The sequence below is a fragment of the Sphingomonas sp. 1F27F7B genome, assembly GCF_005503355.1.
Lineage (GTDB): Bacteria > Pseudomonadota > Alphaproteobacteria > Sphingomonadales > Sphingomonadaceae > Sphingomonas.
On record NZ_SCMK01000013.1, the window covers coordinates 114,269 to 158,305 of the forward strand.

A 44,037-nucleotide genomic window follows, 5' to 3' on the forward strand; every position below is an offset into this window, starting at 1 on the left:
AAAGCCGATGATGGCCGGCCGGCTGGGCAATACGGCAGTGCTCGGCCTGCCCGGCAATCCCGTCTCCGCCTTCGTCACTGCGGTGCTGTTCGTCCGTCCGCTGGTCGCACATCTCGCCGGCGCGGCCGATCCGCTGCCGCGCACGCGCACGGTTCCCCTCGGTGAGCCCCTGCCCGCCACCGGCCCTCGTGCCGATTATCTCCGCGCCGAACTGATCGACGGTCGTGCCCATGCCGCGACGATCCAGGACTCCTCGATGCTGCGCACGCTGGCGCGCGCCAGCTGCCTGATCGTCCGCCCGGCCGGGGCTCCGGAGGCGAAAACCGGCGACTCGGCGGAAATCCTCGACATCGCTTGACAAGCAGGCGGAACATTGCAAAAACGTTCCCAGTCTGTTCCAGACCGGGAGAAACTGGATGCTCACGCGCAAGCAGCACGAGCTCATCTGCTTCATTGCCGATCGGCTTGCCGAGACTGGCGTGTCACCTTCGTTCGAGGAAATGAAGGAGGCGCTCGATCTCAAGTCGAAATCGGGCGTTCATCGGCTGATCTCGGCGCTGGAGGAGCGCGAGTTCATCCGCCGCCTGCCCAATCGCGCCCGCGCGCTCGAAGTGCTGCGCATGCCGGAACGGGGCGAGACCAAGAAGGGCTCGGGAGCGAAAACCGCGTCGCCCATGGCCTCGACTTCCGCAACTTCCGCGCCGTCGACGCCCCCGGCTCCCGCCAATGACGTGGTCGAGATCCCGCTGCACGGCCGCATCGCTGCCGGTACGCCGATCGAGGCGCTGCAGGATTCGGCCATGCTGCCCGTCCCCGCGGCCCTGCTCGGCGCGGGCGAGCATTATGCGCTCGAAGTAGCAGGCGATTCGATGGTCGAGGCCGGCATTCTCGACGGCGACTATGCCCTGATCCGCCGCACCGAGACTGCCCGCGACGGGGAAATCGTGGTGGCGCTGATCGACGAGAATGAAGCGACGCTGAAATATTTCCGCAAGGAAGGCGCGATGATCCGGCTCGATCCGGCCAATCGCGACTATAATCCCCAGCGCTACCGGCCTGACCAGGTCCGCGTGCAGGGCCGCCTCGCCGGACTGCTCCGCAAATATTGAGCCCCGGCGCCGCCCGGCGTGCGTGCCTGCCGGCGCCGCAAGCCGCAAAGCCCGGCCGGATGAACCTCGATCGATTCTAGGCCAGGAATTCGATCCAGGCGATCTTGCCGTCGCCATTGCGGTCGAGTTCCTGGAAAGGCGCAAGGTCGGGTTGCCTGCCGAGGAAGCCGAACAGGCTCCACGCCGCGGCATATTCCCTGGGCGTCAGGGTGTCGTCATGATCGGCATCCAGCAGATCGAAGCCCGCCCGGATCGACCGCAGCTGGTGCATCGCATATTCGGCGAAGCTGACCTTGCCGTCCCGATTGGCGTCGGCCTTGGCGAGGTCGAAATCGATTGCGGAAACGGCGAAGGGCCGGATGCCATGCGCGCTGGGCATCGCAGCGCGGCGCAACGGGAGCGCCATCACACGGTGTGGTCCGCATTCTCTGCCTGGCAATGGCCGCCGCGGGCCGAACTCGTCGGGCGTGAGCAGTCCATCGCGATTGCGGTCCTGTGCGACGAAGCCCGGCCGGAAGTCCGGCGATGCCGATACTGCAAAGGGCATGACCAGCCCCAACGCCCCGATCATCGCCGCCGCAGCGACAGGGCGGAACCAGCGCCCTCGCACCGGCGCTTCCTGCGCTTCGCCTGCCAGCCGCGCCTCGACGAAGCCGCGCACCGCGTCGCTCGCCGTGCGCCCCTCGGCACGGCATTGCGTCATGAAAGCGCGCTTCACCGCATGCGGCAACCGCACTTCGATCGTGTCGCTCTTCTTGGGAGGCCGGATCATGGCTGAAGAAGAACCCCGCGCCGGGCCGAAGGCCAGCGATTTCGTGTCCCGACAACAGGATCCGCATCCGGCATACGCGATGGCTGCACCTTGGGCGGATCAATCCAGGGATGCCGGCCCGTGCCGCGCACCATCGTCACCCGGCCACCGGCAAAGGCAATCGCCACGCCCCCGGTCTTCGCCAGCGCCGGCCGGTCGAGCTTGAGCCAGCGTGGGGTGCAGCCGGCGGGCAGGCGCCGGTCGCTGATCATCACGTCGACGCTGCGGCACAGCGCCGTGAGTTCGGCCCAGGGCAGCGCATAACCGCTCCGCGTCGCCGCCACCCGCCAGACGCGGCCCGCGGCCCGATGCTCGATCATGCAGAGATCGAGGCTGCACCGCGCGCCCGGCTGCTCGGCCAGCGCGACCGGCTCCGCGTCCGATCCACCCGTCTCGGTCAACATGTCACGTGTATAGTCACCGGCCCGGTCGCGCAGCAGCGCCATGCTGCCGTCGGTCATGCGGATTGCGAGATGCCGCCCGTCCCCGGTGACGATCAGGTCCGGCGCGGGCGTGGCGAGCATCCAGGCGAGGCCGGCCGCCAGCGGCATCGCGCCCGCCCAGCGCACACCGGTACGCCACAGGGCCAGCCACAGGCCGCCTGCCGCCATCAGCGCGAAGGCGCCGGACGGCATGGCCGGCAGCGCCGCAACCGCACCCGGTGCCGAAGCGGTGGTCCTGGCCAGCCAGAGCAACAGGTCCAGCGTCCGCGCAGTGAGCCACCAGGCAGGATCGCCGAGCCCGATCAGGTCCAGCAGCAGCGCCAGCGCCTCGAGCGGCATGATCACGAAAGTAGTGAGCGGGATGGCGACGATGTTGGCAAGCGCGCCGTACAGCCCCGCCTGATGGAAGTGGAACAGCCCGATCGGCATCAGCGCCAGCTCGACCACCACGCCGGTAAGCAGCAGCGAGCCGGCGCCGCGCAGCAGCGCCGCGCCCCGCCCCTCCTCGCGCTTGCCGAACCAGCGATGCATGTACCGGCTCTCGTGCAGCGCGACGATCGCCGTCACCGCCGCGAAGCTCAGCTGGAAGCTCGCCCCCGCCAACGCCTCGGGCCAGAGCAGCAGCACGAGCATCGCCCCCGCGGCGACGAGCCGGAGCGTGATCGCCTCACGCCCCAGGCTGAGCGCCAGCAGTACGAGCAGCGCCGCGACACAGGAGCGGATCGTCGGCACTTCGGCGCCGGTCAGCCAGGTATATCCGATCGCCGCCAGCGCACCCGCGCCGGCCGCGACCAGCGGCAGGCGCCAGCGCAGCGCCAGCGTCGGGCTCAGCGCGAGCAGCTTGAGCACCAGCAGCATCGCCGCGGCGGTCACCGCCGTCACGTGCAGCCCGCTCACCGACAACAGATGTGCGAGCCCCGAGCGCTGCATCGCCTCGACATCCTCCTCGGCGATCGCACCCTCGTCGCCCGTGGCGAGTGCGGAGGCGATGCCGCCGCCACTGCCCGGGATGCGCGACTGGATATGCGCCGAGAGCGCGGCGCGCAGATCCGCGCCCGAGGCCTCTTCGGCGGCGGCGAGCATCTCCACCGGCGCGAATCCCTTGCCCGTCGCTCCCAGGCCGTTGAACCAGGCGGTGCGGGCAAAATCATAGCCGCCGGGCACCGAAGCTTCGGCCGGCGGCATCAGCCGTGCCCGCAACCGCACCACCGCGCCCGGCGCCATGCCCTTGGGCAGGTCCTTCGCCGCCAGATTCACGCGCACCTGCGGCGGCAAGTCGCGCTGCCCGGGCTCCAGCGTCACCCGCATCAGCTCGCGCGCCGGCAGCGGTTCGATACGCACTACGCGACCGGTAATCTCCACCACCGCCGGGCGCGCCAGCACGGGCGCCGCCACATGCTCGGCCCGCCACCAGATCAGCGCGCATCCCACCGCGAGGAAAATCCCGCCGATCAGCAGCATCCGCCCCAGCCGCCCCGGCAGCGCCAGCCCGAGCAGCGCCGTGGCGGAACATGCCAGCAGGAAGCCGATCCAGCGCGGCGCATCGGGCAGCAGCAGCCAGGCGGCGATTCCTCCGCCCAACGCCACGGGCAGCCAGAGCGGCAGTTGCGCGCGCTCCGCCTCGAGCCAGCGCTCGATTGCGTGGCCGGTCTGGCGGAATCGAGCCAAGCCCCCCATTTGAAGGGAGGAAAACCCCGTGCTAGGGGCGCCTACGGCGGCTGAATGGGCCATCGAAAATCTAGTCTGGGAGCAAGCGCGGTTGGGCGCAACATCTGATACGGGTGCGAAACGGGTCGTCACGCGGTTCGCGCCGTCGCCTACGGGTTTCCTCCACATCGGCGGTGCGCGCACCGCGCTGTTCAACCTGCTGTTCGCCCGCCACCATGGCGGCACGTTCCTGCTGCGCATCGAGGATACCGATCGGGTGCGCTCGACCGAGCCCGCGATCGCAGCGATCCTCGACGGGATGCGCTGGCTCGGCCTCGATTGGGACGGCGACGAAGTCTATCAGTTCGCCCGCGCCGAGCGGCACGCCGAAGTCGCGCGCACGATGCTCGCCCATGGCCATGCCTATAAGTGCTTCGCCACCGCCGAGGAGCTGGAGGTGATGCGCGCCGAGCAGAAGGCGAACAAGCAGCCCCTGCGCTATGACGGCCGCTGGCGCGACCGCGACCCCGCCGAGGGCGGTAACGCGCCCTATGTCATCCGCCTGAAGGCGCCGCGCGAAGGCGCGGTGACGATCGAGGATCATGTCCAGGGCCCGGTCACCGTCAACAACGGCGAGCTGGACGATCTCGTCCTGCTCCGCTCGGACGGCACGCCGACTTACATGCTCGCGGTGGTGGTCGACGATCACGACATGGGCGTGACGCACGTGATCCGCGGCGACGATCACCTGAACAACGCCTTCCGCCAGCTGCCGATCTATCGCGCCATGAACGCAATAGAGGGAGGCTGGGAAGAGCCCGAATACGCGCACATCCCGCTGATCTTCAACCCCGACGGCACCAAGATGTCGAAGCGCAAGAACGCCGTCGCGGTCGACGAATATCGCGATCAGCTCGGCATCCTGCCCGAGGCGCTGTCCAACTATCTGCTCCGCCTCGGCTGGGGGCACGGCGACGACGAGATCATCAGCCGCGAACAGGCGATCGAATGGTTCGAGTTGTCCGGCGTCGGCAAGTCACCGTCCCGCTTCGACCTCAAGAAGCTCGAGAATCTCAACGGCCACTATATCCGCGCGTCGGACGATGATCGCCTCGCCGATCTGGTGGCCGCGCGAATCGGTTTCGAACTTTCGGAATCGCAGCGGGATCTTCTGCGCCGCAGCATGGCCGCGCTGAAGCCGCGCGCCGCGAATCTCCTCGAATTGGCGGAAGGCGCGGGCTTCCTGTTTCGCACCCGCCCACTGGAATTGGACGACGGTGCCCAGGCTCTGCTAGAGGGCGACGCGCGGACGCTGCTGGTCCAGCTCCACGCCGCGCTTGACGGCGTGGAAAGCTGGGATACGGAAGCGCTCGAAGCGGCGGTACGCACCGTTGCGGAAGATGCGGGTGTCAAGCTCGGTGCGGCTGCGCAGCCCTTGCGCGCGGCGCTCACCGGGCGCCGGACATCCCCGGGCATCTTCGACGTCCTGGCTCTGCTGGGGCGCGAGGAGAGCCTGGCCCGTATCGCTGATCAGATGACCGTGCCGGCCTGATCCCAGGTCCGGCCCAAATATAGGACGACGTTTATGAGCGATACCGCGAAGCTGCAGGTTCCGGGGAAGGACGTTGAGTATCCGGTCCTGTCGGGCAGCGTCGGACCGGACGTCATCGACATCCGCAAGCTCTATGGCCAGACCGGCATGTTCACCTACGACCCCGGCTTCACGTCGACCGCGTCGTGTGAATCGGGCCTGACCTATATCGACGGCGACGAAGGCGTGCTGCTCCATCGCGGCTACCCGATCGGCCAGCTCGCCGAGCATTCGAGCTTCATGGAGGTCAGCTACCTCCTGCTGAACGGCGAGCTGCCCTCGCAGGCCGAGCTCGACAAGTTCAGCCACACGATCACTCGCCACACCATGCTGCACGAGCAGCTGGCGACCTTCTATCGCGGTTTCCGCCGCGACGCGCACCCGATGGCAGTGATGTGCGGCGTGGTCGGTGCGCTTTCGGCCTTCTATCACGATTCGACCGACATCACTGATCCGCAGCAGCGGATGATCGCGTCGCACCGGCTGATCGCGAAGATGCCGACGATCGCGGCAATGGCCTACAAGTACAGCGTCGGCCAGCCGTTCCTCTATCCGCAGAACGACCTGAGCTACACCGGCAACTTCCTGCGCATGACCTTCGGCGTGCCGGCGGAGCCCTATGAAGTGAACCCGGTCGTCGAGAAGGCGCTGGATCGCATCTTCATCCTCCACGCCGATCACGAGCAGAACGCGTCGACCTCGACCGTGCGCCTGGCCGGTTCGTCGGGCGCCAATCCCTTCGCCTGCATCGCGGCGGGCATCGCCTGTCTGTGGGGCCCGGCGCATGGCGGCGCCAACGAAGCCGCTCTCAACATGCTGCGCGAAATCGGCCGTCCGGAGCGCATTCCCGAATATATCGCCCGCGCCAAGGACAAGAACGACCCGTTCCGCCTGATGGGCTTCGGCCACCGCGTCTACAAGAACTACGATCCGCGCGCGACCGTGATGCAGAAGACGGTGCGCGAAGTGTTCGATGCGCTCAAGGTCAGCGATCCGGTGTTCGAAGTGGCGCTGCAGCTTGAGGAAATGGCGCTCAACGACCCCTATTTCATCGAGAAGAAGCTGTTCCCGAACGTGGACTTCTATTCGGGCGTTATTCTCTCGGCGATCGGCTTCCCGACCACCATGTTCACTGCGCTGTTCGCGCTGGCCCGCACCGTGGGCTGGGTGGCGCAGTGGAACGAGATGATCTCGGACCCCGAGCAGAAGATCGGCCGGCCGCGCCAGCTCTACACCGGCCCGACCCAGCGCGATTACGTGCCGGTCGGCCAGCGCTGAACTCCCTGCCCTGCTATCCAGTCGAAATCGCCGTCTCCGCCTTCGCGGGGGCGGCGATTTCGGTTAATGCTCCCCTGACCTTCTCCAGGGAGCCGTCCGAATGCGCCAGAATATCCTGATCTTCGCCGGCATCCTCGGCTTCGTCGCGGGCGTGGTGTTCATGCTTCAGGGGCTCGGCATTCTCCATCTGCCCGCCTCCAGCCCGATGATCGGCAGCCAGACCTGGGCGATCCGCGGCGGCGTCATCGCGCTGCTGAGCGCGATCCTGGTCGGCGGCGTCCGCCTCGTCCCCACCGGAGCCGAGCGCAGGGCGGCCCGCCTGGCCGAGCGCGAGGAACGCCAACCTTAACCGCAGCATACCAACGGGTTCAGCAAAGCGACTCAATCGCTTCTCTATCGTTCTGCCCATGCGGGAAGAGAGGAATGGAGAAGCGAAATGTATCTTGCCAAGCTGATTGCCGCGGCCGCGCTCGCCACTGTCGGCGTCGCGAGCGCCGCTACGCCGGCCGCTGCCGCCCCGGTGCCCACCACCAGCGTGATCGCGCTGGCCGCCGCCGCGCCGGCGGCGCAGGACTGGCGCTATCGGGATCGTGACCGCCGTCATTGGAATCGCGATCGCCGCCATTGGGATCGTGGCCGCCATCGCGGCTGGGACCGCGGCCGCTATCATCGTGGTAATCGCTATTGCCGCACCGAATGGCGCCATCATCGCCGCGTGCAGGTCTGCTATCGCCGCTGAGGCAGCCTGAGGAGGCCGCTGGGGCGTCCGCCGGGTTCCGGCGGGCGCCCTATTGCCGGATCGGCAGGCTGAACACGAAGCGGGCGCCCTGCCCCGGCGCGCTGTCCACCACCAGGTCGCCGCCCATTGCCCGGGCGAGGCGGCGAGCGATGTAGAGGCCCAGCCCCGATCCGCCCGGTTCATTGGGATCGACCCGGCCGAACTTCTCGAAGATCTTCTCCTGATCGGCATGGGCTATGCCCTTACCCTGATCGGCGACGATCACATGGCCGCGCGCCTCGTCGCGCTCCAGCCGGATCCACACCATCGCGCCCGCGGGCGAATAGCGCACGGCGTTGCCGATCAGGTTGACCAGCACCTGGAGCCCGCGGCGGAACTCGCCATGTACCGGAATGCTCTCGTCCATCGCCGGCCGGTCGATCCGCACCTCGGCCTGGGCCGCACGCACCGCCAGCAGGCCGGCGGCGCGGCGCGCGACATCCGCCAGGTCGATCTCCTCGTCCGCCGTGCCGAAATCATCGCGCTCGATCGCCTGCAGGTCCACCAGATCGTCGACCAGCCCGAGCAGGTGCCGCCCGGCATTGGCGATGTCGCTCGCATATTCCGCATAGTCGGGCTTGAGCGGCCCCTCGGTCTGCGCGCTGATCGAATCGGCATTGGCGATGATCTTGCCGAGCGGCCCGCGCAGCGCGCGGTCGAGCCGCTGGCTGAACGAATCGGGGAAGCCGCCAAAGGGCACCGCGGCGGCGGGCACCGGCGCGTCCACCTTGGGCGCGACCGGCAACGCCTGGTCCAGCATGTGCGCCGCCCCCACGAACCCGGCGAAGCGGCCGCCCGGATCCGTGCGCGGCGTGGCGGCCAGGCGCACCATCCGGCCGGTGCCGCGCAATTCGGCCTTCTGCCCGTCGAATCGCCCCTGGGCCGCGACCGCCGAAAGGATCGGCAATTCGCCAGCCTCGTCCTGTTCGAGCCGGAACAGCCGCGTCAATGGCTGGCCGAGCATCATCGAGCTGTCGAACCCGTAGCGCGCGCCTGCCTCGATCGAGAGGAAGGTGATGCGCAGCGACGCGTCGGTTTCCCAAAGCCAGTCGGCAGCCGAGCGAAAGAAATCGCCGTCGCGTTCGGGCTCGCTCGCCGGCGCGCGCCAGCCCGGCCGCAGCCGCCAGCCGCTGACCTCGAGGCGCACGCCGCCCTGCTCGGGCTCGGCACGGACCCACAATTCCAGATCGTCCTCGCCGTCGGCGGCGATGACGTTGCGCGAAATGGCGATGCCCAGGCGCTGCGAGAGCCTGGCAAGGGTGGCGATCTGGGGCACGGCGAGCGGGGTGCCGATGGTGCCGCCGGCTCGCATGTTGAGCTCGAACAGCCGGGCCTCGGCATCGATCAGCCGCCCTTCGGCGTCGAGCCGGGCGATCGACAGCGGCAGGTTCGGGTCGATGACGTTCATTTCGCCCCTCCCCGCTGCAAGGCGATCCGCGCCGCGCGATAATCCGGATCGAGCCGGAGCGGCGCCAGCGCGGCGCGTGCATCGGCAGGGGCGATCGCGGCAATGGTGTCGAGCGTGTCGGCGAATTTCTCCAGGTCGCGCCGCGGATCCGCCTCGCTCAGCGCATAGCCGATCTGAGCGACGCCTTCGCGGCCGATCTCGAGCGCGCGCAGCGCCAGCCAAAGCCGTTCGGCAGCGGGGTCGAGCACAAGATCGCGGGCCAGCGCATAGGGAACGCCCAGCGCATGGGCGAGCAGCGCGATGAACAGCACGATGCGCCGGTCGCCCAGCGATTCGACGAGCATGCCCGAAAGCTCGCCCGGCTGGGCGTCGATCGCTGCGGCGAAACGCATCGCCGCCGCCTCGAGCCGGTCGCCTTCGTCATAGGCGGCGAGGCTGCGCTGCGCCGCTTCGCAAAGCGCGCGATCGAGCGCCTCGTTGATGCCCTCCACGCCTTCGCGCAGCGCCGCCGCAGTCCACCACACCAGCTTGTGGTGCAACTCGGCGGGAAGCTCGGTCTGGAATTGTCCCACTTCGGGACTCGTCCTGCGACGACTTTCGGCGATCAGCACCGCCATGGCGCTGGCGGCGACCACCCGATCGGGGTGCTGGACGAATCGGTTGATCAGGCTGGGCCGTTCGGGATCGTCCGGGGCGCTCATCGGCAGCGCGGTGCCCAGCATCTCCTGGCGCACCCTGGCGATCAGCTCGGCCATCAGTTCGCCGTCACGCAACAGGCCGGAGGACCATAGGCGCGCAAGCACGGCGGTATCCGGCTCGATGAGCGCGCCAACTAGCTCCGCTTCGCCGCGCCCGGTGAGCAGGCGCACCGCATGCTCGCGAATCTCGCCTTCCACGGTCTCCACGAGCCCATGGACCAGCGCGGCCAGGCCTGCGCGGCTGTGCTCGTCGAGCCGTGCTTCCTCGGGCAGAAAGAAATCCTCGACCGCGATCATCAGCCCCCTATAGGCGCGCAGCTCCGCAGCCGCCGCACGTGCGAGCAGCTCCCGGGCGCCAACGGCCAAGCCATCGCGCATGTCGACGGGATTATCCGACATCGACCTCAAGCTAGCGGAAATGTCCTTAAGACGAGACTAAGCTTTTTCGCGCGTGCCCTCAACCGCCGCGGCGAGCGTGGCGAAGGAATATATCGCAAGTGCAGCAAGGCCGATCGTGGCGAATCCGGCCAGCGCGAACGGCGTCAGGATAAGGAGATTCGCCGAGGGGCTCGCCCACCAGCGCCTCGGCCGGGAAGGCGCGCGCTCGACCAGCAGTTGAGCGGCAGCGGCCACCAGGGCGAGCACCGGCGGCGTGGTGCTCGCCGTTGCCGCGAATTCAACCCAGCCGGTGAGCAGCACAACCAGAGCGAACAGCGCGAAGATCGCCCATTCGAGCAGGCTGGCGCGCTTGTCCTCGCCGCGCAGCACCGCCATCGCCGCGCCGGTGGCGAGCGTCGCGGTGCCGATCAGCGCCATGACGGTGCCCGCCCCGGGCCAGCGCATCGCAGTGAGGACCAGCGCCAGCGCGGCGATCGCGCCGCCGGCGATGCTCAGCGTCCAGCCGGGCACGTTGCGGCCGACCAGTTCGGGCAGCGCAATCCGGGCGGCGCGGGTGAACACCCAGCGATCCGCCCAGTCGGTGCGCCGCTCGGTAAGCGCAGCGAGCACGCCGGTATTGCGGGCCGCCAGCCCCTCAACGCTGCGTTCGACGGCGTGGCCGCTCTTGAGCCAGCCTGCGGTGAGCGGGACATGCTCGGCGCCCGATTGGGCGGCGACACGAAGCAGCGCCGACTGGAAGTCGTAGTCCTCGGGCATCTGCGCGATCTGGGCGAGCTGCTCCACCGTGATCCGGGCGACGCCGGCCCAGCTGTCGCGCATGTCGAGGCGTTCGATCGCGGCGGGCGAGGACGGATCGTCGGTGACGAGAAGCGCTTCGCTGCCCGCCGTCGCCATCTTGTCCATCACCGGATCGGTGGTGACCAGCCCGTCGGCCATCACCAGCACCTGCGCGCCGGGCGCGATCTTCTCGGCAGCTTCCTCGGCCGAGCGGACGATCTCGATACGGGGATGGCGCTTGGCCGCGCGGTTGACCGCGGCGAGCAGCGCCGGCGTCATCTTGCCGACCGCGACGAGCACCTGCTCGGCCCCGGCGCCGAACAGCAGCCGCGCCTGATATTCGAGCAGGGTCATCCCGCCGAAGGGCAATATCGCCATCAGCGTTCCCGGGCGGCCTTCGGCCTCCTCGACTGCGAATATGAGCCCCGCGAGCATCCTGGGGTGGTTAAGGGGTTCGCGCACGACAATCAAATTCCCGCTGGTTCCCCTCCCTGGAAGGGCGTGAAGTCAGTAAAGCAGATGCGCCCGCCGCGCTTCTTCCCAGGCCGCCTCGTCCGGCAGGGTGCGCGCGTCGAGGTCGCCCGGCGCGGCGCCGGCATCGTCGACCCATTCGCGCAGGGCCGGGCCGCCGTTGATCACGTCGATCGCCAGCTTGTCGAAGACATATTCATAAGGGAAATCGCGCCACAGGTCATAATCGCCATGGAGCCGCCGGATCGCCTTGAAGCCCAGCGCCTGGAGCCGCCAGGGCCGGAACGCGGCATGGTCGTAGCTCGGCCCCTCGGCATGGATGAACACGCCCGAGCAAAGCCGGCCGACATGCTTGTGGAAAGTCGGCTGGAACCAGAAATCCCGCAACGTGCAGCCGGCAAGCCATTCGGGCGCCAGCGCGCGCATCTCGGCGATCACGGCCCTTGCGTCGATGTCGGGCGCGCCGAACAGTTCGAGCGGGCGGGTGGTGCCGCGCCCTTCGGAGAGCAGCGTCCCCTCCAGCATCACCGTACCGGCATAGGCGCGGGCCATGTTGACGTTAGCGGCATTGGGGCTCGGATTGATCCAGGGCCGCTCGGGCGGCCAGCCGAAGCCGGGCGCGGCATCGGGCTGCCAGCCTTCCATCGCGATCACGCGATAGTCGACGTCCAGCTTGAACTGCCCGATGAACCAATGGCCCATCTCGCCCAGGGTCATGCCGTGGCGCATCGGCATCGGCCCGGCGCCGACGAAGCTCTCCCAGCCCGGCAGCAGCGTGGTGCCCTCCACCGGCCGGCCGGCCGGGTTGGGCCGGTCGAGCACCCAAACGCTCTTGCCGTGCGCCGCCGCCGCTTCGAGCACGTAGAGCAGGGTCGTCACGAAGGTGTAGATGCGGCAGCCGAGATCCTGGAGGTCGACCAGCAGCACGTCGAACGTGCCCATCGACTGGCCGGTCGGCCGGCGGACCTCGCCATAGAGGCTGAACACCGGCATGCCATAGGTCGGATCGGTGAAGTCGGGCGACTCCATCATATTGTCCTGCAAGTCGCCGCGCACGCCGTGCTGCGGACCGAACACCGCCGAGATGTCGAGCCCGGTGGCGACCAGCGCGTCCAGCGAATGCGTCAGGTCCGCCGTCACCGAGGCGGGGTGCGCGAGCAGCGCCACGCGCTTGCCTTCGAGGGGACGACGAAGCTCAGGGTCGGCGAGCAGCCGGTCGATGCCGAATTTCATGGCGCAGCAGGTGCCGGGAGTTCGACCGCGACGCAAGCCGGATCGTCGCGCGCAGCCGGCAAGTCACCTCGCCGGCAAGTCGATCGCGAATCCGGCGGGCGCATGGAAGTCGGGCGCCGCCGGCCCGTGCAGCACCGACCAATAGGATTTGGCGCCGTCCGCCTCCTCGATCACGGCGGTGATTCCGGCCTTCCACGCCCCGCCGGGCAGCCCGCCCAGGTCGAGCCGCACGCGAATGCCGTCCTCCAGCGGTTCGATCGCCGGCGCAGCGATCGGCTGCTCGCGCATGCCCTCGCGATATCCGTGGAACCGATAGGCCGCCCATTGGGTGGAGGGCGAGAAATTGAACTCGAAATATCCCTCGCCGCCCTCCGGCCGGATGAACAGCTCGAAACAGGTTCGTCGCCATAGCCCGTCGGTCCGCTCGGGCGCGGCGGGCGCGGGCAGCAACGGCATCCGTCCCGTCACCCGATAGGCGAGAATGCTCGCGCCGCGCCGGATATCGGCGGTGACGTCGATGCCCTCGACACCGTGCGGCGGATGTTCGGGATGCGGGACCAGCGGAATGCGGAGCGACATGCGCCCCGCCCTAGCGCAGTTCGCCCGATCGGCGAAGCGCGCTCAGAACCGGAAGCTGACCCAGCCGGACAGGAAGTCGGAGCTGCCAAAACCCGCCCGGCTGAGCGACGGGCCCGCCGCCAGATGCTCGTACCGGCCGGTGACGGACAGACGCGGCGAGATCGACCAGACCAGTTGCACGCGGCTCACATCGGCGATCTTGCGATCCATGACCTTCTGCGTACCGGCAAAGGGCTGGCCGTTGGCGCGGTACACGGCGTCACGCGCATCGTCGCGCCAGGCCAGCTCATATTCCGCCGTCACCCGCACTCCCTTCACGGGCGAGAAGGCCAGGGTCGGCGCCACCGTGATCAGGTTCGAAGGCGTCAGGAACAGCTGGTAGCTGTAATAGATGTTGTTGCCGAACGGCGCATAGGCGTTGCGCAGCTTGCCGTCGCCATAGCCGCCCCCGCCGCTGGCATAATCGGCATGGAAGCCGATACGCGGCGCGGTGGCCGATTTGCCGAGACGATAGCTCTGGGCGAAGAATGCCTGCCACGCATCGATGTCCTGGCCGATATAGCGGCCCCATTGATGGTTGACCGACCAGTCGATCGCCATCCGCCCGACATCGCCCCATAGCCGCGCGCCGCCATAATAGCGCCGCGCGGGCCCCACTCGGCCACCCCAGGCGCCCACATCGTTGCGCCGGCGCCAGAGAAAGGGATCGAGATAGAGCTTCGAGCCGCCGAGCCAGGTCCGCGGCAGCGCGACGCCGAAGGTCACGCCCGAAAAGCGGCGCGCGGGATCATTGACGTCGTCGTCGGGCCCCAGGTCGCCATAGGCGGTGGGCCGCAGATCGAACAGGTCGACGCGCAGCCAGCTGCTCCGCGCCCAGGCCCGGATGCCGTTCAGCGTATAGCGGATCGTGTTGTTGTCGCGCTGCGAGACCAGCAGGTTGGGCCCGTCGGTGAATTCCTGCCGCCCATAGCGCGCGCCGATCGCCACGCCGCCCAGCTCGGCGGTCGCTTCGGCGAAATATTGCTGGAAGACGAGATCGTTGCGCAACGAAGCCGCCGGCACGCCCAGGTTGCGCCCCGAAATGCCGCCATGCGCGACTTCCCCGTACAGGCGCAGATGCGGCCCCAGATGGAGATCGGCCCCGGCGACCAGCCGGTTGATGTCCTGCCGCTGCTGCGGCGCGTCGCGCAGGCCCGGATTGGTCGTCAGATTGACTCGCAGCCGCGCCTCGCCGGACAAGGTCAGATAGACGTCGCCATCCTCGTCCAACGGCAGGAATTTGAGCCGGTCGAGCGGATCGTCGCGCCGCGCGGGATCGCGCATCGCCCGCCAGTCCTCGGCCCAGCGCGACAGGCTGTAGCCGCCCGTCACCGCGCCGTCGCCCGATGCACCCGCGGGATAGCCGCCGCCGCTCGCCTTCTCCTGCGGTGCCGGGGCCGGAACCTCCCGGATGGTCTGCGCCGCCGCGCCGCCGGCCAGCAGCATGGCGAGCGGCACGGCGCCACCGGCAAGGGCGCGCAACGCTATGGGCACGAAATGGCATCCTCTCAGGGGCTCGGCCGATTTTGCAACGGACGATGTTGACGTTCGCACATGGTACAACCACTTGGCGAAGCGCGTCGCGCGGCACGCTATTTCAGATTAATCGATTTATTACAAATACTTATGAAGCATCAATCCCCTGCGGGCGCGCGCATATGCGTGAAAATGGTGACGCGCTGGCGGGCCCATGTGCGATATTCCGCACAACACGCCTGCCCGCTTGCATCCGCGCCGGGGATGACGCGACCGCGCGCCTCGGCTATGCGGCCCGCATCATGACCGAATTCAAGTCCGATCTGCTCCGCCTGCTTTCCACGCGCGGTTACATCCACCAGGTCACCGACCCGGAAGCACTCGACGATCTCGCGAGCCGGCAGATCGTGCCCGGCTATATCGGCTTCGACCCGACCGCGCCTTCGCTGCATGTCGGCAGCCTCGTCCAGATCATGCTGCTGCGCCGGATGCAGCAGGCCGGCCACAAGCCCATCGTCCTGATGGGCGGCGGGACCGGCAAGGTGGGCGATCCCTCGTTCAAGGACGAGGCGCGCAAGCTGATGACGGTCGAGACGATCGCCGGCAACATCGCCTCGATCAAGACCGTGTTCGAGAATTTCCTGACCTTTGGCGACGGCCCCACCGATGCGGTGATGCTCGACAATGCCGAATGGCTCGACGCGCTCGAATATCTCCCGTTCCTGCGCGACTATGGCCAGCATTTCTCGGTCAACCGGATGCTGAGCTTCGACTCGGTCAAGCTCCGGCTCGATCGCGAGCAGTCGCTGTCGTTCCTCGAATTCAACTACATGATCCTCCAGGCCTATGATTTTCTGGAGCTGTCGCGCCGCGCCGGCTGCCGCCTGCAGATGGGCGGGTCGGATCAATGGGGCAATATCGTCAACGGCATCGAGCTGTCGCGCCGCGCCGACGGCACCGAAGTGTACGGCGTCACCACCCCGCTGATCACCACGGCGGATGGCGGCAAGATGGGCAAGACCATGTCGGGCGCCGTCTGGCTCAATGCCGATCAGCTCCCGCATTTCGATTACTGGCAGTTCTGGCGCAACACCGACGATCGCGACGTCGGCCGCTTCCTGCGCCTGTTCACCGACCTGCCGCTCGACGAGATCGCCCGGCTCGAGGCGCTCGAGGGCGCCGAGATCAACGAGGCGAAGAAGGTCCTCGCCAACGAAGCCACCGCGATGTGCCGCGGCCGTGCCGCTGCCGAGGAAGCGGCCGAGACCGCACGCAAGGTGTTCGAGGAAGGCTCGGCCGGCGGTTCGCTGCCCGCCTTCGCGGTCGAGGGCGGCCATATCACCGTGGTCGACGGCCTCGTCGCGCTCGGCCTCTGCCCCTCGAAGGGCGAGGCGCGCCGCAAGATCGCCGAAGGCGCGATCCGCGTCGACGATCAGGTGGTCAGCGACCCCGCGCTCGAGATCGCGGTGACCGCGCCGATCAAGCTCAGCTTCGGCAAGAAGAAGCACGGGCTGCTGGTGCCGGCCTGAGCGGGCCGCATCGCCTGATAAGTCGCTGTTAAGCGTCTTCGTTGGAACGAGATTCACACGGTAACGGTATCAATCGCAGACGTACCTCAAGCGTTTCGTGAGGCCGTGCGTGAACTTTGGATCGAATCTGGCTTATTCGGAGATCCGGCGGGAGGGGCGCGAAGACGTCTATTACCGCGCGCGCGCCTTCGGCCCCGACGCGAGGCAGCTTAACTTCGTCATCGTCAATATCTCGCCGCACGGCCTGATGGCGCGTTGCGATGATCCCGTCGAGACGGGCGACCGCATCCGGGTGGTGCTGCCGCATGCCGGCACGGTGGTGGCCGAAGTGCGCTGGGCGCTGGGCGGCCGCATCGGCTGCCAGTTCGAGCGCGCGATCGATCTGGCGAGCTATTACGAGCTGATCTCGCTCATGGTGAAGGCGAAATAGGCCTGTTCCCGTCGACCGGGACGGGACGCCCCTATCGCAACTGGCGCCAGACGCGATCCGCGGCCCTGCCGAGCGCCACCGGCACCGCGATGGCCAGCATGAGGATCACCCAATGGGGCATCTCCAGCCGCATCGCGGCCAGGGCGCCCTCGTAGACGCCGGCCGTCGCGCCGATCGCCGCTGCCAGCAGCCCCGCTGCCAACCACCATGACCTTTGCATAGAGGTCTCTCCTCGTGCGCTTGTAACCGGCCTTCAACGATAATCCATCTCCGCCAGCCCTACCCCGCCCGCAACAAGCTCACCGCCGCGTCCCGCTCGAACAGGTACAGCGCGATCCGCGCCGCCTCGCCCCGTGCCGAGTGCAGTGCCCGGTCCTGGTCCTCGAGCAGCCGCGCATCGCCATTCGCCGCCGCGATCAGCGTCGCCAGGCTCTCGGGCGTCGCCAGCCGGAAGGTCTGCTCGCCCGATTGGCGCGTGCCCAATATCTCGCCCGCACCGCGCAGCTCCAGGTCGCGCTCGGCAATCAGGAAGCCGTCGGTCGTGTCGCGCATCAGCGCCAGCCGCGCACGCGCGGTCTCGCTCAATTTCTCCCCGCGCAGCAGGATGCAGTGCGACTGCCCCCCGCCCCGCCCCACGCGCCCGCGCAGCTGGTGGAGCTGGGCCAGCCCGAACCGGTCCGCCGCCTCGATCACGATCAGCGTGGCGTTAGGTACGTCGACCCCCACTTCGATCACCGTGGTCGCCACCAACGCGCCCAGCTCGCCGCTGGCGAAGCGCGCCATCACCGCGTCCTTCTCGGGCCCCTTCATCCGGCCATGGACCAGCCCGATCTTGTCGCCGAACCGCGCGGTGAGCATCGCCGCGCGATGCTCGGCGGCAGCCAGGTCGGTCTTCTCGCTCTCCTCCACCAGCGGGCACACCCAATAGGCCTGCTTGCCCGCATCGAGGTGCCGACCCAGCCCCGCGATCACTGCGTCGAGCTTTTCCTCCGAGATCACCGTCGTCTGGATCGGCTGGCGGCCCGGCGGCATCTCGTCCAGCCGGCTGACGTCCATCTCGCCATGGCTGGCCAGCTGGAGCGTGCGCGGGATCGGGGTGGCGGTCATCACCAGCAGATGCGGCGGCACCTGCGCCTTGGCCTGGAGCATAAGCCGCTCGGCCACGCCGAAGCGGTGCTGCTCGTCGACCACCACCAGCCCCAGGTCGCGATAGGCCACGCCCTGCTGGAAGATCGCATGGGTGCCGACCAATATGTCGATCTCGCCCGCGGCCAGCCCCATCAAAATGGCCTCCCGCGCGCGGCCCTTGTCGCGCCCGGTCAGGATCGCGATGCGCACGTCGAGCCCGGCGAGCAGGCGCGAGAGATTGTCGTAATGCTGGCGCGCGAGGATCTCGGTGGGAGCCAGCATCGCGCCCTGCGCGCCGGCCTCGGCGGCGATCAGCAGCGCCATCGTCGCCACCAGCGTCTTGCCCGCGCCGACATCGCCCTGGAGCAGGCGCAGCATCGGCTGGGTCTGCGCCATGTCGCCTTCGGTCTCGCGGATCGTGCGCGATTGCGCGCCCGTAGGCGTGTAGGGCAGCCGGAGCCGGTCGCGCAGCCGCCCGTCGCCGGTGAGCGGCCGGCCGCGCTTGGCCCGCGCCTCGCCGCGCACCAGCATCAAGGCGAGCTGGTTGGCGAAGACTTCGTCATAGGCGAGCCGTTCGCGCGCCTTGGCGTCGGCGGGGTCGGCATGGATCCGGGCCAGCGCTTCCTTCCAGCCGGGCCATTGGCGCCGGCTCTTCAGGCTCGGCTCGATCCATTCCGGCAGCTCGGGCGCGCGCTCGATCGCCTGGGCAGCCATCGCCGCGATCCGCTTGGAAGTGATGCCTTCGGAACAGGGATAGATGGCCTCGCGCCCGCCGCCTTCCGCCTCACCGGGCACGGCGACTTCGGGGTGCACGATCTGCAACTCCTGGCCATATTGGTCGAGCTTGCCCGAGACCCAGCGCTTCTCGTTCAGGGGCAGCAGCTTCTTGGCCCAGCCCGAATTGCCGCCGAAGAAGACCAGGCTGACCTGATTGCCGTGCGCGTCCGCCGCCTGCACCCGCGCGGGCGAGCGGGCGCTGCCGCCGAAGCGATATTGCACAGGCGTGAGCTCGATCGCGATGATCCGCCCCGCGTCCGACGCCATCAGTACGTCGCGCGGGATCCGGTCGATGAAGCCGGTCGGCAAGTGGAAGGCGACGTCGACGACGCGCGCCAGGCCCAGCCGCTCGAGCGGACGGGCCAGGGCCGCACCGATCCCCTTGAGCGCCGTCACTTCGGCGAAGAGCGGATTGAGGATTTCGGGGCGCATGACGCCCGACCTAGTCCCTGCGATGGTCCGCCGCTAGGGGGCGCGCGGGATCAGGCGGCGCTGCGCACGGGCGCGATCGCCTGGCCGGCCGCCTCGATCGCGGCATGGACTTCGATCACGGTCGAGCCGACCACCACTTCGTGCGCGCCGTCGAACGAGAGGACGCCGACATCGGCACCGGCCATGTTGATCGTCGCGACCGTGCGCACCGCGGCGATGTTCACCAGCATGGGGTCGCCGTTGATCGATTTGAGCATCACGAAACGCATTTGAACCGGCCTCTACGCAAATTGTCTTTCCATCATAGGAGGATCGCCGCGCGACCGCGCGGAAATGGCCGATTAAGTTGCGGCTGGCGTTCGTTTGCGCGGCAACCTATCTGGGGAACCGTATCCACCATTTTCGCCGACACGCATTTCTTTGCGCCGCCGGCCATTTCCCATTGAGGACCGAATGGACCGCGAAATCCGTCTCAAGCGCCTGCGCTTCCGCGCCTGGCACCGCGGCGTCAAGGAAGCCGATCTGCTGATCGGCGGCTTCTTCGACCGGCATGGCGCCGGCTGGAACAATGCCGAGATGGACCTGTTCGAGGCGCTGCTCGAAGAGCAGGACGTCGACATCATGGCCTGGGCGATGGGCACCGCGGCGGTGCCGGAACGCTATGTCGGTACGGTAATAACCGCCCTCAAGACATTGAACTACGTACCAATTTCTCGCTGAGTCCGAATGCCCGACCTCAAGACCATCCTTTCCGCGCAAAAGCCCCTCACCCTCTCGGGCGCCCCCGCCGGCTTCCTCCCCTGGATGCTGGCCGATCTGGCCCGCACCGGGCGAATGACGGTATTCATCGCGCCCGACGAGGCGGCGATGCGCGCCGTGGCGGGCACCGCACCCTATTTCGCGCCCGAGCTCGACGTGCTCGCCTTCCCCGCCTGGGACTGCCTGCCCTATGACCGCGCCAGCCCGACCCTGCGCGTCATGGCCGAGCGGCTCGCCACCCTTCACGCGCTCCAGGCGATCAGCGACAAGCCCCGCCTGCTGGTCACCACGGTCAACGCCGTCACCCAGCGTACGCTCACGCCCTTCCGCATCCGCCAGCTCGTCGCCCGGCTCGCACCCGGCGAACGGATCGGCCTCGATCGCCTGTCCGTCTTGCTCCAGGCGAACGGCTATGTCCGCGTCGACACGGTGAACGACGCCGGCGAATTCGCCGTCCGCGGCGGCCTGGTCGATCTCTTCCCCTCGGGGTCCGAGCAGGCGCTCCGCCTCGATTTCTTCGGCGACGAGATCGAGAGCGTCCGCACCTTCGATGCCGCCGATCAGCGCACCACCGGCCGGGTCGACGGCTTCACCCTGCTCCCCGCTTCCGAAGCCCTGCTCGACGAGGAATCGGTCAAGCGCTTCCGCACCCGCTACCGTGAGAAGTTCGGCGCCACCGCCACCGGCGATCCGCTCTACCAGGCGATCAGCGACGGCCGTCGGCTCGCCGGCATGGAGCATTGGCTGCCGCTGTTCGAAGAACGGCTGGAGACGCTGTTCGAGCATCTCCCCGGCAACGCGATCCTGATCCGCGACGCGGGCGATGCCGGCGCCGCCGAGGCGCGGTTCGAAGCCATCGCCGATTATCAATCGAACCGCGTCCGCGCCCAGTCGTCCGATCCGGGCAGCTATCGCCCGCTCGCGGCCGACGCACTCTATCTCGTTGCGAACGAATGGGAAAAGCGCCTCGCCGATTGGCCGGCGCACGTCAGCACGCCCTTCCACGAGCCCGAGAGCGCCACTGTCCTCGACTTCCAGGTCGACGGCCCACGCGATTTCGCGCCGGAACGCGCCGCCGGCACCAACGTCTATGAAGCCGTAGTCGAGCACATCGCCAAGCTACGGAAATCAGGCAAGAAACCGGTCCTCGCCAGCTATTCGAACGGCGCCCGCGAGCGCCTGACCGGCCTGCTCGCCGATCACGGCCTCAAGGCTGCCCGCAAGGCCGAGAGCTGGCATGAGGCGATGGGCGTCGCCGACAGCGCGGTCGCGATGATCGTGCTGCCGCTCGATCACGGCTTCTCCGCCCCCGACGTGGCGGTGCTCACCGAGCAGGACATGCTGGGCGATCGCCTGGTCCGTCGCTCCAGGCGCCGCAAGTCGACCGACGCCTTCCTCAACGAACTGGCGACACTCTCCCCCGGCGATCTGGTCGTGCACGTCGATCACGGCATCGGCCGCTATGAGGGGCTCACCCAGATCCCGGTGCAAAAGGCGCCGCACGACTGCGTGGCGCTCACCTATGCGGGCGGCGACAAGCTCTACGTCCCGGTCGAGAATCTCGAGGTCCTGAGCCGCTACGGCGCGGGCGAAGAGGGCGCGACGCTCGACAAGCTGGGCGGCGAGGCCTGGCAGCGGCGCAAGAGCCGCATGAAGGAGCGCATCCGCGAGATCGCGGGCGAGCTCATCGCCACCGCCGCCAAGCGCGCCACTCGCCCCGCCGAAGTCGCCGAGCCCGATGCCGGCGGCTATCCCGCCTTTGTCGATCGCTTCCCCTATGAGGAGACCGACGACCAGGACCGCGCGATCGGCGACGTGCTCGAGGATCTGGCCGCCGGCCGCCCGATGGACCGGCTGATCGTCGGCGATGTGGGCTTCGGCAAGACCGAGGTGGCGCTGCGCGCCGCCTTCGTCGCGGCGATGGCGGGCATGCAGGTCGCGGTGGTCTGCCCCACCACGCTGCTCGCACGCCAGCATTTCAACAACTTCACCCAGCGTTTCGAAGGCTTCCCGATCAAGGTCGGCCGCCTCTCGCGCCTCGTCGGCACCACCGAGACCAAGGCGACCAGGGACGGCGCCGCCGACGGCACGATCGACATCGTGGTCGGCACGCATGCCGTCCTCGCCAAGGGCGTCGAGTTCAAGCGGCTCGGCCTCGTCATCGTCGACGAGGAGCAGCGCTTCGGCGTCACCCACAAGGAACGGCTGAAGGCGATGAAGGCGGACGTCCACGTCCTCACCCTCACCGCAACACCGATCCCGCGCACCCTCCAGATGGCGATGTCGGGCCTGCGCGAGCTGTCGGTGATCCAGACCCCGCCGGTCGATCGCCTGGCGGTGCGCACCTATGTGATGCCCTGGGATCCGGTGGTGCTGCGCGAGGCGCTGCTGCGCGAACATTATCGTGGCGGCCAGGCCTATTTCGTCACGCCGCGCATCTCGGACCTGCCGGAGATCGAGGAGTTTCTGCGGAACGACGTGCCCGAGATCCGCTATGTCATCGCGCACGGCCAGATGGCGGCGGGCGAAGTCGAGGAGCGCATGTCCGCCTTCTACGACCGCAAATACGACCTGCTCGTCTCGACCACGATCATCGAGAGCGGCATCGACATCCCCAGCGCCAACACGCTGATCATCAACCGCGCCGACAAGTTCGGCCTCGCCCAGCTCTATCAGTTGCGCGGCCGGGTCGGGCGCTCCAAGACCCGCGCCTATGCCTATCTGACCACGCCCGCCCAGCGCCTGATGACCGAAGCGGCGGAGAAGCGGCTCAAGGTGCTCTCCGATCTGGAATCGCTGGGCGCCGGCTTCCAGCTCGCCAGCCACGATCTCGACATCCGCGGCGCGGGCAATCTGCTCGGCGACGAGCAGTCCGGCCATATCAAGGAAGTCGGCTATGAACTCTACCAGTCGATGCTGGAGGAGGCGATCCTCGACGCCAAGGCCGGCGGGCTGCGCGACGAGCGCCCCCGCGACCTGAGCCCCCAGATCACCGTCGACGCGCCGATCATGATCCCCGAGGACTATGTCCCCGATCTCGACCTGCGCATGGGCCTGTATCGCCGCCTCAACGAAGTGGAGGACCGCGCCGGCATCGAAGCCTTCGCCGCCGAGCTGATCGACCGGTTCGGCAAGCTGCCCGAGGCGACCGAGAACCTCATCACGCTGATCGAGGCCAAGCTCAATGCCAAACGGGCATGCATCGCCAAGCTCGATGTCGGCCCCAAGGGTGCGCTGGTCAGCTTCCATGACGACAAGTTCCCGAGCGTCGAGGGGCTGCTCGCCTATGTCGACAAGCTGGAGGGAACCGCGAAGCTGCGGCCCGACATGAAGCTGGTCATCACGCGTGCCTGGGCGACGCCCCAGGCCCGGCTCAACGGCGCGCTCCAGCTCTCGCGGGGGCTTGCCAAGGCGGCAGGATAGACGATCGGGACCAATAGTTGCACCGTAGAGGCACGCGGGACGCGGGGCTGAGACTCACAACCACCAGATAAAGGCTGCGGCGAGATGCGCGCTCCCGGCAAAGACGACGGAGAACCGGTGGTGGCGGGTGGCGAGGCGCCGGCAATCTTCGAGACGGAGAACATCCGCCGGCCCCTGGATGGAAGGCGACGCTATCCCGTTGTTTTGACGTGAAGTTGTAACACCTTCGCGAACCGTCGATTTGAAATATCGACAACGAGCGCACCTCACGTCACGCCCTCGAAATATTCCAGATAGACAATTCCATTCGATGCGTTCGACTTGACAACCAACCTATCAGCTGGCCCGCTCACGTGTCATGCATGGAGGCACTATGTCCTTTTTGGCAAAAATCCTTTTGCTTCTCTCCGCGTGCTTCTTGATGACCGCAAGCGCTTCGACTCGGACTTTGCCTACCTACTATTAGGTCTCGCTGCAGATCGAACGCGATGGCAGGATCATCGGGAAACCCAATCTCATTATGACGCCCGGCGCTTCCGCGATCATGACGTCAACCAACGGTGGCTACTCGCTGCGGACATCGGCAGGAACCGATGGAGGAATCAAGACTTCATCCATCAATGTTACTACGGAACTTTACTTCTCCAATAACGGCCGGTGGGAACTCGTCGCGACACCAAACATCTTCGCAACGATCGGGCGAAGTGCTGACATGACTTACAAGACCCCGAAGTACGGCAACATAGTTTTGACGTACAATGTAGAGATCGTGAATACGTTAGCCACAAATGTTACATCGTGGGGAAAGAATGCTAGTTCGGAAAAGCGCATTTCCGAGTGGAAGTCAGCCATGAAGAAGCCGGTCTCTTCTATGTCTGTTAGAAAAAAACCAGGTAATCAAGATTTGTTGTAGCCCCTGCTCGGCGGTAAGGTGCTGCTCCGCCGGTCCAATCTGCTGCTCAGATGAAACCAACTGCCCGGGTCAGCGCTGCTGCAGCGATCCTCCGGTGTAATGATCCCGAGAGCCTTCCGGGTCGATCCCGGCAGGCTCCGGTATATGAGCCAGGTGATCGCGCTCACGCTCGCCAAAACCCGTCGATCATCGCAGCGTAAGATGAATGTCGACTTTGGCTGTCGATATCGGGACCATTGGGTTGAGGACTCATGTAAATCATTGATTTTCCTGGAGGCCAGACTTTCATTCGCCATCCCCGCTTTCGCGGGATGAGGGGAGCGGGAATATGCGCCCCCAACCTGGCGCCCACGCCTCCCGCGCTCCCGGTATTTTTGCGTAGTTGCGCATACTGGAACAGCGTTCAGGATAGAGGCGGAATGGTGCCGCTCGGCGCGATGCCCGGGGCCGGCCTGCCATGGGGGACGGGTGGCCCCGGATCATCGTACGGCTTCGTCGTGTTGAAGCCCGATTTGGCAGGTTTCGTGTTGAACCGAGTAGAGCAAGGCTGCGTATCTGGCCGTGACACATGGGATTGAAGCAGGCGAGACCCGGAAAGGGTCCGCTCGTGAGGAGCGAGGCTTGAGGGAGCCGGACAGTTTCGAGCAACGCCGATTGTTGACCGAAGCGATGGCCCGGTTGTCGCATGCGACCTCGATCGACGAACTGGTCACGGTACTACGCGAATGCGCCCGCACCATTGCACGGTGCGATGGCGTGACGGTCATTCGCCGCGAGGGCGATAGCGTCGCCTATGTCGCAGAGGATGCGATGACACCCCTCTTGGCGGGCGAGCGCTTTCCGATCGAGAACTGCATCTCGGGCCTCGCGATCCTCGAGGCGCGCCCGATCCACATCCCCGACATCTATGACGACCCGCGCGTTCCGGTGGACGCCTACCGGCCAACCTTCGTGCGCAGCATGTCAATGTATCCGATCGGGCTGATGGGGCCGAGCATGGCGATGGGCGCCTATTGGGCGGCAGCAGGACCGATCGATCCCGGCACCAGCGCGCTGCTCGCCAGCCTTGCCCGCTATGCCGGCGTCACGCTGGGCCGCGTCACCGATGGCAAGGGTGCCGATCCGGCCTGACTTCAACGCAGCACGAGGCTGTCTTCCCGCTCTTCCTCGAGCTCGTCGGTCGCGAACTTCTCGCGCTGCATGCTGAAGCCGCCGTGCAGCCAGTCCACTTTCCAGCTGCCGCTTGCCTCGACACCCTGATCGTCCACGCTGCCTTCGTAGAAGACGGCATGGTTCCAGCGCCCATGATATTGTTTCACGAACTGGATTCGCGCGCCGTCGCGGCGCCCCGCCACCGTGGCGCTGCGTATGCCGTCCTGTCCGTCCCGCTCGCTGATGCTGCCCGAGAAGACGCCCCCGGCTTCCTCGAGCAGGGCGATGAAGCCATTCTCCTGCACGTCGGCATGGCTGACGTAGCGGCCGTACCAGACGCCGCTCAAATCGCGCGGATCGCTCACCCGCGGTTCGCCAGCTGGGCCAGCGCCGGCACGTCGACCGGCGCCGAGCAGAGGAAGCCCTGGAAATATTGGCAGCCTTCCTTGGCGAGCAGGTCGAGCTGCTCGGCAGTCTCGACTCCCTCGGCCACCACCGCCAGCCCCAGCGAACGCGCCATGTCGATCACGCCGCGCACCACCACGCGGTCACGGGCGGAGCCCGTGATATCCTGGCTGAGCTTCTTGTCGATCTTGAGATAGTCCAGCGGCAACGCCTTGAGATAGGCGAGGCTCGAATAGCCCGTGCCGAAATCGTCGATCGCCACGCGGCATCCCGCCGCACGCAGCAAGGTGAGCAGCCGCGCCGCCTCGCCCAGATCGGACATGATGCCGCTCTCGGTGATTTCCACCGTCAGGCGATTACGTGGGAAGTTGCTCGCGTCAATCCGCCCGAGAAGCGCATCGACGAAGCTGGCGCGCGCTACGTCGGCGGCCGTGACGTTGATCGAAAGCCGCAGCTTGCTCAACGACATGGGCCAATTGGCCGCCGCCGCCAGCGCGCGGCGCTGGACATGGTCGGAAAGCGTCGCGTCGAGCCCTGCCCGCTCCGCCGCGGCGAACAGCGTATCGGCGCCGAGTTCGCCGAACTCGGGATGGTTCCAGCGCGCCAGCGCCTCCACGCCAACGATCTGCCCGGTGGCGATCGAGACCTGGGGCTGGAACAGCACGCCGATCTCGCCGCGTTCCAGCGCGCGGTGGAGATTGTCGACGAGCAGATCTACCGGCGGCGCTCCCTTCTCGCGCGGCACGTCGCCAAGCAGCGCCTCGCTCGTCCGGCGCAGCAGCGCCGCGGCATTGTCGCCGGCCTGGCTCTCACCGGTCACGAGCCGCGCCCCGAGTGGGGCGATGTCGCCCCCGACCACGAAGGGCCGGGCCAGTGCGTCCTCGAGCCTGGCAGCAGCCGAACCGATCCTCGCGGCGTCGACGTCGTCGCTGGCGACCAGGAATTCCGAGCCACCGATCCGCGCGATGATCGCACTCTTGCCCAGCGTCTCGCGCGCCACTTCGCCTACGCGCCGCGACACGCTGCGCAGCAGCTCGTCGCCCACGCCCCGGCCATAGGCGGTGTTCACCGTCTCAAAGCGCGTCAGCCCGATCAACACCACGCCGACGCGGCCGCCCTCGGCGAGGCGTCGGTCGATCCAGCGACGCGCACTGGGCCCGTCGCGCGCGCCGGTCAGGGCGTCGCGCACCGCCGCATTGGCATCCGGCGCCACGCCGAGCGCCTCGACAAGCGCGTGCAGACGGTTGGTGTGCGCATCATATTGAAGATGCTGCACTACCCGGCCCACGCCTGCCAGGTCGTGGGCAAAGGCAGTGGAAGGCGTGTCCGAATTCAAGCGACGGAGCGCGCTGCGCGCCAGCACGCGATCCGCCGGATCCAGCCTGGCGAAGAAGGTGCGCGTGCCGGGGGCCTCGGGCAGACCGAGCAGGCTCGCCAATGCCGGGGTGAGCTGGAGCGAGCGCATCGCCGGATCGAATCGCCAGCCAAGCGGCTCGGGCGGGCCCTTTTCCTGCCCGTTCCATCCGGAAAGCCGATCGACATGCCGCTGGGCGAAGCGAATCGCATGCGCCATCGCGGCCGAGGACATCGGGCTCGACAGGAAATGCGTGGCACCGGCATCGAAGAAATGGCGCATGTGCACCGTGTCGCTCTGCGAAACGAGGATCAGCATCGCCGCGCCATGCGCCTCGATCGTCGGCCCCAGCACCTTGGCCGCTTCCATACCTTCCGAAAGCGCGCCGCGCGCGTCGATCACCGCCACGGCCGCCCCGCTCGAGAGGAAGCGCCGTTCGAGCGCATCGGAGCGCCGCGCCGCCACCACCCGCCAACCGCCCCCCGCAGCGGCCGCCGCGACTTCGTCGCGCTGGCGAAAGCTGAGGACGAACACCGGGGCCGCATCTGCGTTGGCGCTTTCGATGACTGTGAAATCTTCGGACATTCCGCTCTCGATAACGCGAACGCTTGCCCGCCGCTATCATCATGCGTAACTCATCTTGCATGGCAGCCGCGCCCGCCTTGATCGACGCCCATGGCCGCGCGATCCACTATTTGCGCATTTCGGTCACGGATCGCTGCGACTTGCGTTGCCGCTACTGCATGCCCGAGCAGATGCGCTTCCTGCCGCGCGGAGAGCTGCTGAGCCTGGACGAACTCGCGCTGATCGCCGACCGCTTCGTCGCGCGCGGGGTACGCAGGATCCGCCTCACCGGCGGGGAGCCGCTGGTGCGCGGCGATACGCTGGAGCTGGTCCGCCGCATCGCGCGCCATCTCGGCGCCGGTCTGGACGAAGTCACGCTCACCACCAACGGCACGCGCCTGTCCGACCATGCCGAAGCGCTGCACGAGGCCGGCGTGCGCCGCGTCAACGTCAGCCTCGACAGCCGCGATCCGGAAGTCTTTCGGCACGTCACCCGGCACGGCGACCTGTCGAAGGTGCTCGCAGGCATCGCCGCCGCGCAGGCGGCCGGCCTCGCGGTCAAGCTCAACATGGTCGCATTGAAGGGCCTGAACGAAGATGAGATTTCCCCGATGCTCGGCTGGGCGACGGAAGCGGGCATGGACCTCAGCTTGATCGAGACGATGCCGCTCGGCGAAGTGGACGATGATCGCGTCGATCGCTTCCTGCCGCTCACCGGCGTGCTGGCCGATCTCCGCGCGCGCTTCGAATTGATCCCCGACACGCACCGCACCGGTGGGCCGGCGCGCTATTGGCGCGTCGCGGGCACGCGCACCCGGCTCGGCCTGATCACGCCGCTGAGCGCCAATTTCTGCGACGGATGCAATCGCGTCCGCCTCGCCACCGACGGAAAGCTCTATATGTGCCTCGGCCATGACGAGGGCGTGGACATCAAGGCCGCCCTGCGCGGCGCAGGGTCCGCCGGCCTCGACGCCGCGATCGACGACGCGCTGCGGCGCAAGCCTGCCCGCCATGATTTCCGCATCGCCGCCGGCGCCGCCCCGGCCACGCGCCGTCACATGAGCGTCACCGGCGGATGAGCCAGCTCCGCGCGCTCGTCGTCTCGCCCACCGAACCCGCCCAGCTCGCTGCCGACGAGCTGCGCGAGGCCTATGAATGGGTGCCCGTCGAACAGGCCGAGGCGATCGTCGCCCTGGGCGGCGACGGCTTTATGCTCCAGACGCTCCACAATTTGCTGGAGAGCCGCCGCAGCGTTCCCGTGTTCGGCATGAACCTCGGCACGGTCGGCTTCCTGATGAACGACTGGCGGCGCGAGAGACTCGACGAGCGGCTCGCCCGCGCCAAGCCGTTCAAGGTGAGCCCGCTCAAGATGAGCGCGATCAATGCCGCCGGCGAACGCTTCGAGCTGCCGGCGATCAACGAAGTCTCGTTCCTGCGTGAGACGCGCCAGACGGCGAAGCTCGAAGTCACCGTCAACGATCGCGTCGTGCTGCCGGAGCTGGTGTGCGACGGCATGCTCGTCGCGACGCCCGCCGGCTCCACTGCGTACAATCTCTCGGTGCAGGGCCCGATCCTGCCGCTGGGCTCCGCGATGCTGGCGATGACGCCGATCAGCCCATTCCGCCCGCGGCGCTGGCGCGGGGCGATCCTGCCCGACAAGGCCCGCATCGCGATTCGCGTGTTGGAGGCCGACAAGCGGCCCGTGAGCGCGGTGGCGGACCAGCGCGAGGTGCGCGACGTCGCCCGAGTGGAGATCGAGATCGACCATCACCGCGACCTCACCTTGCTCTTCGATCCGGAGCATGCGCTGGACGATCGGATAACGATGGAACAATTCGTCGCCTGACCCCTTGCAATCCACGAGAACCCGCTGCATAGCGCCGCCTCCGCAGCGGTTCGCCGGGCGGAGAGATAGTGATCCCTGATAGCTCAGCGGTAGAGCTCTCGACTGTTAATCGAGCGGCCGTAGGTTCGAATCCTACTCAGGGAGCCACTTCCGAATCCCGGGACGAAGGCCCCGGAAACCGTCTTCGCGGCGGCTTTCTATTCAAACCAGAAATTGTGAATGGCTCCTGATGGGCCAGTCGTCGGCCCGCATGCGAGCAGCCCGGTAATGTGGGGCTTGGAGCTCCGCGCGTGCTGGCCAGGGGGCGCCGGCATGATCGGGCCGCCGGGCGCCCGGCGAAATCGGCTGAAACATGGCCGAGCGATGATGATCGAGAGCCGTATTGAAATCGATCAGATGGATGCATGCCCGCTGCCCGACTCGCATTTCTGCACCTGCTCGCGAAGATGCTCGATCAGCCATCGCCCAGCCGGCCCCGGCGGCGCGTCACGGCGATGCAGCGCGTGCATCGCCATCTGATCGCCTTCGGGCCAGACGTCGCTCTCGGTCCGGAGCTCCACCAGCCGGCCGGCGGCCAGATCGGCCTGAATCATCCAGAGCGGCATGCTGCCCCAACCCAGGCCGGCTTTCAGAAAGGCGTGTTTGGCGCCCAGGTCGGCAAGGCGCCAGGCACGCGGTGCCAGCACTCCGAACTGCCGCCCCTGGGAAAGCTCTGAACGGTCCGACAGCACGAGCTGGGTATGGGCCGAAAGCTGCTCCGCCGAGAGCGGATCCGACGCCCGGGCGAGCGGATGATCGGGTGACGCGACCAGCGTCAGCCTGATCGCCAGCAACCGTTCCGGCTGAAGTTCCGGAGAGAACAAGGGCACGGTGCCGGAAACCGCAAATGCGCTGCGCCTGTCGAGCACCGGCTGGATCACTGCGCCGAGGCTCTCGACATGCACCCGGAGAACCGTGTCCGGAAAATTGGCCTCGAACCCGGAGACCGCCCGAGTGAATATCTCTATCGGGAACATCACGTCGAGCGCGATCGACACTTCCGGCTCGACTCCGCTTGCCAGATCCCGCGCACGGGCCCGGAATTGCCCCGCCTGGCGCAGCACTGCCCGCGCTTCCCCGGCCAGCGCCGTGCCAGCCTCGGTCGGCACCGGATAGCGACCGATCCGCTCGAACAATGCGACCTTCAGCTGGGTCTCCAGTCCCGAGATCGTCTGGCTAACCACCGACTGCGCCCGCCCGATCTTGCGGCCCGCAGCCGAGAAGCTCCCCTCATCGATGGCCGCCACGAGCGTTCGCATCTGATCCAGCGTGATCGATTCAATCATCCATCTAAATCCTGAATGGATTGTATCTGATAATATAGGCTACGACGATATATCTGTCACGCCTATTTCCCACTCGTCTAACCAACGCGTGAAGGAAACAGGCAATGAAACTTCTCCATGTCGATTCCAGCATCCTCGGTCCGGCGTCGGTCAGCCGCCAGCTTTCGGGCGCGATCGTCGCCGCGCAGCGCGCGGCCCATCCGACCATCGAGGTCGAGCATCTCGATCTCGCCACGCATCCAGTCGGCCACCTGACCGGCCTGCATCTCGCCGCGGCGCAAGGCGCCGTTCCGGAAGCGCCGGCGCTGGTCGGCGATATCGCCGCAGGCAACGCCGCCCTCGACGCCTTCCTCACCGCCGATATCGTCGTGGTCGGCGCGCCGATGTACAATTTCGGCATCCCGAGCCAGCTCAAGGCCTGGATCGACCGTATCGCGGTGGCGGGCAAGACGTTCCGCTATACCGAGAACGGCCCCGTGGGCCTGGCAGGCGACAAGAAGGTGATCATCGCCTCGTCGCGTGGCGGCTTCTACGGCGCCGATACAGCGATGGCCGCGCTCGACCATCAGGAAAACTATCTGCGCGGCGTCTTCGGCTTTTTCGGAGTGACGGACGTCAGCTTCATCCGCGCCGAGGGCGTGGCCATGGGCGACGACGCGCGCAACCAGGCCATCGCCGCGGCCCAGGCCGAAATCGGCAAGCTCGCCGAATTCCGCAAGCTCGCCGCCTAAGGCCCATCAAGGGAACTCTACTCATGTCCGACAATCTCTTGAAGCTCATCGCGCGCATCCTGCTCGCGGTCCTGTTCGTCGTCAGCGGCTTCGGCAAGCTGACCGATCCGTCAGCGGTCGCCGGGATGCTGAGCAGCCTCAAACTGCCTGGCGCGACCGCCCTGACCTATCTCGTCGGTCTCGGCGAAGTCGTTGGCGGCGTCGCGATCATCATCGGCTATCGTTTGCGCGCCATCGCGCCGCTGCTCGCGGCCTGGTGCATAGTCACCGGCCTGATCGTCCATCTCAGCATGCCGATCGATCTCATGAAGAATCTCGGCCTCGCCGGCGGCCTGCTCCTGCTGGCGACGACCGGTGCCGGATCGTTCGCCCTCGAGCGCCGCGCGCGCCCGGTCACGGCCTGAGCCCACCAAACCGGAGTATCCCGTCATGTCACGGCAAACCGCACTCGCCCTATCCGCCCCCGTTCACGCCCCGCGTGAGGTCGTTCATCGCACGCAAGGACGCGGCGGCGCCCCGATCACCCGGCTGATGAGCCCGTCGGACCTCGGCCAGTATCTCAAGCCGTTCGTCTTCCTCGACCTGATCGATGCGCCGTCTTCGATCGCCAGCGCCGGCAATCTCCATCCGCATTCGGGCATCGCCACCGTCACCGTGCTCACCGAAGGCAATCTGCGCTTCGACAAGGGCGACTGGGGTACCGGCCTGCTCGACTATGGCGGAGTCGAATGGATGCGGGCCGGCAGCGCGATCTGGCACGGCGACGAATATCGTCCGGACAGCGCAGCCCGCCTCAAGGGCTTCCAGCTCTGGGTCGCCCTCCCGGAAGCCATGGAGATGCACGAGCCGGAATGGCAGTTCGTCGAGGCGAGCGGCATCCCGTCCGTCGGCCCCGCACACCTTGTCGTGGGCGCCTATCGGGGCAAGCAGAGCCCGGTGCGGTCGTTCGACGGCCTCAACTATCTGCTGGTCACCCTCGCCCCCGACGAGGCATGGACCTATGAGACGCCGGACGGTCACCAGGTCGGCTGGCTCAGCCTGTCGCACGGCTCCCTGGCGGGCACCGACACCTATCATGCCGGCGAGCTGATCGCCTTCGACCGGAGCGATGCCTCGATCGCACTGCGCGCCGGCCCCGAAGGCGCGACATTCGTGCTCGGATCGGCGGTGCCGCATCCGCACGAACTCGTGCTCGGCTACTATTCCGTCCACACCTCCGAGGCGAACCTGCAGGCGGGCGAGGCCCGCATCGCCGAGGTCAGGCACCGCTACGCCTGACCGCCAATCCCAATCGCATCATTCGATCACAGGAGAGATGACAATGCTTATCGAGGACATTCTCCGCCACAAGGGTCGCCGTGTGATCAGCATCGCGCCCCATAGCGAACTGGCGGCGGCCATAGAACTGATGGCGCATGAACAGGTCGGCGCGCTCGTCGTGCTCGACGATTCGGACCGGGTGCTCGGCATCGTCTCGGAACGCGATATCGTCCTGGCAACGGCGAAGGCCGGCAAGCTGGCCCTCTCGCTCCCCGTCCATGGGGTGATGACCAGGAGCAGCCCGCACGCAGACCCGCGCGATACCGTCGCCGACGCCATGCGCGTGATGACCACCAACCGGACCCGGCACCTCCCGGTCACCCATGGCGGGCACGTCGTCGGCCTGGTCAGCATAGGCGACGTGGTGAAGTCGCGACTGCAGGAGAAGATCGAGGAGAACGCGGTCCTGCAGGACATGGCGCGGGCACGTCTCGCAGCCGCGTGAGGCAGAGCAGGCCCCCGATCCTGCAAGCCGGTCGGGGGCGCAAGGAGGTTGTCATGGCCTATCTGCAATTCGAGCATATCCAGAGTGCCTCGACAGGAATCGTTGCCGGGAAGCCCCAGCCGGCCCTCGGCGCGTTCGAGCGCGATATCGTGCGGATGTCGCTCCAGGACGGACGTTCTTCGCTGGCAGACATTGGCCGGCTCGTGCGGATCGGCATGTGGCTGGGCGGCGTGCGCCGCAAGGGCGGGCTGGCAAACCCTCGGCTCGAGGCCCTGCGGCGCTACGCCATCCTCTATCGCCTGAACGGCCAGGGGCTCGAAGCGAGCGAGGAGCTGGCAATGGATCGCGCCGGCTTCGATGCGCGCGGCATCGGCGAGGTCCGCCGGATCGTCGATCGCCACGTCGCGGCCAACCCGCATGGGCCCGGGCCATGGCTTCATATCTTGCCCCTCGCCCTCGCATTGGTCGCTGGGCTCGCCGGCACGGCGCTGCTCATCCGGCAGACGACGGGCGATATCGCGATATCGACGATGATCGCCGCACTTGCCCTGGTCACGATCGTCTCGCTCCATCGCCCCGCGATGCGAAGCGATCGGCGGCGGGCGTCGTGACGATCGCGACGCGATACGGGCGTTCATGCGGGATAGGCGAGGCGCCGATCCAAGCGCGAATACAGAGGGAATCCTGTCGGCTGGCGCACAGCCGGCAACCGGCACGCCTTCGTCTCCAGCCGCGGCGCAAGGGATATTTTCCGCAACCGCCGCCTGCTGGCGGAATAGTTGCCGACCCGGCGCAGCCGGCTCCCGGAGAGGCCGTCGATTGTTCTTCTCTTGCGTGGCGCAATTCCGCGGAAGATTGACTGGGCCACCCGCGCGAAAGCGACCGGCAATTGCTTCGGCCAATATTGGTGGCTCGAACGTCATGCATGCGCTAGTGCCGGCACAATCTGGTATGTCGGGGCGAGAATGCAGTCATGATCGTAACGGCCATTTTGGTTCTGCTTCAGTCCGCGCCGCCCTCCGAGGATTCTAGCCGGGTCTTTCCTGCGGATCGACTGGTCTGCAACGTGGCGGCATCGCCTGCCGCATTCGTGCTCAGCATGGAGCACCGTGCCGGCGACGCCCGGGTGCGGGTCAAGTCGACTCGGGACGATGCCTTTCCCTCGGGGGATTATGTCCTCGGCCGGTCGTTCGTTACCCGGCGCGAGAACGACCAGCCGGTTGACTATCGGGTTGGCCTCTCCGCCTCACACAAGGCTGGCGAATTCTCGCTCAACATGCAGGTGGTCAATGGTCGGCCCGCAAGAAGCTGGCTGAGGCTGATGCCTCCGGGCCCGTATCGGAGCGATCGCCTTCAGGAGCTCGGCGCGGCAGAGTGCGTCGTGAAGGCGGACTAGCGATCAGCGCCGTCGACCACTTCGCCCCGACCGGCGAGCAGCCCCCTGCCTGAAAATGCTGGTCGAGCCCGGAGCCTCCGTCGCGGCAGGCGATCCATGCGATCGCGCCTTCAGCCCGCGACGGTGGTGTCCAGCGCCGTGAGCAACTCAGCGACGCGAAAGGGCTTGCGCAGAATTATCGCCGCGCCATCGACTGCTTCGATTGCCGCGGCGTCGGCAAAACCGCTGGCGAAAATTATGGGAAGCCCGCGCCAACGCCGCCGGATCTCGGCGGCGAGTTCGGCGCCGTTCATGCCCGGCATCGCGAAATCGAGCAGCGCAACATCGGGTCTTTCTTCTTCGAGCGCGGCCAGGCCCGACGCGCCGTCATCGGCCTGGATGACGCGATGGCCCAGTGCCTCGAGCGCGGCCGACAATACCATGCGCAGATCCGGATCGTCGTCGACCAGCAGAATGACGAGCGGGCGAAGCGCGGCCACGGCCTCGTCCGCGGCCGTTGCTGCGGGCAATGGCGAGCGCTCGGTGCAAGGGAGCAATACGCGCACCGTCGTGCCTTGACCAAGCGCACTCTCGATCCGCACGGCCCCGCCGACCTGCTGCGCGCTTCCATAGATCTGGGCGAGACCAAGCCCGGTGCCCTTCCCCCTGGGCTTGGTCGTGAAGAACGGCTCCATCGCGCGGCGCAGCGTATCTTCCGCCATGCCGGTCCCCGTATCGGCGACGGCGATCTCCACATAGTCTCCTTGTGCGAGTTCGGCATCTCCAGCGACCCTCCGTACCGTGGTCGAGATCGTGAGCGTCCCTCCCTCCTGCATCGCGTCGCGCGCATTGATCACGAGATTGAGCAGCATCATCTCAACCTGTGTGGGATCCGCCAACACCGGCACCGGCGCCGGATCGAGCTGAAGATCCAGCACGATCATTGGCCCGAGCGTTCTTCGCAACAGGTCCGCCAGCGCGGCAACGGTGTCGCACACCAGCATGGGCTGGAGCTGAATCTCTTGTGACCGCGAGAAGGCAAGCAGCTGTGTGGTCAGCCTGGAGCCGCGCTCGGCGGCATTGAGGCCGGCATCGGCAAAATGACGGACCTTGTCCGGTTCCTCGGCGCGGCGACGGATCAGTTCGAACGCGCCGATTACCGCGCCCAGAAGATTGTTGAAGTCATGCGCCAGGCCGGCAACCAGTTGGCCCACCGCTTCCATCTTCTGGCTCTGAAGCAGCGCTTCCTGCGCCTGGCGCAACTCCGCCGAACGCGCCTCGACGCGCGCCTCCAGCGTCGCATTCAGCTCACGCAGCTGCTCCTCGACGGCAGCGCGTTCGACCACCAACCGGATTCGCTCCGCGATCTCTTCCAGGAAGTTGATCTCGTCCGGGCGCCAATGGCGCGGATTGCGGTCATTGAGATAGACGATCGTGCGCAACCGGCCGTCCCAGACGAAAGGCACGACGAGGATGGACCGTGTCTCGACTTGCCGGGCGGTCTCGCGCGTGCGCGCTTCGCCGCTGAGTTCGGCGGTGAGCAGGTCCTCGATCATCACCGTCTCGCCGCGACCGAGCGCCGCAACGATCTTGACGCCGAACGCCGCGGCGGGGAACCGCCCCAGCAAGGCCGGCACCGATCCGTCGGTCCAGCACACTTCATAGTCGAAGACATCCTCGACCGGGTCGAGCTGGCCGAAGCCGGCGCGGGTTCCGCCGAAATGCTGGCCCATGAGCCTTGCCACGGCGAACAATGCCTCGTTCGTGGATCGCTCTCGCAGAATATCCGCGATCTCCAGCCTGAGCCCGGTTCGAGCTTCGCGCCTGGCAAATCCCTGGAGCAGGCGCTCGAACGTCGCAGCGCCCAAAGCCAGGACCAGGATCAGGAAGGTAATCGTCGCGATACCGGCCGCGAGGTAAGTCTGGCCGACACTGGCGAGGCCGTCGTGCATGTCGATCCGCGAACTGGCCGTGAAGACTGCCGCCCGCATCCCCGCATAGTGCATCCCGGCAATGGCGAAACCCATCACGACTGCCGCCGTGATGCGGTGGCTCATCTTCCGATCACGCGAAGCAAGCCATATCGCCGCCGTCGCGGCACCGAGCGCGATCAGCACCGAGATGCTCACCCAGAACCTGTCATAGCTCAGCGTCGCCGGCATACGCATCGCCGACATGCCGACATAGTGCATGGCGACGACACCCAGCCCCATCAGCAGGCCGGCGGCCAGGATGCGCGTGCGGGAGACCGCTCGCCAATCGAGCGTTGCGAAGCCCGCGCCCGTGAATCCGAGGGCCAGGGCCAGCGACAGCAAAGTGAGCCCCAGGTCGTAGCTCATCCGCATCCCGGGCATGCTGAAGGCAAGCATGGCGACGAAATGCATCGACCAGATGCCGCTGCCCAGCGCGATCGCCGCTGCCCAGACCCAGACGCGGCGCATCCAGCTGATCGAAGAGTGAATGCGGCTCGCCAAGCTGAGCGCGGTGAAGGAAGCGAATATCGCAATCAGGATCGACAGCGCCACCAGCAAGCTGTCGTGCGCACCCATCATGGCCATCGGCTGCTATGATCCCATAGCGAGCGTCCGCATGCAATCGCCGAAGGCTCCAATATCGTAGCAACGCCGCCAACTATTGCCTTCGCCGAAAGTGAAGCGCGGGGTCGCCGGAAGCAGAGGGCGTTATCGACCACTTGCGCAAGATCAATTTGCCAGGGACTTGGGCATCAACCGGCAAATCTCAACATCGTCTTCGATGCCGAGCGCCATGACACCGTTTCATGCCGATCCGTCTGCTTCCGGCGCGCGCGGATCGCATCGGGAGCAGCCGATGTCCCGAAGCCAGCCCCCAGATATGCCTGATGCCGGACGGCGCATGCGCCCGGTCGCGCCCCCGATCGATCACATCGTCGCATCGGTGTTTGCGCAGAGTCCCCGAACTATCGCGGTTCCGTCATCAAAATGAAGAGCGCACCGCTTAGCTGCACCGCCGAAGCCGACGCGTCCAGACGTCGCAGCATCGGGGGTCAATATGAAGCTCACCGCCACGAGCGTGCTCGCCACGCTGACCTTTGCCTGCACACCCGCCATGGCACAGAGCCTGCCGGCGAACAGCGACACCGGAACCGGCGCCGAAGCAGGAGAGGAAACCGGACTCATCATCGTCACCGGCACGCGCGAGCGTTCGCGCACCCAGTTCGACACGCTGGCGCCGGTCGATGTCCTGTCGGCCGACGCGGTTCGCTCCAGCGTGTCGGGCGACCTCACCGATACCATCGCGCAGCTGCTGCCGTCGTTCAACGTCCAGCGCCTGCCCGCCGCGGATGGCCAGGCCTTTGTGCGCCCGGCAACGCTGCGCGGCCTCTCGGCGGACCAGACGCTCGTGCTGGTGAACGGCAAGCGCTATCACCGCTCGGCGCTGCTGGGCACGCGCGGCGCACAGGCTCCCGATCTTGCAAGCATCCCCTCGCTGTCGATCAAGCGGATCGAAGTTCTGCGCGACGGTGCCTCGGCGCAATATGGATCGGATGCGATCGCCGGGGTGATCAACATCATCCTCGAGGACAAGCCCGGCATGGACGCCTTTGGCCAGTTCTCCCAATATTATTCGGGCGACGGTAACGAATATCAGGGCGGTGCGCGCGGCGGCGTGGCGTTTGGCGAGCGCGGCAGCATCGTCGTCACCGGCCAGTACGACAAGTCCGAAGCGACATCGCGCACTCGCCAGCGCCCCGACGCGATCGCCTTCCAGGCAGCCAATCCCGCGATCGCCGTGCCCAATCCGGTGCAGCGCTGGGGCCAACCCGACGAGGAGCGTATCCGCGGATCCGTCGATGCCCATTACAGCTTCGCCGACGAAGCGACGCTCTACACCTTTCTCACCGCCCAGTCGGGCGATGGCGTGACCGACTTCAACTGGCGCAATCCCGCCGGCACCGCGAATGTCTACAACGCCAGCACTGCATTTCCGGGCTTCTCGTTCCGGACAGTCTATCCCGCCGGCTTCACGCCGCGCTTCGGGACCGAATATAGCGACTATCAGAGTGATTCCGGTCTTCGCGGCGGGCTTGGCGAACACCTCAGCTACGATCTGAGCGTCAGCCTTGGCCGCAGCCGGATCGACTATAACATGCGCGAGAGCCTCAACGCCTCGCTCGGCCCGAACAGCCCGACCAGCTTCTATATCGGCCGGCTGGAGCAGCGCGAGTTCAACCTCAACGCCGACTTCGTCTATCGGCTGCCGGTGGGCGGCGCCGAGCCGCTCAACATCGCCTTCGGCGCCGAGCGCCGCCGCGAGAGCTACAAGGTCGGTGCCGGCGATCCCGCCTCCTATGCGATCGGCCCGGGTGCGGCGACCGGCCTGGCGCCCAGCTCCAACGGCTTCCCCGGCTTCAGCCCGACCGCGGCCGGCACCTGGCACCAGACCAGCTACGCCGGCTATGTCGATCTCGAATGGCGCCCGGTGAAGATGCTGACGCTCGGCGCCGCCGGGCGCTATGAGGATTTCTCCGCGTTCGGCGACACCTTCAACTACAAGCTCGCGGCGCGCATCGAGCCGGCCGAAGGCATCGCGGCGCGGGCGACCTGGTCGACCGGCTTCCGCGCGCCGACTCCGGCGCAACTCAATACCATCCAGACCACGCAGGGGCTCGACACGGTTACCCTGCAGATCTTCAACCAGGGCCGGCTTTCGCCGAACGATCCGCTGGCAATCGCGCTCGGCGCCAAGCCGCTGACGCCGGAAACCTCGAAGACGCTGACCGCAGGTCTCACCTTCCAGACCGACATGGGCTTCAGCGGCAGCGTCGATCTCTACCAGATCGACGTCAACGACCGCTTCAGCCAGTCGCGCACCTTCAGCGTGCCGACGAGCTTCCCCAACCCGCTGCGCTTCACTTCGGTCAGCTATTTCACCAACGACTTCAACACCCGCACGCGCGGCATCGACATGGTGCTGAACTATGCCCGCAACCTCGGGCCCGGCCGTGCCACCGCAACGCTTGCCTATAACTACAACAGCACCAAGGTGCGCAGCGGCACCACCGCCGCCATCCCCAACGAGACGCAACGCCGCGTCTTCGAGGAGCGGTTGCCGCAGAACAACGGCACTGCGTCGCTCGGCTATGAGATCGGCGATCTCTCGGTGCTGCTGCGTGGCCGCTATTACGGGGCGTGGACCGATGTGAGCGGGAATGCGACCGGCGAACTGTTCCAGCGCTTCGGCGGCATCGCGCTGTTCGACATTGCGCTCGCCTATCGCATCGATGAGCATTTCACCCTGCGGGCCGGCGCGGAGAATGTCTTCGGAACCTATCCCGATGAGGCGACCAACCAGGCCGTGCGCGGGCTGATCTACTCGCGCAACGCCCCCTATGACACCGATGGCGGACAATATTATGTTCGACTGGGCGTGAAGTTCTGATCGGAGAGAATATCGTGGATCGCAGGTCGTTGCTCGCCGGAATCGCCGCCCTGCCGGCGGCCGCACGCGCAGCCTCGGCAATTCCCGCGCAAGGCGAGGAAGCCTTTTGGCGCGGCATCGCCGCCCAATATGACGTGACGCGCGAGGTGATCCAGCTCGAGAACGGCAATTGGGGCATGATGGCTCGCCCGGTGTTCGATGCGTATAAGGAGCAGTTGGGGCGCGTGAACCGCGACACCAGCTACTATACGCGCCGCGGCTTCGGCGCCGATGCGCTGGCGGTGCGCGAGGCTCTGGCGGCGGAGCTTGGCGTGCCGGCGGATGAGATCACCTTCACCCGCAACGCAACCGAGGCGCTCAAGGCACTGATCCTGGGCTATAACCGGCTGGAGCCAGGCGATGCCGTGCTCTATGCCGATCTCGACTATGACAGCATGCAGGATTGCATGGAGCATCTGCGCGTGCGGCGCGGCGTCGCCGTCGTCCGCATCGCGCTGCCCGAGCCGGCGAGCCGGCAAGCGCTGATCGACGCCTATGCCGAAGCCTTTGCGGCGAACCCGCGCCTGCGGCTGGTTTTGCTGACTCATCTCAGCCATCGCACCGGCCTGGTGCTGCCGGTCCGCGAGATTGCCGCGCTGGCGCGGGCACGGGGCATCGATGCGATCGTCGACGCCGCGCACAGCTGGGGTCAGCTCGACATGACGTTGGCCGACCTCGATTGCGACTTCGCGGGCATCAACTGCCATAAATGGCTCGGCGCGCCGCTCGGCGTGGGTGCGATCCACATCCGCAAATCGGCGCTGCAACGGATCGACCGCGATCCCGCCGAACCCGCCAACGGACGCGACACGGTGGCAACCCGCGTACATCCGGGGACCAGCGACTTCGCCGCGCTGCTGACGGTACCCGCTGCGCTCGCCTTTCAACAGGCGATCGGGCGCTCGCGCCGCGCAGCCCGCCTGCGTTTCCTGCGCGACCGGTGGGTGGCGGCGGTCCGCCCGCTCCCCGGCATCGAAGTGCTGACCCCCGATGATGCCGAGCTCCATGGCGGCATAACATCCTTCCGCCTCCGGGGTGTGACCGACGTCCGGGGGAACGCGGCATTCGCCGCGCGCCTGCTCGACCGCCATGGCATCTTCACGGTGCACCGCGATGGCCCGGCCAAGGGCGCGTGCGTGCGCGTAACCCCTGCCCTGTTCAACAGTCCGGAAGACCTCGACGCTCTGGCACGCGCCCTGGCGATGGAAAGCGCCTCGAGACGGGGGACCTAGCGCGCGCCCGGCAACGGAGCGCTTCAATCCGGTTTCGCGGGGTCGACAACCAGCAGCAGGCGGGCCTTGCCGGCGCGGGCGATGGGCGGCGAGCGGTGGAGGATCGGTGTCGTTGTCGGCCAATCATGGCCCTTGAAGATGCCGACTTGGCCGGTCCGGAGCTGCCGGATCTCCGCGCGGCGCGGCGGAATGCCGGCGTCGAGCCGCCGGGCCGTCAGCGCGTCGAGCCACTGCGTACCCGGGCCGGCATAGGTCGTGATCAGCCGTGCGCGGACATAATCCGCATGGAAGCGACGGCGGCGTCGCCAGTGACGCGTTCCAGCCGGACATGGACCTGGTCCGCCCCGACCGCGCGGGCGAAACGCCGCGCAACGCCGCTGCCCCGCCGCGTCATAGCTCAGATCGACACCCACGGTGCCCCGCACGATCTGCCCGCCCGACAGCATCCCGCGATCGGTCACCACCCGGTTCATCGTGTCGTAGCGATACCAGAAGGTCGGCGACTGCTGCCCGTCCACCGTCGAGACTGCGCCATTGCCGCCCAGCAGGCTATAGACATTGCTCTGCGAACGGATGTTCCCGTTCGCATCGTAGCGCCAGCTCACCGATGCGGCAGGCGCCGTCCCGTTGCCCGATTCCGACCAGGTGACGAGCCGACCCAGCGCGTCATAGGTAAGCGATATGCCTCGCGGATACCCCCTCTCCGGCCATTCGACACCAAAACGGCACCGGGAGTCTCCACCCCAGTGCTGTCCATCTCCCTAAAAAAACGATGTGCAGACAACAGGTTACCCCGCAGGGGGAGCCGTTCCTTTTATCTTGCTTTCGCCATCACCTTTCACCCGGTGAGCCATCTGCATTCCAAAACTCCCAGCGACCTACCTCTTTCCCGCTGTCATAATGGCCCTTCGCTGCGATCTGGCCATTCTCGTGGTAGTCCGTCCAAAGACCTTGCTCCTGCCCGTCAACATAGGTGCCTTCAGATGCAAGCGCGCCACCCGGGTGGTAGCAACGAAATAGTCCGTGCCTAATCCAACGAGTTCCATCGGCCGACATGTAACGAGCATATCGGTAATGGATGACCCCATCGTCGTACGGTATTTCTGCAATATTAAGCTCAGACATTATCGCCCCTTTGGCAGGAAATCTTCTGGTCCATATAGCTCGGTAACGACGGGCCTCCCAGTTACCGGGCTATACCTTTGAATCGCAATTCTACTTGGCAGACTGCCTTGGCTTTGCGTGTACGCATCGATGAAACGTATGATTTCCTGACGGTCCTTCGCTATTGGCCTGCCTAGTGGTTTGTCGTCGAGGATCAGATCGTTCTTGAACCTAACAGCGTCGGGCCTCGCGATCTGGACCCGTGCATCCAACGGCTCTCCCGTAGTCAAATTCACCCGTTTCGGAACCTGTATAGCTACGCCATTTGCATCTACCAAAGGCGCGTTGACGAGGTCGAAATCGCCAGACGCCCTGCGGGCTGCTGCCAAATCGGCGTGTATGGATTTCCCCGTTGCGGTTGCCAAAGTTTCGCCAGTGATTGGCACACTCTCTGCGGCGCTTGCACGCGCCCCCATTCCCCTGGCACCGACCAGGGAAACCACGGCAGCGGCGATGATCCCTCGCTTCTCCGCATTGCTGGAAACATGGTTCGGATCGAGCAGGAACGGATGCCGCGCATTGTTCGCGGCACGGGCCTGCGCCGAGAACATGTCGCCATTGTCCGGATATAGCGACCTGAGGGTCTCGCTCACGATCGCGGTGGCCGCATGGCTCCCATTGCCTATGGCGTCCCTGAACATCTGCCCGGTGTTGCCGCCGGAAGATACGATACTCTTCAAGGTGCTGGCAGTGAGTCCCTGGACATAATGCCCCACGCTTCCGGTCACGTTACCCCCATATCCCAGGGCCCCGCGTGGAGCGCTGCTGATACTCGTTCCAGGCGGCCGCGCGGGTGCGCCTTGATAGCCGTCGAGGCGTCGATAGCCGTCGAAGCGTCTGACCTGATCGCGCAGGCTGAGAGTGGACGTAATCCGCTGCTGTTGAAGCAAATCGGCAAAGCGGTCCTCGACGGGGCCGTAGGCAATGTCGCGCCAGGATTCTCGTTGGCCGGTGACAACGATCGTGGCCTCGTCGGAGAGGCCAAGCATTTGACGAGCGGTTTCGAGAATCAGGCTAAAAAGGTCCCCTCCCGCTAGGTCGGACACCCCTTCCGTCGCAGTCGAGGCTCGTATTCCCGATAGGGATTCACGCCTTTCGATATTCCGTGCCGCAACCTTGCCGGCAACCGCATCCCCAATCGTCTGCCCGATGACATCAGGCAGTGCGGCAAGGATATTGTCGCCGAAGCTGGTGCCCTCGATCAGACTGCGCGCCGCCGCATTGGCGAGGCCGCCTGCGGTGTTGCTCAGCAGCCTGCCGCCAAAGCCGCCCAGCCCGATCGCACCCGAGGCGCCCATCCCCAGCCCCGCCGCAGCCACGCCGGCAAAGTCGAACTTCGATTGCAGCCCCGTCGCCACCCCGATGCCCTGGCCGATCGCGCTGCCCAGCGCCCCGCGCACCGCGTCGCCCAGGAAAGGGCTGCCGGCGATCTTGTCGAAGCTGCCCGCCAGCCCGCCGGACACGCCCGCGCTGATCCCCGCCAGCGCCACCCCCTTCCAGCTGAACTTGTCCTGGATCCCCGCCGCAACCCCGAAC

Annotated in this window: 39 protein-coding genes and 1 tRNA gene (1 of these 40 running past the window's edge); 22 read left to right on the forward strand and 18 right to left on the reverse strand. The window is 66.9% G+C overall.

Features of this window, described 5'->3' with window-relative positions; all coding sequences use genetic code 11:
* Both FFS08_RS13585 and lexA read left to right on the forward strand, forming a co-directional pair.
* Positions 1-358, forward strand: the 3' end of a protein-coding gene (locus tag FFS08_RS13585; RefSeq protein ID WP_137862158.1) for a molybdopterin molybdotransferase MoeA. 827 nt of this gene lie to the left of the window's left edge; the window shows 358 of its 1,185 coding nt (coding positions 828-1,185); its start codon lies off the left edge, out of view; its stop codon occupies positions 356-358.
* Positions 359-416: 58 nt separating this feature from the next.
* Positions 417-1,109 carry a transcriptional repressor LexA gene (gene lexA, locus FFS08_RS13590; RefSeq protein ID WP_137862159.1) on the forward strand — a complete coding sequence of 231 codons (693 nt, stop codon included), beginning with the start codon at positions 417-419 and terminating at the stop codon, positions 1,107-1,109.
* A 76-nt stretch (positions 1,110-1,185) separates the two neighbouring features.
* On the opposite strand, the gene FFS08_RS13595 is transcribed toward lexA, so the two are convergent.
* A complete protein-coding gene (locus tag FFS08_RS13595) occupies positions 1,186-1,881 on the reverse strand; it encodes an EF-hand domain-containing protein (protein WP_137862160.1) in 696 nt (231 codons plus the stop codon).
* The gene (locus tag FFS08_RS13600; RefSeq protein ID WP_171012606.1) at positions 1,878-4,040 is read right to left on the reverse strand and encodes a ComEC/Rec2 family competence protein; all 2,163 of its coding nucleotides are present in this window, start codon (positions 4,038-4,040) and stop codon (positions 1,878-1,880) included. Before FFS08_RS13600 ends, FFS08_RS13595 begins: the two co-directional genes overlap by 4 nt.
* A gap of 82 nt (positions 4,041-4,122) precedes the next feature.
* Between FFS08_RS13600 and gltX the strand changes: the two genes are divergently transcribed.
* The 4 genes from gltX to FFS08_RS13620 all read left to right on the forward strand — a co-directional run bounded on the left by gltX (position 4,123) and on the right by FFS08_RS13620 (position 7,618).
* Entirely contained in the window at positions 4,123-5,562 is a 1,440-nt protein-coding gene (gltX, locus tag FFS08_RS13605) for a glutamate--tRNA ligase (RefSeq protein ID WP_137862161.1), read from the forward strand.
* Positions 5,563-5,595: 33 nt separating this feature from the next.
* Positions 5,596-6,879: a citrate synthase gene (locus tag FFS08_RS13610; RefSeq protein ID WP_137862162.1), complete on the forward strand. Its 1,284-nt coding sequence runs from the start codon at positions 5,596-5,598 to the stop codon at positions 6,877-6,879.
* Positions 6,880-6,979: 100 nt separating this feature from the next.
* A complete protein-coding gene (locus FFS08_RS13615; RefSeq protein WP_137862163.1) occupies positions 6,980-7,228 on the forward strand; it encodes a hypothetical protein in 249 nt (82 codons plus the stop codon).
* Positions 7,229-7,315: 87 nt separating this feature from the next.
* A complete protein-coding gene (locus FFS08_RS13620; RefSeq protein WP_137862164.1) occupies positions 7,316-7,618 on the forward strand; it encodes a hypothetical protein in 303 nt (100 codons plus the stop codon).
* Between the two features lie 49 nt (positions 7,619-7,667).
* Here the strand turns inward: FFS08_RS13620 and FFS08_RS13625 are convergent, their stop codons facing one another.
* The 6 genes from FFS08_RS13625 to FFS08_RS13650 all read right to left on the reverse strand — a co-directional run bounded on the left by FFS08_RS13625 (position 7,668) and on the right by FFS08_RS13650 (position 14,707).
* The gene (locus FFS08_RS13625; RefSeq protein WP_137862165.1) at positions 7,668-9,065 is read right to left on the reverse strand and encodes a sensor histidine kinase; all 1,398 of its coding nucleotides are present in this window, start codon (positions 9,063-9,065) and stop codon (positions 7,668-7,670) included.
* Positions 9,062-10,162, reverse strand: a complete 1,101-nt coding sequence (locus tag FFS08_RS13630; protein ID WP_137862166.1) for a DUF2336 domain-containing protein — start codon at positions 10,160-10,162, stop codon at positions 9,062-9,064. Before FFS08_RS13630 ends, FFS08_RS13625 begins: the two co-directional genes overlap by 4 nt.
* A gap of 36 nt (positions 10,163-10,198) precedes the next feature.
* Positions 10,199-11,401 (reverse strand): hypothetical protein, encoded by a 1,203-nt coding sequence (locus tag FFS08_RS13635; protein WP_249341044.1) that lies wholly within the window; start codon positions 11,399-11,401, stop codon positions 10,199-10,201.
* 45 nt (positions 11,402-11,446) lie between these two features.
* Positions 11,447-12,643, reverse strand: coding sequence for an exo-beta-N-acetylmuramidase NamZ family protein (locus FFS08_RS13640; RefSeq protein WP_137862167.1), 1,197 nt, complete (start codon positions 12,641-12,643; stop codon positions 11,447-11,449).
* 63 nt (positions 12,644-12,706) lie between these two features.
* Positions 12,707-13,222 carry a DOMON-like domain-containing protein gene (locus FFS08_RS13645; protein WP_249341045.1) on the reverse strand — a complete coding sequence of 172 codons (516 nt, stop codon included), beginning with the start codon at positions 13,220-13,222 and terminating at the stop codon, positions 12,707-12,709.
* A gap of 42 nt (positions 13,223-13,264) precedes the next feature.
* Complete coding sequence (locus FFS08_RS13650; protein WP_137862204.1) at positions 13,265-14,707, reverse strand: alginate export family protein; 1,443 nt, start codon at positions 14,705-14,707, stop codon at positions 13,265-13,267.
* Positions 14,708-15,039: 332 nt separating this feature from the next.
* On the opposite strand from FFS08_RS13650, the gene tyrS reads away from it, so the two are divergent.
* Positions 15,040-16,266 carry a tyrosine--tRNA ligase gene (gene tyrS, locus FFS08_RS13655; protein WP_137862168.1) on the forward strand — a complete coding sequence of 409 codons (1,227 nt, stop codon included), beginning with the start codon at positions 15,040-15,042 and terminating at the stop codon, positions 16,264-16,266.
* Between the two features lie 109 nt (positions 16,267-16,375).
* Entirely contained in the window at positions 16,376-16,696 is a 321-nt protein-coding gene (locus FFS08_RS13660) for a PilZ domain-containing protein (protein ID WP_171012608.1), read from the forward strand.
* A gap of 31 nt (positions 16,697-16,727) precedes the next feature.
* Here FFS08_RS13660 and FFS08_RS13665 read toward each other — a convergent pair whose 3' ends face one another.
* The 3 genes from FFS08_RS13665 to FFS08_RS13675 are packed head-to-tail and all read right to left on the reverse strand — an operon-like array spanning position 16,728 to position 19,302.
* A complete protein-coding gene (locus FFS08_RS13665) occupies positions 16,728-16,916 on the reverse strand; it encodes a hypothetical protein (protein ID WP_137862169.1) in 189 nt (62 codons plus the stop codon).
* A gap of 59 nt (positions 16,917-16,975) precedes the next feature.
* Entirely contained in the window at positions 16,976-19,033 is a 2,058-nt protein-coding gene (recG, locus tag FFS08_RS13670; RefSeq protein WP_137862170.1) for an ATP-dependent DNA helicase RecG, read from the reverse strand.
* A gap of 50 nt (positions 19,034-19,083) precedes the next feature.
* Positions 19,084-19,302: a hypothetical protein gene (locus FFS08_RS13675; protein WP_137862171.1), complete on the reverse strand. Its 219-nt coding sequence runs from the start codon at positions 19,300-19,302 to the stop codon at positions 19,084-19,086.
* 184 nt (positions 19,303-19,486) lie between these two features.
* Here FFS08_RS13675 and FFS08_RS13680 point away from each other — a divergent pair, with 184 nt between their 5' ends.
* The 3 genes from FFS08_RS13680 to FFS08_RS13695 all read left to right on the forward strand — a co-directional run bounded on the left by FFS08_RS13680 (position 19,487) and on the right by FFS08_RS13695 (position 25,259).
* On the forward strand, positions 19,487-19,753 hold the full coding sequence (locus FFS08_RS13680) for an FAD assembly factor SdhE (RefSeq protein ID WP_137862172.1): 267 nt from the start codon (positions 19,487-19,489) through the stop codon (positions 19,751-19,753).
* A 6-nt stretch (positions 19,754-19,759) separates the two neighbouring features.
* Entirely contained in the window at positions 19,760-23,215 is a 3,456-nt protein-coding gene (gene mfd, locus FFS08_RS13685; protein WP_137862173.1) for a transcription-repair coupling factor, read from the forward strand.
* 1,534 nt (positions 23,216-24,749) lie between these two features.
* The gene (locus FFS08_RS13695) at positions 24,750-25,259 is read left to right on the forward strand and encodes a GAF domain-containing protein (RefSeq protein ID WP_137862175.1); all 510 of its coding nucleotides are present in this window, start codon (positions 24,750-24,752) and stop codon (positions 25,257-25,259) included.
* 2 nt (positions 25,260-25,261) lie between these two features.
* Here FFS08_RS13695 and FFS08_RS13700 read toward each other — a convergent pair whose 3' ends face one another.
* Entirely contained in the window at positions 25,262-25,645 is a 384-nt protein-coding gene (locus tag FFS08_RS13700) for a hypothetical protein (protein WP_137862176.1), read from the reverse strand.
* Positions 25,642-27,624, reverse strand: a complete 1,983-nt coding sequence (locus FFS08_RS13705) for a putative bifunctional diguanylate cyclase/phosphodiesterase (RefSeq protein WP_137862177.1) — start codon at positions 27,622-27,624, stop codon at positions 25,642-25,644. The genes FFS08_RS13700 and FFS08_RS13705 overlap by 4 nt, the downstream gene beginning before the upstream one ends.
* A gap of 59 nt (positions 27,625-27,683) precedes the next feature.
* Here FFS08_RS13705 and moaA point away from each other — a divergent pair, with 59 nt between their 5' ends.
* The 3 genes from moaA to FFS08_RS13720 all read left to right on the forward strand — a co-directional run bounded on the left by moaA (position 27,684) and on the right by FFS08_RS13720 (position 29,596).
* Complete coding sequence (moaA, locus tag FFS08_RS13710; protein ID WP_249341046.1) at positions 27,684-28,682, forward strand: GTP 3',8-cyclase MoaA; 999 nt, start codon at positions 27,684-27,686, stop codon at positions 28,680-28,682.
* Positions 28,679-29,449 carry an NAD kinase gene (locus FFS08_RS13715; RefSeq protein ID WP_137862179.1) on the forward strand — a complete coding sequence of 257 codons (771 nt, stop codon included), beginning with the start codon at positions 28,679-28,681 and terminating at the stop codon, positions 29,447-29,449. The genes moaA and FFS08_RS13715 overlap by 4 nt, the downstream gene beginning before the upstream one ends.
* Positions 29,450-29,521: 72 nt before the next feature.
* Positions 29,522-29,596: transfer RNA gene (locus FFS08_RS13720), tRNA-Asn, on the forward strand.
* A gap of 245 nt (positions 29,597-29,841) precedes the next feature.
* Here FFS08_RS13720 and FFS08_RS13725 read toward each other — a convergent pair.
* Positions 29,842-30,774 (reverse strand): LysR family transcriptional regulator, encoded by a 933-nt coding sequence (locus FFS08_RS13725; RefSeq protein ID WP_137862180.1) that lies wholly within the window; start codon positions 30,772-30,774, stop codon positions 29,842-29,844.
* A gap of 104 nt (positions 30,775-30,878) precedes the next feature.
* Between FFS08_RS13725 and FFS08_RS13730 the strand changes: the two genes are divergently transcribed.
* From FFS08_RS13730 to FFS08_RS13755, 6 genes are all read left to right on the forward strand, one after another.
* Positions 30,879-31,505, forward strand: coding sequence for an FMN-dependent NADH-azoreductase (locus FFS08_RS13730; RefSeq protein WP_137862181.1), 627 nt, complete (start codon positions 30,879-30,881; stop codon positions 31,503-31,505).
* Between the two features lie 23 nt (positions 31,506-31,528).
* Positions 31,529-31,909 (forward strand): DoxX family protein, encoded by a 381-nt coding sequence (locus FFS08_RS13735; RefSeq protein WP_137862182.1) that lies wholly within the window; start codon positions 31,529-31,531, stop codon positions 31,907-31,909.
* Between the two features lie 127 nt (positions 31,910-32,036).
* Positions 32,037-32,783: a pirin family protein gene (locus FFS08_RS13740; protein WP_212742017.1), complete on the forward strand. Its 747-nt coding sequence runs from the start codon at positions 32,037-32,039 to the stop codon at positions 32,781-32,783.
* Between the two features lie 37 nt (positions 32,784-32,820).
* Positions 32,821-33,270 carry a CBS domain-containing protein gene (locus FFS08_RS13745; protein WP_137862184.1) on the forward strand — a complete coding sequence of 150 codons (450 nt, stop codon included), beginning with the start codon at positions 32,821-32,823 and terminating at the stop codon, positions 33,268-33,270.
* A 53-nt stretch (positions 33,271-33,323) separates the two neighbouring features.
* Entirely contained in the window at positions 33,324-33,881 is a 558-nt protein-coding gene (locus FFS08_RS13750; protein WP_137862185.1) for a hypothetical protein, read from the forward strand.
* 362 nt (positions 33,882-34,243) lie between these two features.
* On the forward strand, positions 34,244-34,666 hold the full coding sequence (locus FFS08_RS13755; protein ID WP_171015312.1) for a hypothetical protein: 423 nt from the start codon (positions 34,244-34,246) through the stop codon (positions 34,664-34,666).
* Between the two features lie 110 nt (positions 34,667-34,776).
* Here FFS08_RS13755 and FFS08_RS13760 read toward each other — a convergent pair whose 3' ends face one another.
* Positions 34,777-37,203, reverse strand: coding sequence for an MHYT domain-containing protein (locus FFS08_RS13760; RefSeq protein WP_137862187.1), 2,427 nt, complete (start codon positions 37,201-37,203; stop codon positions 34,777-34,779).
* Positions 37,204-37,675: 472 nt separating this feature from the next.
* Here FFS08_RS13760 and FFS08_RS13765 point away from each other — a divergent pair, with 472 nt between their 5' ends.
* Together FFS08_RS13765 and FFS08_RS13770 are read left to right on the forward strand one after the other, a co-directional pair.
* Entirely contained in the window at positions 37,676-40,066 is a 2,391-nt protein-coding gene (locus FFS08_RS13765; protein WP_137862188.1) for a TonB-dependent receptor plug domain-containing protein, read from the forward strand.
* Positions 40,067-40,077: 11 nt separating this feature from the next.
* Complete coding sequence (locus FFS08_RS13770) at positions 40,078-41,337, forward strand: aminotransferase class V-fold PLP-dependent enzyme (RefSeq protein ID WP_137862189.1); 1,260 nt, start codon at positions 40,078-40,080, stop codon at positions 41,335-41,337.
* Positions 41,338-41,360: 23 nt separating this feature from the next.
* On the opposite strand, the gene FFS08_RS13775 is transcribed toward FFS08_RS13770, so the two are convergent.
* From FFS08_RS13775 to FFS08_RS23515, 3 genes are all read right to left on the reverse strand, one after another.
* Positions 41,361-41,942: a DUF1826 domain-containing protein gene (locus FFS08_RS13775; protein WP_137862190.1), complete on the reverse strand. Its 582-nt coding sequence runs from the start codon at positions 41,940-41,942 to the stop codon at positions 41,361-41,363.
* A 226-nt stretch (positions 41,943-42,168) separates the two neighbouring features.
* The gene (locus FFS08_RS13780; RefSeq protein ID WP_137862191.1) at positions 42,169-42,462 is read right to left on the reverse strand and encodes a toxin-antitoxin system YwqK family antitoxin; all 294 of its coding nucleotides are present in this window, start codon (positions 42,460-42,462) and stop codon (positions 42,169-42,171) included.
* The coding region (locus tag FFS08_RS23515; protein WP_502702034.1) for a hypothetical protein at positions 42,462-44,037 on the reverse strand (1,576 nt) is incomplete at its 5' end. The genes FFS08_RS13780 and FFS08_RS23515, both read right to left, overlap by 1 nt.

Excerpts from the sequence above, each read along its gene's own strand:
- lexA (WP_137862159.1), top strand. The coding sequence starts at position 417 with ATGCTCACGCGCAAGCAGCACGAGCTCATCTGCTTCATTGCCGATCGG.
- FFS08_RS13595 (WP_137862160.1), bottom strand. The coding sequence starts at position 1,881 with ATGATCCGGCCTCCCAAGAAGAGCGACACGATCGAAGTGCGGTTGCCG.
- FFS08_RS13600 (WP_171012606.1), bottom strand. The coding sequence starts at position 4,040 with ATGGGGGGCTTGGCTCGATTCCGCCAGACCGGCCACGCAATCGAGCGC.
- FFS08_RS13610 (WP_137862162.1), top strand. The coding sequence starts at position 5,596 with ATGAGCGATACCGCGAAGCTGCAGGTTCCGGGGAAGGACGTTGAGTAT.
- FFS08_RS13615 (WP_137862163.1), top strand. The coding sequence starts at position 6,980 with ATGCGCCAGAATATCCTGATCTTCGCCGGCATCCTCGGCTTCGTCGCG.
- FFS08_RS13620 (WP_137862164.1), top strand. The coding sequence starts at position 7,316 with ATGTATCTTGCCAAGCTGATTGCCGCGGCCGCGCTCGCCACTGTCGGC.
- FFS08_RS13625 (WP_137862165.1), bottom strand. The coding sequence starts at position 9,065 with ATGAACGTCATCGACCCGAACCTGCCGCTGTCGATCGCCCGGCTCGAC.
- FFS08_RS13630 (WP_137862166.1), bottom strand. The coding sequence starts at position 10,162 with ATGTCGGATAATCCCGTCGACATGCGCGATGGCTTGGCCGTTGGCGCC.
- FFS08_RS13640 (WP_137862167.1), bottom strand. The coding sequence starts at position 12,643 with ATGAAATTCGGCATCGACCGGCTGCTCGCCGACCCTGAGCTTCGTCGT.
- FFS08_RS13645 (WP_249341045.1), bottom strand. The coding sequence starts at position 13,222 with ATGTCGCTCCGCATTCCGCTGGTCCCGCATCCCGAACATCCGCCGCAC.
- FFS08_RS13650 (WP_137862204.1), bottom strand. The coding sequence starts at position 14,707 with ATGCTGCTGGCCGGCGGCGCGGCGGCGCAGACCATCCGGGAGGTTCCG.
- tyrS (WP_137862168.1), top strand. The coding sequence starts at position 15,040 with ATGACCGAATTCAAGTCCGATCTGCTCCGCCTGCTTTCCACGCGCGGT.
- FFS08_RS13665 (WP_137862169.1), bottom strand. The coding sequence starts at position 16,916 with ATGCAAAGGTCATGGTGGTTGGCAGCGGGGCTGCTGGCAGCGGCGATC.
- recG (WP_137862170.1), bottom strand. The coding sequence starts at position 19,033 with ATGCGCCCCGAAATCCTCAATCCGCTCTTCGCCGAAGTGACGGCGCTC.
- FFS08_RS13675 (WP_137862171.1), bottom strand. The coding sequence starts at position 19,302 with ATGCGTTTCGTGATGCTCAAATCGATCAACGGCGACCCCATGCTGGTG.
- FFS08_RS13680 (WP_137862172.1), top strand. The coding sequence starts at position 19,487 with ATGGACCGCGAAATCCGTCTCAAGCGCCTGCGCTTCCGCGCCTGGCAC.
- mfd (WP_137862173.1), top strand. The coding sequence starts at position 19,760 with ATGCCCGACCTCAAGACCATCCTTTCCGCGCAAAAGCCCCTCACCCTC.
- FFS08_RS13705 (WP_137862177.1), bottom strand. The coding sequence starts at position 27,624 with ATGTCCGAAGATTTCACAGTCATCGAAAGCGCCAACGCAGATGCGGCC.
- moaA (WP_249341046.1), top strand. The coding sequence starts at position 27,684 with ATGGCAGCCGCGCCCGCCTTGATCGACGCCCATGGCCGCGCGATCCAC.
- FFS08_RS13715 (WP_137862179.1), top strand. The coding sequence starts at position 28,679 with ATGAGCCAGCTCCGCGCGCTCGTCGTCTCGCCCACCGAACCCGCCCAG.
- FFS08_RS13725 (WP_137862180.1), bottom strand. The coding sequence starts at position 30,774 with ATGATTGAATCGATCACGCTGGATCAGATGCGAACGCTCGTGGCGGCC.
- FFS08_RS13730 (WP_137862181.1), top strand. The coding sequence starts at position 30,879 with ATGAAACTTCTCCATGTCGATTCCAGCATCCTCGGTCCGGCGTCGGTC.
- FFS08_RS13735 (WP_137862182.1), top strand. The coding sequence starts at position 31,529 with ATGTCCGACAATCTCTTGAAGCTCATCGCGCGCATCCTGCTCGCGGTC.
- FFS08_RS13740 (WP_212742017.1), top strand. The coding sequence starts at position 32,037 with ATGAGCCCGTCGGACCTCGGCCAGTATCTCAAGCCGTTCGTCTTCCTC.
- FFS08_RS13745 (WP_137862184.1), top strand. The coding sequence starts at position 32,821 with ATGACAATGCTTATCGAGGACATTCTCCGCCACAAGGGTCGCCGTGTG.
- FFS08_RS13750 (WP_137862185.1), top strand. The coding sequence starts at position 33,324 with ATGGCCTATCTGCAATTCGAGCATATCCAGAGTGCCTCGACAGGAATC.
- FFS08_RS13755 (WP_171015312.1), top strand. The coding sequence starts at position 34,244 with ATGATCGTAACGGCCATTTTGGTTCTGCTTCAGTCCGCGCCGCCCTCC.
- FFS08_RS13760 (WP_137862187.1), bottom strand. The coding sequence starts at position 37,203 with ATGGCCATGATGGGTGCGCACGACAGCTTGCTGGTGGCGCTGTCGATC.
- FFS08_RS13765 (WP_137862188.1), top strand. The coding sequence starts at position 37,676 with ATGAAGCTCACCGCCACGAGCGTGCTCGCCACGCTGACCTTTGCCTGC.
- FFS08_RS13780 (WP_137862191.1), bottom strand. The coding sequence starts at position 42,462 with ATGTCTGAGCTTAATATTGCAGAAATACCGTACGACGATGGGGTCATC.